60 protein-coding genes and 1 tRNA gene (2 of these 61 cut by a window edge) are annotated in these 54,583 nt (G+C 71.9%); 19 read left to right on the top strand and 42 right to left on the bottom strand.

Annotated features, from left to right (window positions below; translation table 11 throughout):
* The 3 genes in view from MUN74_RS13135 to MUN74_RS13125 are tightly spaced (at most 20 nt apart) and all read right to left on the bottom strand, a layout consistent with a single transcriptional unit that may run on beyond the window.
* Positions 1–1,078 carry the 5' portion of a hypothetical protein gene (locus MUN74_RS13135; protein ID WP_244852771.1) on the bottom strand. 1,982 nt of this gene lie to the left of the window's left edge, so 1,078 of the gene's 3,060 nt are visible here — the first part of the coding sequence; the start codon lies at positions 1,076–1,078; its stop codon lies off the left edge, out of view.
* Between the two features lie 20 nt (positions 1,079–1,098).
* Positions 1,099–1,950, bottom strand: coding sequence for a 2-phosphosulfolactate phosphatase (locus tag MUN74_RS13130; RefSeq protein ID WP_244852770.1), 852 nt, complete (start codon positions 1,948–1,950; stop codon positions 1,099–1,101).
* Positions 1,951–1,959: 9 nt separating this feature from the next.
* The gene (locus tag MUN74_RS13125; RefSeq protein ID WP_244852768.1) at positions 1,960–3,234 is read right to left on the bottom strand and encodes a coiled-coil domain-containing protein; all 1,275 of its coding nucleotides are present in this window, start codon (positions 3,232–3,234) and stop codon (positions 1,960–1,962) included.
* A gap of 159 nt (positions 3,235–3,393) precedes the next feature.
* Between MUN74_RS13125 and MUN74_RS13120 the strand changes: the two genes are divergently transcribed.
* From MUN74_RS13120 to MUN74_RS13105, 4 genes are all read left to right on the top strand, one after another.
* Positions 3,394–3,912, top strand: coding sequence for a hypothetical protein (locus MUN74_RS13120; protein WP_244852767.1), 519 nt, complete (start codon positions 3,394–3,396; stop codon positions 3,910–3,912).
* A gap of 44 nt (positions 3,913–3,956) precedes the next feature.
* Entirely contained in the window at positions 3,957–4,538 is a 582-nt protein-coding gene (locus MUN74_RS13115) for a DUF1684 domain-containing protein (RefSeq protein WP_370647385.1), read from the top strand.
* Between the two features lie 280 nt (positions 4,539–4,818).
* The gene (locus MUN74_RS13110; RefSeq protein WP_244852763.1) at positions 4,819–6,408 is read left to right on the top strand and encodes a DEAD/DEAH box helicase; all 1,590 of its coding nucleotides are present in this window, start codon (positions 4,819–4,821) and stop codon (positions 6,406–6,408) included.
* Positions 6,409–6,832: 424 nt separating this feature from the next.
* On the top strand, positions 6,833–7,444 hold the full coding sequence (locus MUN74_RS13105) for a hypothetical protein (protein WP_244852762.1): 612 nt from the start codon (positions 6,833–6,835) through the stop codon (positions 7,442–7,444).
* A gap of 60 nt (positions 7,445–7,504) precedes the next feature.
* Here the strand turns inward: MUN74_RS13105 and MUN74_RS13100 are convergent, their stop codons facing one another.
* Both MUN74_RS13100 and MUN74_RS13095 read right to left on the bottom strand, forming a co-directional pair.
* Entirely contained in the window at positions 7,505–8,002 is a 498-nt protein-coding gene (locus MUN74_RS13100; RefSeq protein WP_244852760.1) for a hypothetical protein, read from the bottom strand.
* Positions 7,999–8,610 carry an RNA polymerase sigma factor gene (locus MUN74_RS13095; protein WP_244852758.1) on the bottom strand — a complete coding sequence of 204 codons (612 nt, stop codon included), beginning with the start codon at positions 8,608–8,610 and terminating at the stop codon, positions 7,999–8,001. The genes MUN74_RS13100 and MUN74_RS13095 overlap by 4 nt, the downstream gene beginning before the upstream one ends.
* A 166-nt stretch (positions 8,611–8,776) precedes the next feature.
* Between MUN74_RS13095 and MUN74_RS13090 the strand changes: the two genes are divergently transcribed.
* Positions 8,777–9,280, top strand: a complete 504-nt coding sequence (locus tag MUN74_RS13090) for a GNAT family N-acetyltransferase (RefSeq protein ID WP_244852756.1) — start codon at positions 8,777–8,779, stop codon at positions 9,278–9,280.
* Positions 9,281–9,302: 22 nt separating this feature from the next.
* Positions 9,303–10,277, top strand: coding sequence for a nucleoside hydrolase (locus MUN74_RS13085; protein WP_244852755.1), 975 nt, complete (start codon positions 9,303–9,305; stop codon positions 10,275–10,277).
* Here the strand turns inward: MUN74_RS13085 and MUN74_RS13080 are convergent.
* The 3 genes from MUN74_RS13080 to MUN74_RS13070 are packed head-to-tail and all read right to left on the bottom strand — an operon-like array spanning position 10,274 to position 12,908.
* Complete coding sequence (locus MUN74_RS13080; RefSeq protein WP_244852753.1) at positions 10,274–10,855, bottom strand: NUDIX hydrolase family protein; 582 nt, start codon at positions 10,853–10,855, stop codon at positions 10,274–10,276. The genes MUN74_RS13085 and MUN74_RS13080 overlap by 4 nt on opposite strands.
* A 33-nt stretch (positions 10,856–10,888) precedes the next feature.
* Complete coding sequence (locus MUN74_RS13075; protein ID WP_244852751.1) at positions 10,889–11,455, bottom strand: gluconokinase; 567 nt, start codon at positions 11,453–11,455, stop codon at positions 10,889–10,891.
* Positions 11,456–11,471: 16 nt separating this feature from the next.
* Complete coding sequence (locus MUN74_RS13070) at positions 11,472–12,908, bottom strand: GntP family permease (protein ID WP_244852749.1); 1,437 nt, start codon at positions 12,906–12,908, stop codon at positions 11,472–11,474.
* A gap of 126 nt (positions 12,909–13,034) precedes the next feature.
* On the opposite strand from MUN74_RS13070, the gene MUN74_RS13065 reads away from it, so the two are divergent.
* Entirely contained in the window at positions 13,035–13,811 is a 777-nt protein-coding gene (locus MUN74_RS13065) for a FadR/GntR family transcriptional regulator (RefSeq protein WP_244852747.1), read from the top strand.
* Entirely contained in the window at positions 13,808–14,455 is a 648-nt protein-coding gene (locus MUN74_RS13060; RefSeq protein WP_244852745.1) for an alpha/beta hydrolase, read from the top strand. The genes MUN74_RS13065 and MUN74_RS13060 overlap by 4 nt, the downstream gene beginning before the upstream one ends.
* A gap of 86 nt (positions 14,456–14,541) precedes the next feature.
* Here the strand turns inward: MUN74_RS13060 and MUN74_RS13055 are convergent, their stop codons facing one another.
* Positions 14,542–14,907 (bottom strand): DUF5997 family protein, encoded by a 366-nt coding sequence (locus tag MUN74_RS13055; RefSeq protein WP_244856451.1) that lies wholly within the window; start codon positions 14,905–14,907, stop codon positions 14,542–14,544.
* A 161-nt stretch (positions 14,908–15,068) separates the two neighbouring features.
* On the opposite strand from MUN74_RS13055, the gene MUN74_RS13050 reads away from it, so the two are divergent.
* Positions 15,069–15,791 (top strand): LysR family substrate-binding domain-containing protein, encoded by a 723-nt coding sequence (locus MUN74_RS13050; protein ID WP_244852743.1) that lies wholly within the window; start codon positions 15,069–15,071, stop codon positions 15,789–15,791.
* Positions 15,788–16,531 (top strand): glutamine amidotransferase, encoded by a 744-nt coding sequence (locus MUN74_RS13045; protein WP_244852741.1) that lies wholly within the window; start codon positions 15,788–15,790, stop codon positions 16,529–16,531. Before MUN74_RS13050 ends, MUN74_RS13045 begins: the two co-directional genes overlap by 4 nt.
* Before the next feature lie 54 nt (positions 16,532–16,585).
* Here the strand turns inward: MUN74_RS13045 and MUN74_RS13040 are convergent, their stop codons facing one another.
* The 3 genes from MUN74_RS13040 to MUN74_RS13030 all read right to left on the bottom strand — a co-directional run bounded on the left by MUN74_RS13040 (position 16,586) and on the right by MUN74_RS13030 (position 18,205).
* Positions 16,586–16,855, bottom strand: a complete 270-nt coding sequence (locus tag MUN74_RS13040; protein ID WP_244852740.1) for a GlsB/YeaQ/YmgE family stress response membrane protein — start codon at positions 16,853–16,855, stop codon at positions 16,586–16,588.
* Positions 16,856–16,978: 123 nt separating this feature from the next.
* Positions 16,979–17,776 (bottom strand): YidC/Oxa1 family membrane protein insertase, encoded by a 798-nt coding sequence (locus MUN74_RS13035; RefSeq protein ID WP_244852738.1) that lies wholly within the window; start codon positions 17,774–17,776, stop codon positions 16,979–16,981.
* A gap of 135 nt (positions 17,777–17,911) precedes the next feature.
* A complete protein-coding gene (locus tag MUN74_RS13030; protein ID WP_244852736.1) occupies positions 17,912–18,205 on the bottom strand; it encodes a DUF6412 domain-containing protein in 294 nt (97 codons plus the stop codon).
* A gap of 93 nt (positions 18,206–18,298) precedes the next feature.
* Between MUN74_RS13030 and MUN74_RS13025 the strand changes: the two genes are divergently transcribed.
* Positions 18,299–19,381: a DNA polymerase IV gene (locus MUN74_RS13025; RefSeq protein ID WP_454665262.1), complete on the top strand. Its 1,083-nt coding sequence runs from the start codon at positions 18,299–18,301 to the stop codon at positions 19,379–19,381.
* Between the two features lie 52 nt (positions 19,382–19,433).
* Here the strand turns inward: MUN74_RS13025 and MUN74_RS13020 are convergent, their stop codons facing one another.
* Both MUN74_RS13020 and MUN74_RS13015 read right to left on the bottom strand, forming a co-directional pair.
* Positions 19,434–19,988 carry a GNAT family N-acetyltransferase gene (locus MUN74_RS13020; protein WP_244852735.1) on the bottom strand — a complete coding sequence of 185 codons (555 nt, stop codon included), beginning with the start codon at positions 19,986–19,988 and terminating at the stop codon, positions 19,434–19,436.
* A 68-nt stretch (positions 19,989–20,056) separates the two neighbouring features.
* A complete protein-coding gene (locus tag MUN74_RS13015) occupies positions 20,057–20,482 on the bottom strand; it encodes a MarR family winged helix-turn-helix transcriptional regulator (protein ID WP_244852733.1) in 426 nt (141 codons plus the stop codon).
* 58 nt (positions 20,483–20,540) lie between these two features.
* Between MUN74_RS13015 and MUN74_RS13010 the strand changes: the two genes are divergently transcribed.
* Positions 20,541–21,569, top strand: coding sequence for an NAD-dependent epimerase/dehydratase family protein (locus MUN74_RS13010; protein ID WP_244852731.1), 1,029 nt, complete (start codon positions 20,541–20,543; stop codon positions 21,567–21,569).
* A gap of 193 nt (positions 21,570–21,762) precedes the next feature.
* Positions 21,763–22,140 (top strand): group I truncated hemoglobin, encoded by a 378-nt coding sequence (locus MUN74_RS13005; protein WP_244852729.1) that lies wholly within the window; start codon positions 21,763–21,765, stop codon positions 22,138–22,140.
* Between the two features lie 49 nt (positions 22,141–22,189).
* Here MUN74_RS13005 and MUN74_RS13000 read toward each other — a convergent pair.
* Positions 22,190–22,280 (bottom strand) — tRNA-Ser (locus tag MUN74_RS13000).
* Positions 22,281–22,397: 117 nt separating this feature from the next.
* Here MUN74_RS13000 and MUN74_RS12995 point away from each other — a divergent pair.
* Complete coding sequence (locus MUN74_RS12995; RefSeq protein WP_244852727.1) at positions 22,398–23,237, top strand: SGNH/GDSL hydrolase family protein; 840 nt, start codon at positions 22,398–22,400, stop codon at positions 23,235–23,237.
* A 9-nt stretch (positions 23,238–23,246) separates the two neighbouring features.
* Positions 23,247–24,611 carry a DNA repair protein RadA gene (gene radA / locus MUN74_RS12990; protein ID WP_244852725.1) on the top strand — a complete coding sequence of 455 codons (1,365 nt, stop codon included), beginning with the start codon at positions 23,247–23,249 and terminating at the stop codon, positions 24,609–24,611.
* 318 nt (positions 24,612–24,929) lie between these two features.
* Here radA and MUN74_RS12985 read toward each other — a convergent pair whose 3' ends face one another.
* The 6 genes from MUN74_RS12985 to MUN74_RS12960 all read right to left on the bottom strand — a co-directional run bounded on the left by MUN74_RS12985 (position 24,930) and on the right by MUN74_RS12960 (position 30,170).
* A complete protein-coding gene (locus tag MUN74_RS12985; protein ID WP_244852723.1) occupies positions 24,930–25,337 on the bottom strand; it encodes a dehydrogenase in 408 nt (135 codons plus the stop codon).
* 63 nt (positions 25,338–25,400) lie between these two features.
* Entirely contained in the window at positions 25,401–26,045 is a 645-nt protein-coding gene (locus tag MUN74_RS12980) for a hypothetical protein (RefSeq protein WP_244852721.1), read from the bottom strand.
* A gap of 111 nt (positions 26,046–26,156) precedes the next feature.
* Complete coding sequence (locus tag MUN74_RS12975) at positions 26,157–26,660, bottom strand: amino-acid N-acetyltransferase (protein ID WP_244852720.1); 504 nt, start codon at positions 26,658–26,660, stop codon at positions 26,157–26,159.
* Between the two features lie 23 nt (positions 26,661–26,683).
* Positions 26,684–27,109, bottom strand: coding sequence for a MerR family transcriptional regulator (locus MUN74_RS12970; RefSeq protein ID WP_244852718.1), 426 nt, complete (start codon positions 27,107–27,109; stop codon positions 26,684–26,686).
* Positions 27,061–27,522 carry a hypothetical protein gene (locus MUN74_RS12965; RefSeq protein WP_244852716.1) on the bottom strand — a complete coding sequence of 154 codons (462 nt, stop codon included), beginning with the start codon at positions 27,520–27,522 and terminating at the stop codon, positions 27,061–27,063. Before MUN74_RS12965 ends, MUN74_RS12970 begins: the two co-directional genes overlap by 49 nt.
* A 119-nt stretch (positions 27,523–27,641) precedes the next feature.
* On the bottom strand, positions 27,642–30,170 hold the full coding sequence (locus MUN74_RS12960; RefSeq protein ID WP_244852714.1) for an ATP-dependent Clp protease ATP-binding subunit: 2,529 nt from the start codon (positions 30,168–30,170) through the stop codon (positions 27,642–27,644).
* A 185-nt stretch (positions 30,171–30,355) separates the two neighbouring features.
* On the opposite strand from MUN74_RS12960, the gene MUN74_RS12955 reads away from it, so the two are divergent.
* Both MUN74_RS12955 and MUN74_RS12950 read left to right on the top strand, forming a co-directional pair.
* Entirely contained in the window at positions 30,356–30,973 is a 618-nt protein-coding gene (locus MUN74_RS12955) for a hypothetical protein (protein WP_244852712.1), read from the top strand.
* Positions 30,973–31,206 carry a helix-turn-helix domain-containing protein gene (locus MUN74_RS12950; RefSeq protein ID WP_244852711.1) on the top strand — a complete coding sequence of 78 codons (234 nt, stop codon included), beginning with the start codon at positions 30,973–30,975 and terminating at the stop codon, positions 31,204–31,206. Before MUN74_RS12955 ends, MUN74_RS12950 begins: the two co-directional genes overlap by 1 nt.
* 68 nt (positions 31,207–31,274) lie before the next feature.
* Here the strand turns inward: MUN74_RS12950 and MUN74_RS12945 are convergent, their stop codons facing one another.
* On the bottom strand, positions 31,275–34,646 hold the full coding sequence (locus MUN74_RS12945; RefSeq protein WP_244852710.1) for a prealbumin-like fold domain-containing protein: 3,372 nt from the start codon (positions 34,644–34,646) through the stop codon (positions 31,275–31,277).
* Between the two features lie 176 nt (positions 34,647–34,822).
* Complete coding sequence (locus MUN74_RS12940; protein ID WP_244852709.1) at positions 34,823–35,269, bottom strand: hypothetical protein; 447 nt, start codon at positions 35,267–35,269, stop codon at positions 34,823–34,825.
* A 76-nt stretch (positions 35,270–35,345) separates the two neighbouring features.
* Here MUN74_RS12940 and MUN74_RS12935 point away from each other — a divergent pair, with 76 nt between their 5' ends.
* Entirely contained in the window at positions 35,346–36,395 is a 1,050-nt protein-coding gene (locus MUN74_RS12935) for a pirin family protein (RefSeq protein ID WP_244852708.1), read from the top strand.
* Between the two features lie 43 nt (positions 36,396–36,438).
* On the opposite strand, the gene cls is transcribed toward MUN74_RS12935, so the two are convergent.
* From cls to tilS, 18 genes are all read right to left on the bottom strand, one after another.
* Complete coding sequence (gene cls, locus MUN74_RS12930; protein WP_244852707.1) at positions 36,439–37,911, bottom strand: cardiolipin synthase; 1,473 nt, start codon at positions 37,909–37,911, stop codon at positions 36,439–36,441.
* Between the two features lie 4 nt (positions 37,912–37,915).
* Positions 37,916–38,092: a hypothetical protein gene (locus MUN74_RS12925; RefSeq protein WP_231430020.1), complete on the bottom strand. Its 177-nt coding sequence runs from the start codon at positions 38,090–38,092 to the stop codon at positions 37,916–37,918.
* Between the two features lie 15 nt (positions 38,093–38,107).
* Entirely contained in the window at positions 38,108–38,245 is a 138-nt protein-coding gene (locus MUN74_RS12920; RefSeq protein ID WP_244852706.1) for a hypothetical protein, read from the bottom strand.
* Between the two features lie 22 nt (positions 38,246–38,267).
* The gene (gene lysS, locus MUN74_RS12915) at positions 38,268–39,785 is read right to left on the bottom strand and encodes a lysine--tRNA ligase (RefSeq protein WP_244852705.1); all 1,518 of its coding nucleotides are present in this window, start codon (positions 39,783–39,785) and stop codon (positions 38,268–38,270) included.
* Between the two features lie 87 nt (positions 39,786–39,872).
* Entirely contained in the window at positions 39,873–40,748 is an 876-nt protein-coding gene (gene panC, locus MUN74_RS12910) for a pantoate--beta-alanine ligase (protein WP_370647296.1), read from the bottom strand.
* Positions 40,745–41,497 carry a Rossmann-like and DUF2520 domain-containing protein gene (locus tag MUN74_RS12905; RefSeq protein WP_244852704.1) on the bottom strand — a complete coding sequence of 251 codons (753 nt, stop codon included), beginning with the start codon at positions 41,495–41,497 and terminating at the stop codon, positions 40,745–40,747. The genes panC and MUN74_RS12905 overlap by 4 nt, the downstream gene beginning before the upstream one ends.
* A complete protein-coding gene (locus MUN74_RS12900) occupies positions 41,487–43,208 on the bottom strand; it encodes a PH domain-containing protein (RefSeq protein ID WP_244852703.1) in 1,722 nt (573 codons plus the stop codon). The genes MUN74_RS12905 and MUN74_RS12900 overlap by 11 nt, the downstream gene beginning before the upstream one ends.
* Positions 43,205–43,816: a PH domain-containing protein gene (locus tag MUN74_RS12895; RefSeq protein ID WP_244852702.1), complete on the bottom strand. Its 612-nt coding sequence runs from the start codon at positions 43,814–43,816 to the stop codon at positions 43,205–43,207. Before MUN74_RS12895 ends, MUN74_RS12900 begins: the two co-directional genes overlap by 4 nt.
* Positions 43,809–44,279, bottom strand: a complete 471-nt coding sequence (locus MUN74_RS12890) for a DUF3180 domain-containing protein (RefSeq protein ID WP_244852701.1) — start codon at positions 44,277–44,279, stop codon at positions 43,809–43,811. Before MUN74_RS12890 ends, MUN74_RS12895 begins: the two co-directional genes overlap by 8 nt.
* Positions 44,276–44,761 (bottom strand): 2-amino-4-hydroxy-6-hydroxymethyldihydropteridine diphosphokinase, encoded by a 486-nt coding sequence (gene folK / locus MUN74_RS12885; protein WP_244852699.1) that lies wholly within the window; start codon positions 44,759–44,761, stop codon positions 44,276–44,278. Before folK ends, MUN74_RS12890 begins: the two co-directional genes overlap by 4 nt.
* A complete protein-coding gene (folB, locus tag MUN74_RS12880; RefSeq protein ID WP_244852697.1) occupies positions 44,758–45,132 on the bottom strand; it encodes a dihydroneopterin aldolase in 375 nt (124 codons plus the stop codon). The genes folK and folB overlap by 4 nt, the downstream gene beginning before the upstream one ends.
* Complete coding sequence (gene folP / locus MUN74_RS12875) at positions 45,125–45,916, bottom strand: dihydropteroate synthase (RefSeq protein ID WP_370647295.1); 792 nt, start codon at positions 45,914–45,916, stop codon at positions 45,125–45,127. The genes folB and folP overlap by 8 nt, the downstream gene beginning before the upstream one ends.
* Positions 45,917–45,974: 58 nt before the next feature.
* Complete coding sequence (folE, locus tag MUN74_RS12870; RefSeq protein WP_244852694.1) at positions 45,975–46,568, bottom strand: GTP cyclohydrolase I; 594 nt, start codon at positions 46,566–46,568, stop codon at positions 45,975–45,977.
* Positions 46,569–46,608: 40 nt separating this feature from the next.
* Complete coding sequence (gene ftsH, locus MUN74_RS12865; RefSeq protein WP_244852693.1) at positions 46,609–48,627, bottom strand: ATP-dependent zinc metalloprotease FtsH; 2,019 nt, start codon at positions 48,625–48,627, stop codon at positions 46,609–46,611.
* A gap of 117 nt (positions 48,628–48,744) precedes the next feature.
* Entirely contained in the window at positions 48,745–49,452 is a 708-nt protein-coding gene (locus tag MUN74_RS12860; protein ID WP_244852691.1) for a DUF2652 domain-containing protein, read from the bottom strand.
* A 31-nt stretch (positions 49,453–49,483) separates the two neighbouring features.
* On the bottom strand, positions 49,484–51,247 hold the full coding sequence (locus MUN74_RS12855; protein WP_244852689.1) for an MFS transporter: 1,764 nt from the start codon (positions 51,245–51,247) through the stop codon (positions 49,484–49,486).
* A 27-nt stretch (positions 51,248–51,274) separates the two neighbouring features.
* Positions 51,275–51,826 (bottom strand): hypoxanthine phosphoribosyltransferase, encoded by a 552-nt coding sequence (gene hpt / locus MUN74_RS12850; RefSeq protein ID WP_244852687.1) that lies wholly within the window; start codon positions 51,824–51,826, stop codon positions 51,275–51,277.
* A 100-nt stretch (positions 51,827–51,926) separates the two neighbouring features.
* Complete coding sequence (gene tilS / locus MUN74_RS12845; RefSeq protein ID WP_244852685.1) at positions 51,927–53,012, bottom strand: tRNA lysidine(34) synthetase TilS; 1,086 nt, start codon at positions 53,010–53,012, stop codon at positions 51,927–51,929.
* 80 nt (positions 53,013–53,092) lie between these two features.
* On the opposite strand from tilS, the gene ppa reads away from it, so the two are divergent.
* Entirely contained in the window at positions 53,093–53,578 is a 486-nt protein-coding gene (gene ppa, locus MUN74_RS12840) for an inorganic diphosphatase (protein ID WP_157423136.1), read from the top strand.
* A 187-nt stretch (positions 53,579–53,765) separates the two neighbouring features.
* Here the strand turns inward: ppa and MUN74_RS12835 are convergent, their stop codons facing one another.
* Positions 53,766–54,583, bottom strand: the 3' portion of a protein-coding gene (locus MUN74_RS12835; RefSeq protein WP_244852684.1) for a C40 family peptidase. 520 nt of this gene lie beyond the right edge of the window; only the last 818 of its 1,338 coding nucleotides appear in the window; its start codon lies beyond the right edge, outside the window; its stop codon occupies positions 53,766–53,768.

The raw sequence follows: 54,583 nt of genomic DNA, 5'->3' as shown, positions 1-54,583 counted from the left end.
CCTTGAGCGCCGAGTAGTAGTCCCAGCCGCCGACGTCGTAGATCGCGCCGGCCTCGCCGATGCGGATGAGCACGCCGTCGAGCGCGGGAGCCGCCTCGTACAGCTCGTCGAGACCCGCCGTGTAGACGCTCCAGAACTCGGGGTCTTCCGTGTCGAGGGAGCCGAACCGGTCGGTGAGGTACCGCTCGAGCGGTCCGGTGAGGGCGAGCATGTCGGTGCGCAGGAACACCTGCATGCCGAGCTGGTCGGCGCGCTCCCAGAAGGGCGCGAACGCCTCGCGAAGGGCGACGGCCCGGTCGCGGTGGTCGTCGCCGTCGGCGTAGACGGGGCCGCCGGGGGCGTCGTCGAAGGTGACGAACTCGACGAAGCCCGGGAAGGCGACCGCGTTGAACCCGTTGGCGAGCGAATGGCGCAGGAACCCGTCGAAGTCGGCGTACGCCTCGGCGAGCGCGGTCTCGTCGATGTACGGCGCCTCGGGCTGCACGACCGCGGCGAACGCCTTCGAGGCGTGCGAGTAGTCGTCGCCCGACTCCCACTCGGCCGGGATGGGTGCGACGCCCACGGCGCCGAGGTCGGTCATGCGCAGCGGCAGCCGCGAGGGCTCGTGGGCACCGACGAGTGCGGCGACGGGGGCGGCAGCGCGCACCTGCGCGGCGAGGTCGTAGATGCCCCGCACGGCGCCCGTCTCGGTGAAGGCGAGGATGCGCAGCGCCGAGGCATCCCCCCGCAGTTCGTAGCCGTCATCGCCCGGGCCGGAATCGGCCTCCTGCCCGGGGATGATCTCGACCGCGAGCGAGGCCTCGCCCTCACGGGCCGGCGCGTCGGCGACGGCATCGCGGAGCTCGTCGAGCGCGACGCCGAACCGCACGGTGTCGGGCACGTCGAGGCTCGTGAACTCGGGCGGCGACACGGGGGCCGCGACGTCGGGGACGGCCGCGGCGGCGGGTCGCATCTGCTCGCTCGGCTCGGTGCGGATGCCGAGCGCGTCGCCGACGGCGAACGCGACGCCGAGCCCCAGGGCGACGAGCACGCAGGCGGTGATGACGGCGAGGATGCCCCGTCGCTTCGCCGTCGTCATGGAGAGATCCTATTCGGCGCTCAGCCGACGACGAACACGCCGTCGCGCAACACGGGCACGACCTCGGTCACGTCGCGCTCGGCGGCCAGGCGCGCGTCGCCCGCGAACCCGATCCCGCGCAGCTCGACGCCGCTGCCGGAGGCGCTGATGAGATGGCCCGTCGCCCGCGAGAGGCCCTCGAACGCGGCGCACGCGACGGCCGCCTCGGGCGAAGTGTGATCGATGCCGCGGGCCACGAGGGCGTCGACGACGGCGCCCGCGACGATGAGGTCCTCGACGGCGAAGCGCACTGCAGCGCCTCCGGCGTCGGCACCGGCGCCGTGCCCGGCCGCGTGCTCGCGCTCGCCGGCCGCGACGATCGCGATCACGAGCCGTTCGCCGCGCTCGGCCTGCAGCGCGACGAGCCGGTCGGCGACCGCGCTGCGGTTGCGCATCGACGCGGCGACGACGACGACGTCGCGGTCGCCGAGGGCGTGCGCGATCGCACCGCCGTTCGGCGAGGGCACCACGACGGTGGATGCCTCGACCCCGGCCCAGCTCTCGGGCGAGAGTGTGGGGTGGACGTGCCCGGTCGTGCTCGGGCCGGCGCGGCGCGAGACCGCGACGATGCCGCCGTGGGCGGCGGCGAACGCCGCTGCTCCGGCGCGTGCCTCCTCGCCGGCCGGCCAGGGCGCGACGGCGATGCCGTGCTCGGCGGCGACGACGACGGACGTCGTGAACGAGAGCGCGTCGACGACCACGACCGCATGCACCCCCGGGAGCACGCGCTCGGCGCCCGCGATGCCCCAGTCGAAGCGGATCTGGTACTTCGCCTGGGCGAAGGGCGCGTGGGCGTCGGGCGCCGGGGCGTCGTCGGGCGTGCTCGTGGTCATCGCGACAGGTTATCGGCCGAGCGCGTCCGGGCCGAGCGCGTCGTAGCGGGCGAGCGCCTCGGCGTCGTTCGCATGGGTGCTCGCGCGGCGTGCGGCGTCGAGAGCCGCGACGGGGTCGGCCTCCTGCCGCGCCGTCTCCAGCTGGCGTTCGGCCTCGGCGAGCCGGGTGCGGGCGGCCGCCCCGACCGAACGACCGCCGCGCTCGATCGCGGCGCCGGCGACCGCGATCTGGCCCTCCGCGATCGACATCGCACCGCCGAGTGCTCCTCGGGCGCCGTCGAGCCGATGCTGGGAGGTCCGGGCTGCCGCACGCGCGGCATCGAGACGATCGCGGGCCGCGCTCAGCCGATCCCGGTCGAGCAGCGGGTCCCGCGCGTAACCGGCGCGCTCGGCGAGCACGGTCGCCGTCGCCGCGATCGCGGTACCCAGGTCGGCTGCCGCATCGGGATCGTCGAGGCCGTCGCGCTCGGCTCGAGCCGCGTCGACGTCGAGGCCGAGTGCGGCCGCCGCACGGCCGGCGTCGTCCGCGGCGCCGGCGAGCGCGGGTTCGACGCCGGCGAGCTCGTCGAGGTCGCGGCGTGCCCGCGCCAGCGCGTCGGCCGCGCGCTCGAGCGGCTCGGCAGCCGGTCTCGACTGCTCGAGCGAGGTCGTCGCCTCGGCGAGCGCCGCCTCGGCCTCCGCGAGTCCCGCGGCGGCCCGTTCGGCGTCGGCCCGTGCCGAACCGAGCGCGGACGGGTCGTATCGGGAGGAGAGTCGTGCGAGCGTCGTCGCGGCGTCGTCGACCGCCCGCCGGAGCGCCGCGGCATCCTCGGTCAGTGCGGGCAGGTCGTCACCCGCTCCCCGTTCACGTCGTCGGCGCGCCGCGAGCGTATCGCCGGCCACGGCGAGCTCGCTGAGCGCCGTACGGCAGAGGTCGTCGATGCGGGCCGTCCAGCCACGGCGATCGGCCGCGGTGTCGGGCTCGGCGTCGTCGAGCCGCTGCTGCAGCAGGAAGGCCTCCCGCAGCCGCGCCTTCGCCCGTTCGACCGCCGCCCTGGTGTCGCGTGCCGTCGCCGTGCCGAACTGCGCCTCGGCGTACGACACCTCGCGTTCGGCGTCGCGAACGGCGTCGTCCGCCTGCACGATCAGCTGCTTCGCGCGGACCTCCGCGTCGGCGACCGCCGCGAGTTCGCGTCGCTCCCGGCGTACGCCCGCCCGTCGGAGCGCGACCACCCCGGACACCGCGAGGACCGCGGCCACGCCGAACACGACGAGCGACGGCAACCATGCGGAGGCATCGGGCATGGCGCGAGTCTAGGCGGTCGGTCCGACCGTCCGGGCGGCGTGCCGCCCCGCCACGTGTCGTACGGCGGTCCCCGCCGTTCCGGACCGGCGGGCCGCCGCACCGGCACGCCACGATCGTCGCCACTTGGCACCGGCGGCGGCCGGACCTACGCTCGGCTCATGCGGGTGCTCCTCAAACTCACACTCGACTGCACGCCCGATGCGGCGTGGCGTGCGCTGCGCAGTCCCGCCGTGCTGCGCGAGGTCGTCGCGCCGTGGCTCGACCTCACCTCGCTCGAGCCCGGAGGCCTGCCGACGACGTGGCCCGAAGGCGGGCATCGTGTGCGCACGCTCGCGTTCCGCCGATTCCCCACGGGTGACGAGCTCGTCGACGTGAGCTACCCCGGCGGCCTGCCCGCGGGCGTGCGCATGCTCCGCGACGGCGGCGGAGCGCTCACCGGTCCGCTCGCGCGATTCGGTCGTTGGGACCACCGCATGGCCGTCTCGCCGCTGCCCGACGGACGGACGCTCTACCGCGATCGCCTCGTCATCGGCACCGGCCCCTTGGGCGTCGCCGCCTGGTACCCGACGTGGGCGTTCTGGCAGTGGCGCGGACACCGGCTGCGCACGCTCGCTCCGACCTGGTCGTTCGACCCGCCCGGCACCGCCGACGCGACAGCCGCAGGCGGCGACTCGTGACCGACACGATCGGCGCCCTGCAGCTCGCCGACTGGCGTCGCCGCATGTTCGGCCTCTACGCGGGTGTCCGCCAGCTGAGCGCGCGCGACCCGGCGGCCGGCCACGAGCTCTGGCGGTCGGGTCGCGACGAGCTCTTCGCCGGCCACCCGCAGTCGCCGCTGCTGCCCGACGACCGCGCCCGGTTCACGGGGCTCGACGTCGCGCGCTACGACCCCGACTGGCGCTTCGAGCTCGAGGTGCGCCGCCCCGACGAACCCGTGCGGATGACGGTCGACAGCGCCACCGACGGCACGATCCCCTTCTCGCTCGTCGGCACCGTCCGGCTGCCGTATCTCGGCACCCTCGACGTGTGGCGGCTCGCCGGCTACGGCGGCGGGCTCTTCCTGCCGGTGAAGGACGCCCTCGCGGGAACCCCGGGCGGCACCTACGGCGGCGGCCGCTACCTCATCGACACGGTGAAGGGCGCCGACCTCGGTCCGGGCGCCGACGGCGACACGCTCGTCGTCGACTTCAACTTCGCCTACAACCCGTCGTGCGCGTACGACCCGTCGTGGTCGTGTCCGCTCGCGCCCGAGGGTGACGTCCTGCGGGTCGAGGTGCCCGTCGGCGAACGGATGCCGCGCTGAACGTCACCACGCACGGCGGCGCGGCGCTCACAGCGCCCGCCCCGGTGCATCCGCTATGCTGGCCCACGGTGTGCGCGACGATCGCGCCGCCTGCGTCGTAGAAACGCTTCCGGGCCGGGCTCGCCTGCCGAGCCGCCCGATGACTCTCATACGGCGAACGGATGCGCCGACCGGCGCCTTCGCCACTTTCCCACCGTCGGGTCGATCCCTGCCGTTCCTCGCGCCTGTCGAGGTCCACGGCTTGGCGCACCCGACCGTGGCATGCCCCTGAAAGGCACCAGTGACCGACACCACCTTCTCCACCCTCGGCGTGCCCGCGCCCCTCGTGGCGATCCTCGCCGCCGACGGCAAGACGACCCCCACCCCGATCCAGGCCGACTCGCTGCCCGACACGCTCGCCGGCCGCGACGTGCTCGGCCGCGGCAAGACCGGCTCGGGCAAGACGATCGCCTTCGCGCTGCCGATGGTCGCGCGCCTCGGCACGAAGCTCGCCGGCGGCAACCGCCGCGCGGGTCGTCCGCTCGGCCTCGTGCTCGCCCCGACCCGTGAGCTCGTGACCCAGATCGCGCGCACGATCGAGCCGCTCGCCGAGGCGTACGACCTCAAGGTCACCACGATCTTCGGCGGCATCAACCAGAAGCGCCAGGTCGAGGCGCTGCGCGCCGGCGTCGACATCGTCGTGGCCGCGCCGGGTCGCCTCGAGGACCTCATGCAGCAGGGCTTCGTGCACCTCGACGCCGTCGAGATCACCGTGCTCGACGAGGCCGACCACATGGCCGACCTCGGCTTCCTGCCCGTCGTGACGCGCATCCTCGACAAGACGCCGCGCGGCGGCCAGCGCCTGCTCTTCTCGGCGACCCTCGACAACGGGGTCGACAAGCTCGTCAAGCGCTACCTCGAGAACGAGGTGCTGCACTCGGTCGACGAGGCCAACTCGCCCGTCGCCGCGATGACGCACCACGTCTTCCTCACCGACGACGCCGACACGAAGTTCGAGCTCGTGAAGACGCTCGCGAGCGGCATGGGCCGCCGCATCCTGTTCATGCGCACGAAGCACCACGCGAAGAAGCTGGCGAAGAAGCTCACCGAGCAGGGCATCCCCGCCGTCGACCTGCACGGCAACCTGTCGCAGCCGCAGCGAGACCGCAACCTCGCCGCCTTCGCCGACGGTTCGGCGAAGGTCATGGTCGCGACCGACGTCGCCGCCCGCGGCGTGCACGTCGACGACATCGAGCTCGTCGTGCACGTCGACCCGCCCATGGAGCACAAGGCGTACCTGCACCGCTCGGGTCGCACCGCCCGCGCGGGCAGCGAGGGCGACGTCGTGACCATCGCGATGCCCGGCCAGCTGCAGGACCTCAAGCAGCTGCTCCGCAAGGCCGCGATCACCGTGACCCCGGCGCCCGCGACTCCCGCGTCGCCCGAGGTCGTCGCGCTCGTCGGCGACGTCGCCCCCTACGTGAAGCCCGCGCCCCGCGAGGCCAAGCCCCAGCAGGGCGGCGGACGCTCGCAGGGCGCCAACGCCCAGCGCAAGCGCGCCGCCCGTGAGGCCGGACGCGACGGCCAGGGCGGCCGCACGGCCGGCGGCCGCGGCCAGTCCCAGGGCGGTCGCCAGGGCGACGGCACCGGCCGTCGCGGCGACGCCGTCAAGCACGGGGATGCCACGGGCCGGCCGCGCCGCGACCGGTCGGGCCGTCCCGCCGAGGCGAAGGCGAGCGCGCCGAAGCAGGGTTCGGGCCAGAGCCGCGGCTCGCAGACGACGGGCGCCCAGCGTCAGTCGTCGAACCGCGGCGCCAAGCAGCCGCTGCGCGTGGGCAGCCTCGTCACTCCGAACCGCAACGCCCGCACGAACCGGCGCGCGCAGGGCTGACAGGACACCCGCGCCGCAGACGCACCGAGGCCCGTGGAGTCACCGCTCCACGGGCCTCGGCCGTACGGGTCGGCGTCCCCCGACCACCGACCCGCCGTCCCGTCCCCCGACGGGATCGGGTCGCCTCCCCCGAAGCGACCCAGTCTCGAAGTCTCACACCCCCTGCAGCACCACCCGCCCGATCTCGCTGCCCACGATCAGCGCGACACCGATCGCCGCGGCGCTCGCCATGACCACGGCCACCAGGGTCGTGATCGTGGTCATGCTCTTCGTGCGACGCATCGTCTCTCCGTCCTCCTGCACTGATATGTCCGGACGGCCGTGAAAGGTTCCCGATTCGCGGAACTTTTTTTGGACTCCCGGACATACCTGTATGGCGGTGCTTCGTCCGGCCGCCCTTCCACCCGAAGGAATGGAGTCCCCGATGACGCTCGAACCTGCCGTTCGCGGTCTCGCCGGCGTCGCCCTGGCCCTCGCCGGAGTGCTCGCTCCCGCGGCTGCGGCCGGAGGCGCGCCGATCACCGCGACGCAGACGGCATCCGGCGAGACGGCGCCCACGGCAGCAGCCACCACGGCGGCGGAGCAGCACTGCGCGATCGGCATCGACGCCGTCGAAGCCGCCGACCTCGCCGGCGAGTCGGCACCCGAACCGGTGTGCTTCTCGTCGCTCGCGGAGGTCGTCGACTATCTCACCGGCCAGACCACCGACGACGGCAGTCGCTTCACGGCGAGCGCCGCGGCCGCCTCGGTCGCGGTCGGCCGCGTCTACACCGGCATCAACAAGGGCGGGTCGAGCCTCACGTTCTGGGGCACGAGCGGCTGCGCGGGCGTGACGTTCGGGTTCCCGACGCTCTCGTCGGGCTGGAACACGTCGATCAGCTCGGTGACCGGGCTGAACGGGTGCTGGGCGACGACGTACACCGCGACGAGCTACGGCGGGTCGCGGCTGAACTGCACGCCCTACTGTTCGAGCCTCGGCAGCTCCAACGACCGGGTGAAGTCGCTCGTCTTCCGACCGACGGGCACGCTCGGCTGAGCTCGCACCCGGTTCGTGCGCGGAGACCGTGCATCCGCCACCGGCCGGGCGGCCGGCCCGTCACTCGGCGGGGTCGGCCAGTCCGAGGGCGGCGCAGATCGACTCGTTCGACGACGGCACGACGGCTGCTGCACCGTCGTCCATGACGCACAGCCGCAGGTGATCGGGCACCTCACCGGGCGGGTTGGTCAGGGACGTCGCGTCGAAGTCGGGATCGAGGGCGCCGCTCTCCCACATGATCTTGCAGATCTCGATCGGATCGTCGGGCAGGCCCGATCCCTCGCTGATCATCGCACCCGAACCCGGAAACGTGCCGTCGCTGTTGCGCGTCGGTTCGCTGAGGCACTGCACCCAGCGATCCTCGGTGACCTGCGCGGGCTGCAGCAGCACCGCACCCGCGGTCGCTCCGACGCCGATCGCGAGCACCCCGAGCCCGCCCCAGCCGATGATCCGGTGGCGCCGCCGACGCGCACGCACGGCCGGCTCCGTGCGAACGTGCTCGACGAGCATCGAGCGGATCGCGTCGGCACGCTCGGGTCGCATCTCGGGTTCGGTCATCCGAGCACCTCCAGGTCACCGGACGCAGGGGCCCCGGCCGAGTCGGGCCACGGTGCATGCCCCAGGCCGTCTCTGAGCTTCGTGCGTGCCCGCGACAGCCGCGACTTCACCGACCCGAGCGGCATGTCGAGCGCCGCCGCGGCGTCGGCGAGCGGGATGCCCTCGATGAGGCACAGGTCGACGACGCGCCGCTCCGGGGCCGTCAGGCGGGCGAGGGCCGCGCGCGTGCGCTCCGACATGCGGGCGCCGTCGATGCGCTCCTCGACCTCGCGACTGGGGTCGACGGTCTGCGGTCCGCGCGGCACCGAGGCGAGCAGCCGGTCGTAGCGACGGATCGACCGACGGGTGTTGAGCGACACGTTCGTCGTCACGATGAGCAGCCAGGGCAGCAGTGAGCCGTCGACGAAACGCACGCTCTTGCGGCGGCGCCACGCCTCGAGGAAGACCACCGCGACGATGTCTTCGGCGTCGGCGGTGTTGAGCACCTGCGCGTACGCCCGGCGGAAGATGCGCGACCGGTACCGGTCGTAGACCACGCCGAACGCGGCCTCTGTGCCCGAGGTCGCTTCGAGCCAGAGCGCCGAGTCGCTACGCCGATCCTGCTCCATGCCCGGCCAAGCCTAACCGGAGCATCGATCGACCGAGGATTCGCGCGTTCCCCCACGCGCTGGTTCACCGCCATGTACAGATATGTCCGGACGCCCCCGAGAAGGTTCCCGATCGGCCGAGATCGCTCGATTTCGCGGCTGGCGCGGCCTGGCTTAGTCTCGGGGCATGAGCACCGAAGTCGTTGCCGAAGTCGTCGTCCGTCCGATCCGCGATTCCGACGTCGAGGCGCTGGGCCGCGTCCACGCCACGTGCTGGCACGAGACCTACGACCACCTGATCAGCGCCGCCGCGTTCGAGAAGCTCTCGCCCAGGCGCATGGCCGACCTCTGGACGCACATGGCCGCACGCGGCGACGAGTACGCGCAGTACGCCGCGCTCGTCGACGGCGAGATCGTCGGCTTCGTCGGCTCGGGTCCGGCTCGCGACGAGAACCCGCCGCGCGAGCGCGAGCTGTACTTCATCTACGTGCTCGACCAGTACCACGGCACCGGCATCGGCAAGAAGCTGTTCGACGCCGCCGTCGGCGACGACGCCGTGTACCTCTGGGTCGCCTCCGACAACCCCCGCGCGCACCGCTTCTACGAGCGCAACGGGTTCACGGCCGACGGCGCCGACCAGCACGTGCCGTTCCTCGGCGAGGAGATCCACGAGGTGCGGCTGGTCCGCTGACCTCGGCGATCCGACGAACTCCATGACCGTTCCCGTCATCCTCGACGTCGACACGGGCGTCGACGACGCGCTCGCGATCCTCTTCGCCGTCGCGCACCCCGAGCTCGAGGTGCTCGGCATCACGTGCGTCGCGGGCAACGCCGCGCTCGATCAGGTCGTCGACAACACGCTCCGCGTGCTCGATGCCGCGTCAGCGGGCGACATCCCGGTCGCGGCCGGTGCCACCCGCCCGCTCATCGCGCCCGCGCGCTCGGCCTCCCACGTGCACGGTGCCGACGGCCTCGGCGGGCTCGCGCTGCCGCCCACCGCTCGACAGGCACGCCCCGAGCACGCGGTCGAGCTGTTGCGGCGGCTCGTGACGGAGCATCCGGTGCCGGTGACCCTCGTCGCCCTCGCGCCGCAGACGAACCTCGCCCTGCTGCTACGCACCCACCCCGAGGTCGCCGCGAACATCGAGCGCATCGTCGTCATGGGCGGTTCGGCGAGCGTCGGCAACGCGACGGCGGTCGCCGAGTTCAACGTGTGGCACGACCCCGAGGCCGCCGCGATCGTGTTCGACGCGGGCATCCCCGTGTACATGTACGGGCTCGACGTGTTCAACCGGGTCTCGGTCGACTCGGCGCGCGCGCACGAGCTCGAGCACGGTGCCCACCCGGTCGGTCGCATCGTGGGCGAGCTCCTCGGACACCGCATCGCGATGAGCGAGGACGAGGACGCCCAGTACACCGGCCTCATCGGCGACGCGGGCGCCGTGTGCTCGATCGTCGCACCCGATGCGCTCCGCACCGAGCGCCGACCCGTGCGCGTCGAGCTCGCCGGCTTCGGGCGCGGGCAGACGCTCGTCGACCGTCGCGAGTTCGCCGGCGAAGACCTGGTGCACGGCCTCGTCGATGCGTGGCCCGTGGTCGAGGTCGCCCTCGAGGTCGACGCCGGGCGCGTCGCCGGGCTCTTCCTCGACACGGTGCTCGCGCTGCCGGCGAGCTCGCAGTACAGCTAGCGCAGCGCCCCGACCGACGCGAGCGCCTGCGCCACGAGCACGCCGCGCCCGCCCTCCATCTCGTCGACGACGGGCTTGCCGATCGCTTCCTGCGGCGTCATCCAGGTCACCTCGAGCGCATCCTGCCGTGGCTCGCACGTGCCCGTGACCGGCACGACGTACACGAGCGAGACCGCGTGCTGGCGCTCGTCGGTGAACGGCGAGATGCCCGGCAGCGGGAAGTACTCCGCGACGGCGGCGGGCACGGGGCTCGCCGGCAGGAGCGGGAACGCCATCGGCCCGAGGTCCTTCTCGAGGTGGCGGAAGAGCGCGTCGCGGATGGTCTCGCCGTACATCACCCGCCCCGACACGAGGGTGCGGGTCATCTCGCCGAGCGCGTTCGCCCGCAGCAGCATCCCGACCTCGCCGACCTGGCCGAGCCCGTCGACCCGCACGGGCACGGCCTCGACGTAGAGCAGCGGCAGCCGGCCGCGCACCTCGGCGAGCTCGAGGTCGCTCAGCCAACCCGGATTCGCCGGCGGCCGGACGGCGGGCTCGTCGTCGGGATTCCAGTCGGGATCGGGGGTGCGCACGCTCATGCCTCCGATTCTGCCCCACGGGCCCCGTCGGCGTCAGTGCGCGCCCGAACCGCCCTCGAGCCCGAGCCGGGCGATCGCCTCGGCGACCTCGTCCTCGGGCGTCCCCTGCGCGTCGACGACGAGTCCGCGCTCGCCCGGTTCGAGCGGCTCGAGCGTCTCGAACTGCGAACCGAGCAGCGACGCGGGCATGTAGTGGCCGGTGCGGTGCTCGAGCCGGTCGGCGATGAGCTCACGGCCGCCGGCGAGGTGCACGAACACGACGTTCGGACGCGCGAGCCGGTCGCGGTACGACCGCTTGAGTGCCGAGCACGTGATCACGGCGGGCTCACCGGCGGCGAGGTGCGCGTCGATCCACGACGCGATGCGGTCGAGCCACGGCCACCGGTCGTCGTCGGTGAGCGGCGTTCCGCTCGCCATCTTGGCGACGTTGGCCTCGGGGTGAAGGGCGTCGCCCTCCTGCAGGTCCCACCCGAGGCGCCCGGCGATGAGCTCGGCGAAGGTCGTCTTGCCGCTGCCGGAGACCCCCATGACGACGAGCACGGGCGGGTGCTCGAATGCGATGCGGGATGCCTCGGGGCGGGCGTTCGACGCGGTGTTCATGAGCTTCCTCCCCCGGTCAGGCGACGAGCGGGCTGAGCGCGAGCACGCCCGCGAGGCCGACGAGCGAGATGAGGCACTCGAGCACGGTCCACGACTTCAGAGTCTGCCCGATGGTGAGGCCGAAGTACTCCTTGATGAGCCAGAAGCCCGCGTCGTTCACGTGCGAGAGGAACACCGAGCCCGAGCCGATGGCGAGCACGAGCAGCGAGGTCGCGCCGGCCGAGAGGTCGAGATCGGCCACGAGCGGCTGCAGGATGCCCGCAGCGGTGATCGTGGCGACGGTCGCTGAGCCGGTCGCGACGCGGATGAGCACCGCGACGAACCACGCGAGTGCGAGTACGACGGCGAGGGAGCCGCCGATCCCCGAGATGGCGTCGGCGATGACCTGGCCGATCGTGGAGTCGACGAGCACCTGCTTGAAGCCGCCGCCGGCGCCGACGATGAGGAGGATGCCCGCGATGGGCGGCAGCGAGGAGCCGACCGATGCGGCGATCTCGGAGCGACCCATGCGCCCGCCGCGGCCGAGCACGACCATGCCGACGAGCACGGCGAGCAGCAGCGCGATGACGGGCTTGCCGAGGAAGTCGACGACGAGCTTCCACGCGTCGCCCGACAGCGGCGCGACGATGTTCGCGAGCGAGGAGGCGAGCATGAGCACGACGGGCAGCAGGATGCAGAAGAGCGCCGCACCGAACGAGGGTCGCGGCTTCTGCGAGACGTCCTCGCCGCGGTCCTCGGCGGTGACGAACAGGTCGGGCACGGGCACCTTGACCCAGCGCGCCGCGAGCTTCGAGAACAGCGGGCCGGCGATGATCACGGCCGGGATCGCGATGATCACGCCGAACAGCAGCGTCTGGCCGAGGTCGGCGCCGACGAGGTCGATCGCGGCGAGCGGGCCGGGGTGCGGCGGCACGAGCCCGTGCATGGCCGAGAGGCCCGCGAGGGTCGGGATCGCGATGCGCATGAGCGGCAGTCCCGAACGACGGGCGACCAGGATGATCACGGGCACGAGCAGCACGAGGCCGACCTCGAAGAACATCGGCAGGCCGATGAGGGCGCCGACGCCGCCCATGACCCACGGCAGCGCCTGCACGCTCGAGCGGGCGATGAGGGTGTCGACGATGCGGTCGGCGCCGCCCGAGTCGGCGAGCAGCTTGCCGAAGATGGCGCCGAGCGCGATGAGCACGCCCACGCCGCCCATGGTCGCGCCGAAGCCGTTGGTGAAGCTCAGGATCGTCTGCACGGCGCTCATGCCGGCGACGAGGCCGGTCACGATCGCGCCGATCATGAGCGAGATGAACGGGTGCAGCTTCACCCAGGTGATGAGCACGACGATGACGGCGATGCCGACGAGGGCTGCGGTGATGAGCTGCCACTCGGGGGCGGTCGTCGTGGGAGCGACGGGATCGACGGCGGAGACGAGCGCTACGGCGGCGGAGAGCACGGTGGACATTGGCCTGAACTTCCTCGGTCTGGCGGACGGGGTGAGGTGACTCTACCTATATGTAGGACATATTGCAATGCACCTCGAAACACGCCGGGCATTTACGCGAGGCATCCGCTCGGCCATAATCAGTGGATGGATGCTTCGACGACCGGCTCGTCCGCGCTGCACGAGCGCGTGATCGAGTCCATCGGCGCCGACATCGCCTCGGGACGGCTCGCCCCGGGCTCGCGCATCCTCACGACCGAGGTCGCCGAGCGCTTCGGCGTCTCGCGCTCGGCGATGCGCGAGGTCGTGCGCGTGCTCGAGTCGATGGGCCTCGTCGAGGTGCGACGCCGCGCCGGCGTCGAGATCCTGCCGCGAGCCCGCTGGAACCCGTACTCGACGCGCCTGCTGCGCTGGCGGCTGGCCGGCCCCGACCGCGTCGAGACCCTGCATGCCCTGAGTCAGCTGCGCAGCGCGATCGAACCGCTCGCGGCTCGGCTCGCCGCAGCGAACGCGACCCCCGAGCAGCGCACCGCCCTCGTCACGGCGGTCGCGGGCATGACCGAGCGGGCGCGCGAGGCCGACGAGTCCCCCTACCTCGAGCACGACATCGCCTTCCATGCTGCGGTGCTGGACGCCTCGGGCAACCCGTTCCTCGCAGCACTCGGTCCCGTCGTCGGCGAGGTGCTGCGCGGCCGCACCGCGCACGCGCTCATGCCGCACGAGGCGAATCCGACGGCGCTCCGACTCCACCAGGAGGTCGCTTTCGCCGTCACCGAGGGGCGGGCCGACGACGCCGAGCGCGCGCTCGCAGCGATCGTGACCGAGGCCGATCAGGCGGTGCAGGCCGTGGTCGCCGTCGGCCCCCGCGACGACGCGGCCGTCGACATCGGCGACACCCGCGACGACGAGGAGGCGACCCGATGACGATCGACGACGAGGCGGTGCTGTGGTCGGCGTCGGGCGACGACCGTGCGGGTCGACCGCTGCTGGTGCTGCTGCACGGCTACAACTCGAACGAGGGCGACCTGTTCGGGCTCGCGCCCTACCTGCCGCTCGATCCGGTGGTCGCGTCGCTGCGGGCGCCGATCGACGCCGGCTACGGCTACGCGTGGTTCGACATCTTCGACGCGGGCGGGCGTATCGCCGACGACTCCCCCGAGAAGCAGGGGGCCGCGCGGTCCGCGGCCGAGGCGGTGCTCGCCTGGGTCGACCGGGCCGCGCCGGGCACCCCGGTCGGGCTCGTCGGCTTCTCGCAGGGCGGCGCCGTCGCGCTCGAACTGCTGCGCCTCGCGCCCGAGCGGTTCGACTTCGCCGCGGTGCTCGCCGGGTTCGCGATGCCGGGCGAGCGTACCGGCGACGCCCGACTCGCCGAACTGCGCCTGCCCGTGTTCTGGGGCCGCGGCACCCTCGACGAGGTGATCCCCGCGGCCTCCGTTGCGCGCACGCTGGACTGGCTGCCCGAACACGCGTCGCTCGACGCGCGCATCTACGAGGGGCTCGGCCACTCGGTCTCCGAGCGCGAGCTCGCCGACCTCACGGCCTTCCTGCGCGACCGCTACGCGGCCTGATCGACTCACCACCCAGACCGACGTGCCCGAATGTGTGCAGATTCGGGCAACTCGCGAGCGGGCGGGGCGGGCGGAGTCGGGCGGTGCTACTCCGACCGGGCGGCGCGCTCTCGGTCGCGCTCGGCGACGCGCTGCTTCTCGGCACGCACCGCGGCCTGGGTCGCGCGCTCCTCGACGAGCCACGCGGGCGGCGCGGCGAGGAGGGCCTTGATCTCGGCGGTCGTGAGGGCGTCGGTGACGCCGGCGCGGGCGAGGCCCGAGTTCGAGATGCCGAGCTTGGCGGCGACGACCGGGCGCGGGTGCGGCCCCTCGCGGCGCAGCGTCGCGAGCCACTCGGGCGGGTCGGCCTGCAGGGCGTCGACCTCGTCGCGCGTGATGGGGTGATCGCTGAACTCCGCCGGCGCGGCCGCGAGCAGGATGCCGAGCTTCTTGGCCGCGGTCTCGGCCTTCATGGTCTGCGGCTTCTTGGCCCGGGGCTGCTTCTCGCGCGGCTCGGCGGCCGGCGACTCGTTCTCGCTCACCCTGCAACCGTAGCCGACGGTAGCCTGAGAGGCACCGGCGCACGGCAGACCGGTACGCGGCAGACCGGACCAACGGCACGACAGGGGGCGACATGGCGTTGCGACTCGACTACGTCGCGGGCGTCTCCCCGTCGAAGTGGCTGCGAGCGTGGTCCGACCGTCGGCCCGACCTCCCGCTCGAGGCCGCCCGCGTCGACGAGGCCGCCCAACTCGACGGCCTGCGCTCGGGCGAGGTCGACCTCGCGTTCGTGCGGTTGCCCATCGACGACGAGGGCCTGCACCGCATTCCGCTGTGGGAGGAGGTCGCGGTCGCGGTGCTCCCGAAGGAGCATCCCTTCGCCGAAGAAGCCGAACTCTCGCTCGCCGACCTCGACGGCGAGCCGATCGCCCCCGTGCAGCCCGACCCCGCCATGACGATCGAGCTCGTCGCCGCCGGCACCGGCTATGCGATCGTGCCCCACGCCATCGCGAGGCTGCACCACCGCAAGGACGTCGTCGCGATCCCGGTCGCCGACGCCCCGCCCACGCGCATCGCACTCGTCTGGCGCACGGAGCGCGACGACGACGACATCCAGGAGTTCGTCGCCGTCGTGCGTGGCCGCACCGCCCGCAGCTCACGGGGCGACGAGGCGCCGACCATGAAGCCCGCGAAGGCGGCCAAGCTCGCCGCGGCCGAGCGACGAGCGGCCTCGGGCGCAGGCAAGGGCGGCGGCTCGAAGGGCGGCGGTTCGAAGGCCGGCACCGCGAAGTCGGCACGCCCGTCCCCGCGCACGGGTCAGGGCGCGAAGCAACGTCATCGGCGGCGGGGCCGATGACCGGGCCGAAGCCGTTCCTCTTCCTCTCCGCCCGGCCCGAGGTCGAAGCCGTCGGCCCCGAGTACGAGTCCGTGCGCCGTGCGATGGGCCTCGACGCCGGGCGCCTCGAGCACCATCGGCTCGACGTCGAACCTCTCGGCGAGCCCGCGCTCGACGACCTCGCCGGCATCGTCGTCGGCGGCAGCCCGTACAACGTGACGACCGCCGAGGAGCACAAGCACGCGGTCCAGCTCCGGGTCGAGGCCGACCTGGCCAGGCTCGCGGAGCGCTCGCTCGACGCCGGGTTCCCGGTGCTCTTCACCTGCTACGGCATCGGCGTGCTCACCCGCGTGCTCGGCGGCACGGTCGGCACCCGCCACGGCGAGGACGCCGCCGCGGTCGAGATCACGCTGACCGATGCCGGCGCGGCCGACCGGCTCGTCGGCGCGCTGCCGCCCCGCTTCGACGCGCTCGTCGGCCACAAGGAGTCGACCGAGCGGCTTCCCGACGACGCGGTGCTGCTGGCGTCGTCGGCCGGATGCCCCGTGCAGATCTACCGCGTCGGCGCGAGCGTCTACGCGACCCAGTTCCACCCCGAGGTCACGACCGACGACTTCATCGCCCGGGCGCAGGTGTACCGTCACCACGGCTACTTCCCCGCGTCGGAACTGCGCGAAGTCTCGGAACGCCTGGCCGCGGCATCCGTCACCGAACCGCAACGGATGCTGCGGCGCTTCGTCGAGCTGGCCGACGAGCGCTGACGCTCGAGCGCTCGAGCGCTCATGCCCGACGAGGCATACGCCCCGCCGGATGACTCAGGCGTCGCGCCGGCTGCCGCGCGTAACGAGCCCCCAGATCAGCAGCACGATGATCGACCCGCCGATCGCGAGCAGCCAGGTGCCGAGATCCCAGAACTCGGTGAGCGGGCGATTGAGGATGAGGCTGCCGAGCCACCCGCCGAGGAGGGCACCGACGACGCCGAGTAGTAGGGTGACGAACCAGCCGCCGCCCTGCTTTCCGGGCAGGATCAACTTGGCGATGGCGCCGGCGATGAGGCCGAGCACCAGGAAAGCGAGGAAACTCATGAGGGGCTCCTTCGATCTGGTCCTCCTACGCAACCACCGCGGCCGGGCGGCCCGCAAGGGCTTGTGCGGCGTGGCGAGGAGCCGGTAGGTGTCCCTGCCCCTGCCCCTGCCCCCGGTCCCGGCTCAGGCGGGCAGGGGCAACGGGTACGCGCGTCGCAGCACGACGCGCTGCCCGAGCGTCCACGTCACCGTGACGAGCAGGTACAACGCCGCGGCGAGCGGCACGAACATCGCGATGACCGCGGTCACGTACTGCAGGAGGCCGAGCACGCGCATCGCAGCCGGATTCGCGAGCGGCGAGCCCGTCGCCGATGCCGCCGACGACGTGGGTACGACCGGTGCCGCCTGCGCGGCCGCAGCGGCCTGCCTGCCGAAGACCCGGCGCGTCGTCTCGCCGACGAGCGCGATCGCCACGACGACGACCGCGAAGACGACGAGCGTCGTGGGGGTCAGCGTTCCCGCAGCGATCATGCCGGCAAGGCTCGACCCGAGCGGCACCCCGGCGAGCGTGTGCTGCAGCAGCGCGTTCGGGTGCCCGGCGATCGACTGCAGGATGAACAGCGCGTAGATGATCCCGACGACCGGTGCCTGTGCGAGCATCGGCAGGCACCCGGCGAACGGCGAGGTGCCCTCGTCGCGGTAGAGCGCGAGCATCTCCTGCTGCAGGCGTTCGGGCTGCTTCGCGAATCGGCGTTGCAGGGCGGCGAGCTTCGGTGCGAGCCGGGCGCGACCCTGCTCGGCCTTCGCCTGCGAGATGCCGACGGGAATGAGCACCGCGCGCACGAGCAGGGTCACGAGCACGATCGCGGCGGCCGCGCTCGCGACGCCGACGAGGGGGTCGAGCAGGTCGGCGAGGCCGATGAGGAGGGCGTGCGCACCGTCGAGGAGCGCGGCGATGGGCGGAAAGCTGTAGAGGTCCATGGTGAAGTCCGTTCGCGGTCGAGGGAAGCTGGGTTCCATCTGGCCGCGCGAACGCTGCGGAGACCGGCACCCGGCGCACCGGGTCGGTGAGGAGCGGCGCCGTGACGGCGACCGGCTCGTGGAGGGTCTCGCGCGCTACGCGGCCGCGAGACCGCGCCCGGGTGCCCTCGGACGGGCACGCCCCGGTGCGTCGGGGTCGCTCTGGGAGAGCAGCGTGCCGGGGTCGGCCGTCTGGCGCAGACGCCGGGCGGCGCCCGACGCGTCGGCCGCGACGAGGCCGGGCAGGGCGCGCACGGCGAGGACGACCACGGCGAGCGCTGCGGCGCCGACGACGCCCACGAGGAGGACGGCGAGGGTCGCGTTCGAGGCGAGCGCGACCTCGACCGAGGACTCGAGGTAGCGGAAGAGCCCGGCGACCAGCTCGATCACGGCGCGGCTCCTCTCTGCGTGGACCGCAGGCGATGCCCGCGGGTTCGAAGCCAACGCTAACACCCGTTGCCCGCGAGACGGCAGACTGGCTGGGTGACCCGGCCCGTGCGCCCGTGGGTGCTGCACGTCGACCTCGACCAGTTCATCGCGGCGGTCGAGATCCTGCGCCGCCCCGAGCTCGCCGGGCGGCCGGTCATCGTGGGCGGGCGCGGTGATCCGACCGAGCGCGCCGTCGTCTCGACAGCCTCGTACGAGGCGCGCGAGTTCGGTGTCGGGTCGGGGATGCCGCTGCGCATCGCCGCCCGCAAGGTGCCCGACGCCGTCATCCTGCCCGTCGACGCCGACACCTACCTGGCGGCCTCCGACGAGGTGATGGCGACGCTGCGGGCGCAACCGGGCGCGACCGTGCAGGTGCTCGGCTGGGACGAGGCGTTCGTCGGCGTCGAGACCGACGACCCCGAGGCGTACGCGCGCGGCGTGCAGCGCGCCGTGCTCGACCGCACGGAGCTGCACTGCAGCGTCGGCATCGGCGACACGCTCGTTCGGGCGAAGGTCGCGACCGGGTTCGGCAAGCCGCGCGGGGTGTTCCGGCTGACCGCCGAGAACTGGCTCGACGTCATGGGCGCGCGCCCCACGAAGGACCTCTGGGGCGTCGGCACCAAGATCTCGCGCCGGCTCGCGACGCACGGCATCACGACGGTCGCGGAGCTGGCAGCCGCCGACCCCGGGGTGCTCGCGGCCGAGTTCGGTCCGCGGATGGGGCCCTGGTACGGCGAACTCGGGCGCGGCGACGGAGCGCGCGTCGTCGACGACACCCCGTGGGTGGCCCGCGGGCACAGTCGCGAGACGACGTATCAGCGCGACCTCGTCGAGCCCGGCGAGGTCGACGCGGCGCTGCACGTGCTCTTCGAACAGGTATGGGCCGACCTCGTCGCCGAGGGCCGCCCAGCCATCGGCGTGACCCTCAAGGTCAGGTACGCCCCGTTCATCACGACGACGCACCAGCGGAGGATCCCGTCGGCGAGCGACCGCGAGGCTGCGCTCGCGACCGTAGAGGCGCTCGCGGCCGACCGCATCGAGCCCGAGCGCCCGGTCCGGCTCCTCGGGCTCCGCCTCGAGATGCCGATGCCCGACGACGCGCGCGAAGGCCATACGCCGACCCGCGGCGGCTGGTGACCCAGCGCCTGGTGACCGCGGCGCCCGGGCGCCTGCGGACGCGAGCCGCCGCTCAGTCCTCGAGCAGTCGCGCGAAAAGCACGTGGTCCTGCCACTCGCCCGCGATGCGCAGGTAGCGGCGGGTGAGCCCGATGCGTTCGAAGCCGTTGCGCTCGAGCACGCGCTGCGACGCGAGGTTGTGCACGAGAGTGCCCGCCTGCACGCGGTGCAGGCCCGCCGCGCGGGCGTGGTGCAGGGCGATGCCGACCGCGGTCGTCGCGAGCCCGCGGCCGTTCAGCCGCCCGTCGACCCAGTAGCCGAGGTTCGCGTTCTGGAACACCCCGCGCACGAGGTCGGAGAGGTTGAGCCGGCCGACGATCTCGCCCGAGTCGTCACCGCCGCCGGCCTCGATCACGAGCGGGATGAGCGTGCCGGCCTCGAGACGCGTCAGCGCGCCCGCGACATCCCGTTCATGCCAGGCCGCGGTGAAGAAGTCGGCCGTGCGCGCAGGCTCCCACGGCGCGAGGTGCTCGCGGTTGCGCGTATAGGCCGCGGCGAGCGCCGGGCCGTCGCCGTCGGCGAGCAGACGCACGACGACGCCCCCGTCGAGTTCGACCGGTTCGAACACCCTGCCTCCACCTCACGCTCGTCCATGCAACGTAGCGCACCCGTCCTCATCGTGCGGCTGCCGGCGGGTCACCGGGGCATCCGCACCTTCGCCAGCAGCGCCTCCAACGTCGCCCGTTCGCCGGCGTCGAGCCCGTCGATCATGCCGGAGCCGTGGATGCGGGCCTCGATGGCATGCCACAGTTCGAGGCCTCGTTCGGTCAGCGCGAGCGTGCGCTTGCGCCCGTCGGTCGGATGCGGGGCCCGTTCGACGAACCCCGCAGCCTCGAGACGGTCCGCGGCGAGGCTGATCGTCGACGGATCGCAACGCAGACGGGTGGCGAGTTCGCGCATCGTCGGCGACTCGGACGCCGGGTCGAGCCCCCAGACGACGCCCATCACCGACGGGGCGAGTCCGAACTCGGCGAGCACGTCGTCGGCGAGACCGCCGACGGCGTTCGCGAGCGTCATCACCCGACGGACGACATCGAGCGTCTCAGTGGATTCGGCGGCCATGTGTCGATGCTACAGTTCCCACATTCAATGAATATTTCAATGATTATCGGGAGCAATCATGGATGCAGCGCAGACCGTCCTCGTCACCGGCGGCACCGGGTACCTCGCCTCGTGGGTGATCGCCGGACTGCTCGAGCGAGGCCACCGCGTCCGCACGACCGTGCGCGACACGGCGAAGGCTCGCGTCGTGCGCGCAGCGGTCGCCGAACAGGTCGGGGATGCCGCATCCGGAATCGAGTTCTTCGTCGCCGACCTGCTCTCGGCCGACGGCTGGGCGCAGGCCGTGGCCGGCGCCGACGGCGTCATCCACACCGCCTCGCCACTGGGCACGGCGGCGGGAGCCGATCCGATCCGTCCGGCGCGCGAAGGGGTGCGGCACGTGCTGAACGCCGCCGCGGATGCAGGCGTGCGGCGGGTGGTCGTGACCTCCTCCGGCGTCGCCGCGATCATCGACGGCCAGACCACCCCGAACGACGAGACGCAGTGGGCGCCGGTCACGGGCCGGCCGACCGATGCCTACCGCGACTCGAAGATCCTCGCGGAGCGCGACGCGTGGGCGATCGCCGACGACCGGGGGCTCGACCTGACGACCGTTCTGCCGACCTTCATCCAGGGCCCGATGCTCGGCGCCCCGAGCGCGCACGGCTCCACCGGGATCATCGAGGCGCTGCTCAGCGGGTCCATGCCGGCCGTGCCGAAGATCGGATGGGACATCGTGGACGTCCGCGATCTCGCCCGGCTGCACCTCGAGGCCCTCTTCTCGGCCGCGGTAGTGGGCGAGCGCATCCTCGGCGCCGGCGGGTTCGCGTGGTGGATCGACGTGGCCAGATACCTGCGCGAGGGCCTGCCGACCGAGATCGCAAGGCGGGTGCCGTCGCGGACGATGCCCGACCTGATGGTGAGGGCCGCCGCGAAGTTCAACCCTCAGCTCGCGCTCCTCGCCCCGAGCCTCGGGCGCACAGCGCTCGTCGACGGGTCGAAGGCGGAGGGGCTGCTCGGCTGGCGTTCCCGGCCGACCGCGGAGACGGTCACCGACACGGCGGCGGCCCTCCTCGCGAAGGCGAGTCGACCGGCGGACGCCGCGTAGCGAGCCCACCGGCACGACAGAGCTCCTCGCGAAGGAGCGGCAGGCCGTTCGAACGCCCCGGACTTGTCCTGCCCGGCGATCACGCGCTAGCGTCGGCCCGGTGCCGGTACAGCCCCAGCTCGCCGGCCTCCCCCCAGCGAACGGCGCCGTTCCCCGTTGCGTCGTCGCACCTGAAACGATCGGAGATCCGAACATGTCCGAAGCGAAGACGCTCTACCAGCAGCTCGGCGAAGGCCCCGGCATCGCCAGCGTGGTCGACCGCCTGTACGAGCTGATCTTGGCCGACGAGACCCTCTCGCCCTACTTCGTCGAGACCCGCCTCTCGCAGCAGAAGGGCCACATGGCGATGTTCCTCGCCGCGGCCACCGGCGGCCCCAACGGCTACAAGGGGCTCGACCTCGACGCCGCCCACGCCGGCCGCGGCATCACCGACGCCGACTTCGACAACGTCATCGGCCACGCCGCGACCGCGCTCACCGAGGCGGGCGTCGACGCCGAGACGATCGGCCAGGTCGCCGGCGCGCTCATGCCGCTGCGCGCCCAGGTCGTGACGGGCGAAGCCGCCGCCTGAGCACCGGTACGACGAAGGCCCCGACTTCTGCGGAAGTCGGGGCCTTCGGTGGCGGTGACGGTGGGATTTGAACCCACGGTAGGGGGTTACCCTACACAACTTTTCGAGAGTTGCACCTTCGGCCGCTCGGACACGTCACCGGGATCGATAGTAGACGACGACGGGCCGAGTACCAAAACGAGGCGGATGCCACGCCTCCAGCCATCCCTCAGCCGACGTCCAGCCGCCTCGAAGCGGGCGTGGATACCGTCACCTCCATGACCACGCTCGAGCCGCTCGACACCGCCTTCGCGCCCCCGCGCCCGCGGCCGTCGATGCGCGCGCTCGCGGCCGGCAGCGGGCTCGCCGCGTCGACCGTGCTCGGCACCGCGGGCGTCCGCCCGTACGACGCCCGGGTGGCCCTGCGCCGCTCGACCCTCAACGACACGCTGCCCGTGCACTCGAAGTGGTGGCGCGAGCGCGGCGCCGAGCCGGGCGAGCTGCTGTACGTCGCGATCGGCGACTCGGCAGCGCAGGGCATCGGCGCTTCGAGGCCCGATCGCGGCTACGTGGGCGTGCTGGCCGAGGCCATGCGTGCGGCCTCCGGCCGGAGCATCCGCACCGCCAATCTCAGCGTCTCGGGCGCGACGACGGCGCTCGCGGTGCGCGACCAGCTGCCGCGGTTCCGCGGTCTCGAACCCGACGTCGTCACGGTCGCGATCGGCGCCAACGACATCGCCGAGTGGGCGCCGCGCGAGTTCGACCGCAACCTCCGCGCGATCCTCGACGTCGTACCGTCGCACGCGATCGTGGCCGAGCTGCCGTGCTTCCACTTCCGCAGCAACGAGCGCAAGGTCGCCGAGGCGAACCGCCTGCTGCACGACGCCGCCGGCGAGCGGGGACTCGCCGTCGCACCCCTGCACGCGGCGACCAGGCGCCAGGGCCTGCGCGGCATCCTCACCCAGTTCGCACGCGACATGTTCCACCCGAACGACGAGGGCTACGCGGTGTGGGCGGAGGCCTTCCGCCCGCTCGTGGGAGCCCGGGTGGCCGAGTTGACGGAGCTCGTCGGTACGGCGCCGAGCGTCGGCACCGCCGTTGTCGGAGGCCGCGGGTAACCTCGGGGCATGGCCAGACCCACCTCGTCGTTCCGTTGCACCGAATGCGGGTGGACCACCGTCAAATGGGTCGGCCGCTGCGTCGAATGCCAGCAGTGGGGCACGGTCGTCGACGTCGCCGAGTCGACCGGCATCGTGCGCGCGGTGAAGGCGGTGCAGGTCGGCGACGCTCGCGCCGCCCGGCCCATCGTCGAGGTCGAGACGACCGATGCGGCGCACCGGCCGAGCGGCATCGGCGAGTTCGACCGGGTGCTCGGCGGCGGCATCGTCGCCGGTGCGGCGATCCTGCTCTCGGGCGAGCCCGGCGTCGGCAAGTCGACCCTGCTGCTCGAGGTCGCCGCCCGGGTCGCCGCGACCGGGCGCCGGGTGCTGTACGTCACCGCCGAGGAGTCGACGGCGCAGGTGCGACTCCGGGCAGGGCGCACGGGGGCGCTGCACGACGAGCTCTACCTCGCCGCAGAGACCGACCTCGCGACGATCCTCGGCCAGGTCGACGCGGTCTCGCCCGAACTCCTCATCGTCGACTCGGTGCAGACCGTCTCGTCGTCGCTCTCCGACGGACTGCCCGGCCAGCCGAGCCAGGTGCGCGAGGTCGCGTCGACGCTCATCCGCGTCGCGAAAGAGCGGCAACTGCCCGTGCTGCTCGTGGGCCACGTCACGAAAGACGGCTCGATCGCGGGCCCGCGCCTGCTCGAGCATCTCGTCGACGTCGTCTGCCAGTTCGAGGGCGACCGGCAGACCGCGCTGCGGTTCGTGCGCGCGCTCAAGAACCGGTTCGGCCCGACCGACGAGGTCGGCTGCTTCGAGATGACGGGCGAGGGCATCGCCGAGGTGCCCGACCCGTCGGGCCTCTTCCGCTCGACGGGGCGGCGCGAGGTGAGCGGCACGTGCGTGACCGTCGCACTCGAGGGGCGACGCGCGCTGCCCGTCGAGGTGCAGGCGCTCGTCGTCGCGACGAAGGCGCCGCAACCGCGCCGCGTCGTGAACGGCGTCGACCCCTCGCGCGTCGCGATGATCATCGCGGTGCTCGAGCGCCGCGCCGGGCTCCGGGCGCTCGGCGAGCACGACGTGTACGTGTCGACCGTCGGCGGCGTGCGGCTCGCCGAACCCGGTGCAGACCTCGCGATCGCGGTCGCCATCGCCTCGGCCATGCGCGACGCGGCGGTGCCGCACGAGATCGCCGCCTTCGGCGAGATCAGTCTCGCGGGCGAGGTGCGCCCCGTCACCGCGGCCAAGCAGCGCGCGGCCGAGGCACGCCGACTCGGCTATACGACGATCCTCGACGTCGAGGCCGGCAGCGTACGCGCCGCCGTCGCCCGTGCGATGCTCGCCTCGACCGACGCCCGGCAGCGCGAGCTCGACGCCGCCTTCTGAGGGGGTTCCGGCACCGCCGTCACCACCGTTACGCCGCGAGCGACGGCCTGGGGCTCGGCGCCGCTCCGGCTCCGCCGAAGGCGCGGGGCTGCGTCGCGTCTGTCCGACCGCCGCATCCCGCACACTTACAGGACCAGCTGGCGAGCACCCCCACATACGGACCTGCCGACCCGCTCATCCTGCATCTTCCATCCCGACGCTGCCGAATCGCGCGACACCCGCCGCCGCACCCGCACACTCACAGGACCAGCCGGCGAGCACCGCCGCATACGGACCTGCCGACCCGCTCATCCTGCATCCGGCGCAGGGCCGCGCACGTCAGACTTCGAGGGCCCGCAGCAGCTCGGTGGGCGACGCCTGCATCGGGTGCGGTCCGGCGATGTCGAGGAAGACCGTCGTGATCGTCGACTCGTACCGCTTGAGGAAGCTCTTCAGCCAGGCCGGGCTGTGCAGCCCGACCGCGGGCGGCAGGTTCGCCGGCTTGTTGACCGCGTCGCTGAACAGCAGCAGCGCGACCTCGCCGGTGTTCGGGTCGCGATACGTCCACACCTCGCCGCCGTCGAGCGGCTTGTCGCGGGGGCCGGGCTTGATGAGCGGCACGACCGTGTTGCCGTTGCGCAGGGCGAGGGCGACGGCGGCCATGTCCTGCCGCTCGAGCGCCTCGGCGAGCGCCTGCGACCGGAACTCGACGGGGGGCTTCGCCTTCTTCTTCGCCTTGCCTGCCATGCCATCCAGCGTAGCCGGGCCGGATGCTCCTCCCGGCGTCAGCGCGACGCGTTCAGGACCGGCTCAATAGAGCAGGAACTGCTTCTTCTCGGCCGAGTCGAAGCCGTCGATCGACACCGCGAGGTAGTACGACGCTCCACCCGCGGGCACCGTCTCGCGACCGCCCTCGCACGTCTCCTTGCTCGACCGCGTGCGGTCCCAGGCGATCGGCGTGCTCGACGAGATCGGCTTGCCGGGCTCGAGCGAGACCTCGGCGTCGATGGCGTCGACCTGGCAGTCGGTCGAGGTCCAGTACACGTCGTCGCCGCTCGTGATCGTGAAGACCTGCGCCTTCGTGCCCGCGTTCAGCACGCAGACGTTCTCACCGGTGTTCTCGATCGTCACCGACAGCTGCGGCTGCTGGCCGGGCTCGTACGACGACTTGTCGGTGATGGGCTCGACGACGATCTGCTCGGGCGCGCACGGGTCGCCGTCGGCGGCGGTCGGCTCGGTCGGGATCGTCGTCGACTCGGGTTCGGTCGTCTTCTCGCCGGCCGTCGCGGCGGGCTTGCCGTCGCCCTTCGAGGGCTCCTCGCCCTGGCTCGCCCCCGGCCGCACGATGATGAGCACGATCGCGGCGACGACCGCGAGCAGCACGAGCAGCACCACGATCCGCCGTCGGCGGTACACCTGCGGTGACTGCCGGCCTGCCGGTGGATTCGTCGACATGGTCACAGGGTACGACCGCGGGGCGCCCGCCCCGTGGCATCCGGTCGGCGGGTTTCGACACGCCCACGGGCAGCATGGCCCGCCGGATGCACCCGACGGGGCGGCGCGGCCCTACAGCAGCTTGAGCATGCGGGTGTTGCCGAGCGTGTTCTGCTTGACCCTCGCGAGGTCGAGGAACTCGGCGACACCCTCGTCGTGCGAACGCACGAGCTCGGCGTACACGTCGGGGTCGACCGTCTCGGCCCCCATGTCCTCGAAGCCGTGACGGCCGAAGAAGTCGACCTCGAAGGTGAGGCAGAACAGGCGCGAGAGCCCGAGGTCGCGGGCGTCGGCCTCGAGCGCGTCGAGCAGCGCGTGCCCGACGCCCCGCCCGAGCCAGCCGTCGCCGACGGCGAGGGTGCGAACCTCGCCGAGGTCCTCCCACATCACGTGCAGTGCGCCGGCACCGATGACGCGCCCGTCGGCGGTCTCCGCGACCCGGAACTCCTGGATCGCGCCGTACAGGTCGACCCGCTCCTTGCCGAGCAGGATGCGTCGGGTCACGAACGGCTCCACGACGTCGATGATCTTCGGCACATCGCTCGTGCGCGCGCGGCGCACCGTGAAGTCGGTCATCGCACCATCGTAGGCGGCGACGCTCACGCGATCGCCTCGATGACCGGGCACTCAGGATGCACCGGCCCGGAGGCCACGAGCGCCGCGAGCGCCGAACGCACCCGTTGGAGGTCGCCGATGCGCTCGTCGAGCTCGTCGAGCTTGGCTCCGACCTGCTCGGCGACGTCATCGAAGGCGATGAGTTCCGGCCGGTCCGAGAGCTGCAGGACGTCGCGCACCTCGCGGAGCGTGAAACCGAGCTCCTGGGCACGGCGGATGAACCGGACCCGACGTGCGGTCTCGGGCTCGAACAGTCGGTACCCGCCCGTCGTGCGGCGTTCGGGGGCCACGAGCCCCTGTCGCTCGTAGAAGCGAACCGTGCTGAGCGCGACGCCCGCGGCGTGTGCGAGCTGCCCCGAGGTCAGCGGCGGCGCAGCCGCAGCAGGCCGCTCAGTTGCAGGGTGAACCACGTGATCTCCCCGATCAGGAACACGACGATCGTCGCACTCTGCCCATTCAACACCGCCCAGATCATCAGCGCCGAGAACACGGCGCGCCCGACCGTGTCGATCGCGATGAACCGCGCCTCGGGGCGCAGGATCCTCGCGACCGCCCACATCGTGACGACCGTGCCGAACATGCTCGTGAACATGAGCGCGAGCGGGTCGAGCTCGGGAGCCGGCGCACCCGGGACATCGAACAGGTCGTGCGCGCGCCCCGCCAGTTCGAGGATGAGCGCCGCCGTGAACGGGGTCGCGAAGCCGATGGTGACGACGAGGTCGTACACGGCGCCAGCGAGGCCCCAGCGGGGCCTCGCACTCCAGCCTGCGGACGGCAGCTGGGCGGGGAAGGTCGGTCGGTCGGAGACGATTGCCTGGGTCATGCCTCAAGCGTCGACCCTGCACCATGGTGCAGGGTCAAATTCGGAGCGCCGGCTCGCCCGACCGTACGAACGACGGCGGGGCGGATGCCGCAGCACCCGCCCCGCCGAGACCGTCGCGTCTACTCGCCGGACGCGGCCGCCAGGTCGGGCGTGGCCGTGCCGGTACCGAGCGCCGCGTTCGCGTTCACGCCGACGTTCGCGGGCAGCGCCCGCTGCGACGTCGTGAAGACGAACTCGCCGTTCTGGAAGTCGACGTGCACGTGATCGCCCGCGTTGAGCTCGCCGTGCAGGATCTTCTCGCTCAGGCGGTCCTCGACCTCGTGCTGCACCGCGCGACGCAGCGGGCGGGCACCGAGCGCCGGGTCGAACCCGACCTCGATGAGTCGCTCCTTCGCCGCCTGCGTGAGCTCGACCGTCATGTCGCGGTCGAGCATGCGCTCGCTGAGCCGCTTGATGAACAGGTCGACGATCTGCAGCAGCTCGGGCTTCGACAGCTGCGGGAACACGATGATCTCGTCGACGCGGTTCAGGAACTCGGGCTTGAAGTGCTTCTTCAGCTCCTCGTTCACCTTGCCGCGCATGAGGTCGTACCCGGTGCGGGTGTCGCCCTCGACCTGGAAGCCGACGGGGCCGCCCGCGATGTCCTTCGTGCCGAGGTTCGTCGTCATGATGATGACGGTGTTCTTGAAGTCGACGACGCGACCCTGACCGTCGGTGAGACGACCCTCTTCGAGGATCTGCAGCAGCGAGTTGAAGATGTCAGGGTGCGCCTTCTCGATCTCGTCGAAGAGCACGACGCTGAACGGCTTGCGACGCACCTTCTCGGTGAGCTGGCCGCCCTCCTCGAAGCCGACGAACCCGGGAGGGGCGCCGAACAGCCGAGAGACGGTGTGCTTCTCGCCGTACTCCGACATGTCGAGCGAGATCATCGCTGCCTCGTCGTCGAAGAGGAACTCGGCGAGCGCCTTCGCGAGCTCGGTCTTGCCGACGCCCGTGGGGCCGGCGAAGATGAACGAGCCCGAGGGGCGCTTCGGGTCCTTGAGGCCCGCGCGGGTGCGGCGGATCGTCTTCGAGAGGGCCGAGATGGCCTCCTCCTGGCCGATGACGCGCTCGTGCAGCGCCTTCTCCATGAAGACCAGTCGCGAGCTCTCCTCTTCAGTGAGCTTGAACACCGGGATGCCGGTCGCCTGCGCGAGCACCTCGGCGATCAGGCCCTCGTCGACGACCGCGGTCGTCTTGACGTCGCCCGACTTCCACTGCTTCTCGAGGCGCAGTCGCTCGCCGAGCAGGTTCTTCTCCTCGTCGCGCAGCGACGCGGCCTTCTCGAAGTCCTGCTCCTCGATCGCGGTCTCCTTCGCGGCGCGGACCACGGCGATCTTCTCGTCGAACTCGCGCAGCTCGGGCGGCGACGACAGGATCGACAGGCGCAGGCGCGCGCCGGCCTCGTCGATCAGGTCGATGGCCTTGTCGGGCAGGAAGCGGTCGGAGATGTACCGGTCGGCGAGGTTCGCCGCGGCGACGATCGCGCCGTCGGTGATCGAGACCTTGTGGTGCGCCTCGTAGCGGTCGCGGAGGCCCTTGAGGATGTTGATCGCGTGGGGCAGGCTCGGCTCGGCCACCTGGATCGGCTGGAACCGGCGCTCGAGCGCCGCGTCCTTCTCGAAGTGCTTGCGGTACTCGTCGAGCGTCGTCGCACCGATCGTCTGCAGCTCGCCGCGCGCGAGCAGGGGCTTCAGGATCGAGGCGGCGTCTATCGCCCCCTCGGCCGCACCGGCGCCCACGAGGGTGTGGATCTCGTCGATGAAGACGATGATGTCGCCGCGCGTGCGGATCTCTTTCGTGACCTTCTTCAGGCGCTCTTCGAAGTCGCCGCGGTAACGCGAGCCGGCGATGAGCGAACCGAGGTCGAGCGAGTAGAGCTGCTTGTCTTTCAACGTCTCGGGCACCTCGCCCTTGACGATGGCCTGCGCGAGGCCCTCGACGACGGCGGTCTTGCCGACGCCGGGCTCGCCGATGAGGACGGGGTTGTTCTTCGAGCGACGCGAGAGGATCTGCATGACCCGCTCGATCTCCTTCTCGCGGCCGATCACGGGGTCGAGCTTGCCCTCGCGGGCGGCCTGCGTGAGGTTGCGGCCGAACTGGTCGAGGATCTGCGAGCCGCCCTGCGGGGTCTGCTGCTCGTTCGCGCCGACCTGCACCTGCTCCTTGCCCTGGTAGCCGGAGAGCAGCTGGATGACCTGCTGGCGAACGCGGTTGAGGTCGGCGCCGAGCTTCACGAGCACCTGGGCGGCGACGCCCTCGCCCTCGCGGATGAGGCCGAGGAGGATGTGCTCGGTGCCGATGTAGTTGTGGCCCAGCTGCAGCGCCTCGCGGAGCGAGAGCTCGAGCACCTTCTTGGCGCGCGGCGTGAACGGGATGTGCCCCGTGGGCTGCTGCTGGCCCTGGCCGATGATGTCCTGCACCTGCTCGCGCACCGCGTCGAGCGAGATGCCGAGCGACTCGAGCGCCTTGGCGGCGACGCCTTCACCCTCGTGGATGAGCCCGAGCAGGATGTGCTCGGTGCCGATGTAGTTGTGATTGAGCATCTTGGCCTCTTCTTGGGCCAGGACGACGACACGACGGGCTCGGTCGGTGAATCTCTCGAACATGCTCTACTCCTCACGGCCCCACTGGGCAGGGGACGTCGATACATCGAGCGTAAACACTCGGGATGCCTCGTGGGCCGCTGTTCGCCGTGGGCGCAGCGCGATGACGCTTGCATGACATAACGTTCATCGTTATTATCGTTTTTCGATATGGCGGTGCAGGATCGCCCGATCGGAAGGACCAGCGGATGTCCCAGCCCACCACCGGCACCCGGCTCAGCCGAAGCGACCAGGCCGGCATGTACATGACCATCGTCCTCGGCGCGGTCGGCATCGCCATCACCCTCTGGGTCATGGTCCAGCGACTGCTCGAGGTGCTCCCCGGCCGCGACGTGCCGGTGCTCGTGCCGTTCGTCGACGAGACCGCGCCGCTGCCGATCGGGCCCGGCGGCGCTGCGGTCGACGTCGCGGTCGACCAGGCGATCGTCACGGTGCCGCAGCCGGCCGCCGCGACGCAGTTCGCGATCATCGCCCAGCCGATCGTCGTCGGCGTCGCGATCGTCGCGGGCATCGTGCTGCTCGGCCTGCTCTGCTGGAACCTCGCGCGCGGCCGAGCCTTCACGCGCCAGAACACCCGGATCGTCTGGACGGGCGCCGCGGTGCTCACGGTCGGTTGGGTGTTCGGTTCGCTCTTCACCACCATGTCGGTGAACGGGGCGCTCGCAGCGGTGAGCGACCACACGTACGACGGGGTGCTGTTCTCGACCGATTTCACCGCCATGTTCGGCCTGCTCGCCCTCGGGGTCGTCGGCGCGGCGTTCCAGATCGGCGAGCGACTCCAGCGCGACACCGAGGGACTCGTCTGATGGCACCCGCCGAACCCGACGAGGCCTCCGACGTGCACTGCCGTCTCGACGAACTGCTCGAGGCGCGCGGCATGACCCTCACGCGGCTCGCCGAGCTCGTCGGCGTCAGCGTCGTCAACCTCAGCGTGCTGAAGAACGACCGGGCGCGCGCCATCCGGTTCTCGACCCTGCAGGCGATCTGCGAGGCGCTCGAGTGCGAGGTCGGCGACCTGCTCGTGGTGCGCTCGCGCTGACCCGGGAACGACGAACGGGCCGACGGGGGAAATCCCCGACGGCCCGCTCGTTCGTTGCTCTACTCAGCTCACGCCTTCACCGACCGGCGACGGCGGAGGAAGAGCAGCAGGCCGCCGGCGGCGATCACGCCGAGACCCAGCCAGCCGGCCGTGAGCGACGCACCCGTCGAAGGCAGCGGCGGCTGCTCGGGCGTGACCGGCGCGCAGTCCTCGCTCGACGCCGAGCCGCTCCAGAACTCGATGGTCGCCGAGTTCAGCTCGCCGCTGCCCTCGTCGCTGGAGGCCACGGCGCAGTCGGCCTGGTCCGAAGCGATGTCGGACGCGACATCGGAGGTCACCGAGACGGCGTAGACGTGCGTCTCGCCGGCGGGCAGCACCGCGGTCGCGACCGCGAGGTTCTCGATGCCGTCCCAGTCGGGGTTGATCGCGATGCCCTCGGGGCCGGTGATCGACGCCTCGAGCACCGTGATGCCGTCGCCGTACTTCAGCTCGTCGGAGAGGTCGTACGACTCGTCGGTGGCCGACTGGCTCGTGACCGTGATCGTGTACGAGACGTCCCACGTGCCGTCGCCGTTGTTCACGGCCGGGCCGTCGACGGTCTTCACGATCTCGAGCGGACCGCGAGCGACGTTCTCGATGGCGCAGGCGATGAGGTCGCCCGGCTGCACCGTGAAGTCGTTCGCGTCGATCGGCGACGGGCCGGCTTCGCCGACGGGGTCGACCGTGCACGCGAGGTCGCCGGCGACCCAGGCCTCACCCGGGTCGGCCTCGGCGAGCGAGAAGCGTCCGCCGGGGAGGACGCCGTCGAACACCGCGGTGCCCTCGCCGCCCTCGGTCGTGACGCTCTCGACGACGGGGTCGCCCGCGGGCGCGCCCTCGGCGTCGAGCGGGGTGAGCTCGAAGTCGAACGTGCCGTCTCCGCCGACCGTCGACTTGGTCACCTCGATCTGGCCGGGCACGGCCTCGTTGGTGAGGGCGCACTCGATCTCGGTGTCGATCTCGGCGGTGAACTGGAAGCCGGGCGCGTCACCGTTGCCGTCCTCGAGCGCACCGTCGCCACCCGTGCAGGTGATCTCGCCCATGTTCCAGCCGTCGACCGCGGTCTCGAAGACCGTGTAGTCGTCGCCGGGCACGAGGCCGGTCCAGGTGGCACTGTCGGAGCCTTCACCGGTGCCGCTCACCGTCTGGGTGCCGGCCTGCTCACCGGGCACCGGCGAGATCGTGAGGTCGAACGCCCACTCGAAGCCGTCGGCGACGCCCTCGACGCTCTTCTCCACGGTCACGGAGCCGGGCAGCGCCTCGTTCGTGAACACGCAGGTGATCACGGCGCCGGGCTCGAGCGTGATGGCCGACATCGGGCCTTCGGCACTGCCGCAGCTGATCGAGTCGAGCACCCAGTGCGCGGGCACCGTCTCGGCGACCACGTAGCTGCCGGGAACGATGAGACCCGAGCTCCACGGGTTCGCCTCGTCGTCGGACGAGTCGTTGAGCGTGAACTGCTCGTCGGTGTCCTCACCCGTCAGCGAGAAGTCGAAGTCCTGGTTCCACTCGTCGGGGATGGTCTCCTTGTCGACGCGGATCTCGCCGCGCTGCGTGTTCGTGTAGGTGCACTCGACGAACTCGCCGGGGTCGACGTCGAGCACCGCCGTGTAGTCGGTCAGGTCGGCGGCCGTACCCTGGTCGGGGTCGACGCAGACGAGGCCCGTGGTGTCATAGCCCTCGAGCGCGGCCTCGGAGAGGTCGTAGGTCCCGGGCTCCACCGAGTACACCTCGCTGTCGCCCGAGCCGTCGGTCGCGTCGATCTCGAAGGTCGACGGGTCGTCGAGCCAGCTGCCGGTGTAGGAGAACACCGCACCCTCCTGGCCGTCGACCACCTTGTGCACCTGGATGCTGCCGTTCTGCGTGTTCGTGAACACGCAGTTCACGCCCTCGCCGGCGACCGTGGTCACCGTGGCGCCGGTCGCGGTGTCGGTCCCCTCCGGTGTGCAGGTCACGTCGGTGAGGTTCCAGCCCTCGGGCAGGTCGGTCTCGTCGACCGCGACCTGGGTTCCGGGCCTGAAGTAGATCGGAGCGCTCGTCTGGCCGTCGGTGAGCTGCACCGCGGTGTCGCCGACCGTGAAGCCGAACGTGTCGGGGGCGCCGTCGGGAAGCGTCTGCTTCTCGACCGTCACCCACGAGGTCGTGTTGACGATCTTGCAGGCCGTCACGTTGTTCGCCTCGACCGGGAACACGTCGTCGGGCGAGTCGAGCACGATGATGCGGTCGTCGATCTGGCAGCTCATGGAGAGCAGCTCCCACGGCACGTCGTCGCCGATGACCTCGCTCAGGGTGTAGTCCTCGCCGGCGAGCACGTCGGGCCAGACGTCGGTCTCGCCGATGCGCAGCGACTCGTCGATCGTCGTCTGGTCGGGATAGATGTCGCCGCCGCCCGCTCGCTCCACGGTGTAGTCGAACTGGTCGGTCGAGGTGATCGCCGGCGGGTCGGAGAGCTTCGTGATGCTGAGCGCGCCGCAGTTGGTGATGACCAGCGGGTTCTGCGGAACGATGTAGTCCTGGATCTGCGCACCCTCGGCGTTGCCGGTCCGCGAGAAGCCGGTGCCGGTGGCGAAGCCGGTGCAGGTGTCGGGCGAGAAGAGCCCGGCCGCCGACAGGTCGACCGCGATCTCGCCGAACGTTCCCGGGTCACCCGGCGTCGGCGCGGGGCCCTCGGTGCGCTGGCCGACGGCGGCGGTGAAGTCGAGCACCGCCCCGGTGTTGCTCCAGCTGCCCGCCCCGTCGGGGTCGGCGCACGCGTCGCCGGACGTCGGGGTCCACTTGAGCACATAGGCCGTGGTCGCGTTGTTGGTCGAGTCGTAGTTGAACTCGACCAGGAAGTCGTCGCATCGTCCGGCCTCGGGGCCTTCGAGCGTCTCGAACGTGCTCATGTCGCCGTTGCCCGTGAGCCGCGTCCAGTACATGTAGAGCACGACGTGGTCGTCACCCTGATCGTCGGTGATCACCTCGTAGGCCGCGCCGCCGCTGCAGACGTCGCCCTTCGCGTTGACGTTCGCCGGGCCGGGCGCCCACGGATTGGTGTTCGGCTGCTGACTGCCGGGCGAACCCGTCGCGTCGAGCACGTCGCACGCGGCGTCGAGGGTCACGTTGTCCCACCCGGACGTCCCGTACACGATGCCCGTCGACTGGAAGCCCTGGGCGGTGGTGTACGGCCCGGGCGACGTGAACGTCGACGGCCCGTCGGGCTGGAGCGGACTCATGAAGCTGTGCCAGTCGAAGGTGTCGGGCAGCGTTCCGCCGTCCATGTCACCGTCGATCTGGAATCCGGTCTGGAGGCCGCTCGGCAGCGTCACCGCCGAAGCCGGCGTGGCGAGCAGAGCGGGTGTCAGCAGCGCGCCGAACAATGCGGCGATGGCTGCGGCAGCCGTCAGTTTGCGTCTGGGCACGAAAGATCGTCCTCACGTGTCGGGTTGCCGTCCCGGGTGGACAGCGCACGTGAACGCAACGCTAATGGAGCAGGATCCCTCACGAACCGGCGAGAGGCCGAACGTCTTGACCCCAGTTCAGGGGCAATTTCCGATTCGGGGGACGCCCAACAGCCGAATCGGGGTACGGTTCGCGCTTACTTGATCGGGACCGTGATCTCGGTGCCCTGCACCTCGACGACGAGCGGCTTCGTCGTCGTCACGTCCATCGGGGTCCAGAAGACGGTCGTGTGCGGCACGAGGTCCATCGTGCAGACCTGGTTCGCGGGGTACTCCTTGAGGTCGATGGCCACCCGGTTGCCCGTGGCTGCCGGCTCGACGACGCTGATGTGCTCGCCGACGAGCGGGCACGTCGAGCTGCCCCAGAGCGTGACCGAGAGCTGGCCGCCCTCGCCGACCCATCCGGCCTGCGGCTCGCCCGTGTCAGCGCCGCCCTCGTCGCCGCTGCCCTCGTGGTCGGAGACCGGCGCACCCGAGTAGTTCTCGGCCGGGCTCTTCGGCGGCGCGCATGCGGCGAGGAGGAACACGGAAGCCAGGGCCGCGGCAGCGAGGCCGGCACGGCGGAGACGCACGGAGGTAGCCATGCGGCAATGCTAGCCGGTCGGATGCCGCCGGATCAGCCAGCCGAGCGGTGCGTTCGGGTCGGATTAGGCTGGCGTCATGAGCAATCTGGAGAAGGATCCGCTCGAGCTGCTCTGCCCGCCCGACGGTGCTCGCGGCCCGGCAGTGCAGGTGCTCGCCCCGCGCGACGTGCCGCTCGGCGGCCCCCGCGCGATGAACGTGCGACGCACCCTTCCCCAGCGCGGGCGCACGACGATCGGCGCCTGGTGCTTCGCCGACCACTACGGGCCCGACGACGTCGCGGTGTCGGGCGGCATGGTCGTGCCGCCGCATCCCCACACCGGCCTGCAGACGGTGAGCTGGCTCTTCGAGGGCGAGATCGAGCACCGCGACTCGACCGGCAGCCGCGAACTCGTGCGCCCGGGCCAGGTCAACCTCATGACCGCCGGCGGGGGCATCTCGCACTCCGAGGTGTCGACGCCTGCGACGACGCGGCTGCACGGCGTACAGCTCTGGGTCGCGCTGCCCGACGCCTCCCGCCGGGTCTCGCCCTTCTTCGAGCACGCCGACGTCGAGCCGATCGAGGTCGACGACGCGGTCGTGCGCGTCTTCGCCGGTTCGCTGCCCGGCATCGGCGACGACGCGGGCGTGACCCTGTTCAGCCCGCTCGTCGGGGCCCAGATCGACGTGCCCGCCGGCGGCGAGGCCTGGATCGAGCTCGACCCGTCGTTCGAGCACGGCGTGCTCGTCGACGCCGGGCCCGTGCACGTGACGATCGCCCCCACCGACGACGAGTACGACGACTCCCCCGCCGACGCCGACGGCCTCGCGGTCGCGGGTCACTCGGCGCGCCTCGAGTGGAGCGAGCTCGGCTACCTGCCGGTCGGGCACGAGGGCGTGCGCCTGCGCGCAGAGCACGGCCCCGTGCGCGTGGTCCTGCTCGGCGGCGTGCCGTTCGGCGAGGAGCTCGTGATGTGGTGGAACTTCATCGGTCGCGACCACGACGAGATCGTCGAGTACCGCAGGCAGTGGCAGGCCGAGGTCATCGGCCGCGACAACCCCGACGGCCGCTTCGGCCACGTCGACTACGAGGGCGCCCCGCTGCCCGCACCCGAGCTGCCGACGGTCCGGCTGAAGCCGCGCAGCTGAGCGCCGCGGGTGACGATCCGGGGCGGCATCCGACCCCTGCCCGCTACTGCAGCGCCGACGTGAGCCGCGCGAGGTTGTCGAGCACCGTCGAGCGCAGCGGCTGCTGCATCCACTCCTCGAGCGTGAGCTCGCGGCTGTCGTGCCGGTAGCCGTCTTCGACGGCGCGCATCTCGCGCACGAACGAGGCGCCGCGCACGAGCATCGACACCTCCATGTTGAGCTCGAACGAGCGGATGTCCATGTTGCTCGACCCGATGACCGCGACGTCGTCGTCGATCGTGAAGTGCTTCGAGTGCAGGATGTACGGCGCCTTGTACAGGTAGATCTTCACGCCGGTACGCAGCAGGGCCTCGTAGTACGAGCGCTGCGCGTGGTACACGAGGGCCTGGTCGCCGATCTCCGACACGAACAGCTCGACGTGGATGCCGCGCTGCGTCGCCCCGCTGATGGCGTAGAGCATCGACTCGTCGGGCACGAAGTACGGGCTCGTGATGATGATCTTCTCCTTCGCCGCGTACAGCAGCGCGAGGAAGAGCTTGAGGTTGTTCTCGCTGCTGAAGCCCGGGCCGCTCGGTACGACCTGGCAGTCGAGGTCCTGCGCCTCGCCGGGCTGCTCGAGCCCGTCGGAGAGGTCGCGGGCCGGCTCCTCACCGGTCTCGAGGTACCAGTCGGTCGCGAAGATCGCGTCGAGGCCGGCGACGATCGGGCCCTCGACCCTGGCGACGAGTTCCTTCCACTTGAGGCCGCGGCGCCGGTTCGACCGCTTGTTGTAGCTGCGGTCGATGATGTTCTGCGACCCCATGAACCCCACCTCGCCGTCGACGACGAGGATCTTGCGGTGGTTGCGCAGGTCGGGCCGCTGGTACTTGCCGCGCCACGGCTGCACGGGGAGCATCAGCTGCCACCGGACGCCCAGCCGGTCGAGGCGCTTGAGGGTGCGGCGGTACCCCGCGACCCTCGCCGAGGCGATGTGGTCGAGCAGCACCTTCACGTCGACGCCGCGGGCGACCGCGTCGCCGAGCGCATCGAAGAACGGCGCGGTCGTCGCGTCGAGCGCGAAGATGTAGAACTCGACGTGCACGTACCGCTTCGCGTTGCGCACGGCGGCGGTCATCGCGTCGAGCGAGCCCTGGTAGTCGCCGATGAGGCTCGCGCTGTTCTGCCCGATGAGCGGCATCGACCCGAGGTTGCGGTTGAGCCGCACGACCCCGTCGAACCAGCTCGGCCAGGCCCGCGGGTCACTGACCCGCTCGACGCCGTGCGTCGACTCGCGGATGTAGCGATCCACCTCGGCCTGCTTGCGCCGTCGATGCCTCGGCAGCTTCGGATTGCCGATGAGCATGAAGAACAGCACCCCGAGGAACGGGATGAAGAAGATCGCGAGCAGCCACGCCATGCCCGCTGTGGGGCGTCGATTGCGCGGCACCACGATGATCGCGATGATGCGCACGACGAGATCGGCGACGAACAGGACCACCGTGATGACGAGTGTGGTCTGCGAGACGCCGTCGTTCATGCAGTCAGGCGGCCGGGTGCTCGCGGGCGATCTTGGCGCGCTCTTCGGCTTCGATGCGCGCGTACGCCTTGCGCTCGTTGCGATCGGCGCGGATGACGGCGCGCATCACGAACCAGAAGATGAGCCCGATGAGCACGGTCGGCGCGAGCGACCAGATCGCATTCGCCCAGAAGTCGTTCATAGTGCGATCAGGATATCAACCCGGAGTGAGAAGACCCCACACCCCCGAGCCGACGAGGTAGAGGCCGATCGCCGCGACCACCACCCAGATCACGATGCGCGCCTTCGAGGGCGGTTCGCGGTCGGGCTTCTCGTCGTTCTGGCGGTCGTTCACCGGCGGCATCCGTACTCGATGGTCACTTGACGAGCGGGAAGAGGATCGTCTCGCGGATACCGAGGCCGGTGACGGCCATCAGCAGGCGGTCGATGCCCATGCCCATGCCGCCCGACGGGGGCATGCCGAACTCGAGGGCGCGCAGGAACTCCTCGTCGAGGCGCATCGCCTCGGGGTCGCCGCCGGCGGCGAGCTTCGCCTGGGCGACGAAGCGGTCGCGCTGGATGACGGGGTCGACGAGCTCGGAGTACCCCGTCGCGAGCTCGAAGCCGCGGATGTAGAGGTCCCACTTCTCGACGACGCCGGCGATCGACCGGTGGCCGCGCACGAGCGGCGACGTGTCCTCGGGGAAGTCCATGACGAAGGTCGGGCGCTCGAGCCCGCCCTTGACGTGGTGCTCCCAGAGCTCCTCGACGTACTTGCCGGGGATCGGGTGGTCGACCTCGATGCCCGCCTCGTCGGCGAGCTCCTTCAGGCGCGACATCGGCGTCTCGGGGGTGATCTCCTCGGCGATCGCCTGCGAGAGCGAGCCGTACATCGAGATGCGGTCCCAGTCGCCGCCGAGGTCGTACTCGGTGCCGTCGGCCCACGTCACGACGTGCGAGCCCGACACGGCGACCGCGGCGTCCTGGATGAGCTTCTGGGTGAGGTCGGCGATCGTGTTGTAGTCGCCGTACGCCTCGTAGGCCTCGAGCATCGCGAACTCGGGCGAGTGCGTCGAGTCGGCGCCCTCGTTGCGGAAGTTGCGGTTGATCTCGTACACCCGCTCGATGCCGCCGACGACCGCGCGCTTGAGGTAGAGCTCGGGCGCGATGCGCAGGTACAGCTCGGTGTCGAACGCGTTCGAGTGCGTGACGAACGGGCGGGCCGAGGCGCCGCCGTGCATGACCTGCAGCATCGGGGTCTCGACCTCGATGAAGCCGAGGCTCGTGAAGGTCTGGCGCAGGCTCGCGTTGACCTTGGCGCGGTCGATGACGTTGCGGCGCGCCTGCTCGCGGGCGATGAGGTCGAGGTAGCGCGAGCGCACCCGGGTCTCTTCGTTCAGCTCGTTGTGCAGGTTCGGCAGCGGCAGGATCGCCTTGGCCGCGATGCGCCACTCCTTCACCATGATCGAGAGCTCGCCGCGGCGGCTCGTGATGACCTCGCCCGAGACGAACAGGTGGTCGCCGAGGTCGACGAGCTCCTTCCACGCCGCGAGCGACTCCTCGCCGACCTCGGCGAGGGAGACCATCGCCTGGATGCGGCTGCCGTCGCCCGACTGCAGGGCCGCGAAGCACAGCTTGCCCGTGTTGCGCAGGTGCACGACGCGCCCCGCGACGCCGACCGTCTCGCCCGACGCCTCGTCGACGCCGAGGCCGACGAACCGGTCGCGCACCTCGGGGATCGTCGTCGTGATCGGCAGTCGCACCGGGTAGGCGCCGCCGCCGAGATCGGATGCCTCGCCGATCAGCCGCTCGCGCTTGGCGAGCCGAACGGACTTCTGCTCGCTGATCTCTTCGGCAGTGGGTTCGGCGGGCTGGTTCGGCGTCTCGTCGGCCATCGTTCTCTCTCGTCGCGCGCGGGCAGTGCCGCGCAGGGCGGCAGCGGGTGCGTGCACCAGCCTACTTGCCGCCCGCCGGGCGCGGATTCAGCCGAGTTCGATCGGGCGGTTGTCGATGAGCCTGGTCGCGCCGACGCGTGCGGCGACGAGGGCGAGCGCCGGCCCCGAGGCATCCGCCGCGACGGGCAGGAAGGTGCCGGGGTCGACGATCACGAAGTAGTCGAGCTCGGCGCCGTCGTGGTCGCCGAAGGCGGCGACCGCCTCGGCGAGCGCCTCGTCGACGCCGTCGGACGCGGCATCGGCGGCTGCGGCGAGCGCCTCCGAGAGCACGAGCGCCGTGCTGCGCTCGGCCGCGCCGAGGAAGCGGTTGCGGCTCGACAGCGCGAGCCCGTCGGGCTCGCGAACGGTCGGCACGACCTCGACCTCGAGCGGCAGGTCGAGATCGTGCACCATGCGGCGCACGAGGAACACCTGCTGCGCGTCCTTCTGACCGAACACGACGACGTCGGGCGCGACGATGTGCAGGAGCTTGGCGACGACTGTGAGCATGCCGTCGAAGTGACCGGGACGCGAGGCGCCCTCGTAGAGTCCGCCGACCTCGCCCGCCACGACGCGCGTCGAGCTCGGGCCGTCGGGGTACATCTCACCGGTCGAGGGCGCGAACACGAACTCGACGCCGAGGGGCGCGAGCGCGGCGACGTCGGCGTCGAGCGTGCGCGGGTAGCGGTCGAGGTCCTCCCCCGGGCCGAACTGCAGGGGGTTGACGAAGATCGACACGATCACGAGGTCGGCGAGCTCGCGCGCGCGGGCGACGAGCGCGAGATGGCCGTCGTGCAGTGCGCCCATGGTCGGCACGAACGCCACGGATGCTCCGCCGCGACGCTCGGCGGCGACGAGGCCACGAAGCTCGGCGATCGTCGAGACCACGCGAGTGCCGTCGGCTCGAGCCTCGATCGTGCTCACGCGCCACCTCCTGACGGCCGGTCGGACGCGGCCTCGTCGATCGTACCCTCGGGCAACGGCCCGCCGTCGTGGCGGGCGAGCGCGTTCTCGACGGCGCTGCGCGCGAGCGAGGCGAGCACGGCGCCCGGCCGCGGCACGCCGATCGCGTCGAGCTGCGTGCTCGCCTGGTCGACGATCGCGCTCGAGAACGACACGACCGCGTCGACGGCGTCGCCGTAGGCCGGGCGATCGGCCTCTGCGACGATGAACGGTTCGCCGCCCATCTCGACCACGAGCGCCTGCCCGATCGGCAGCACGGGCGCCGGTGCGGTGACCGCGAACCAGGTGCCCGGCAGCCGGGCGAGGTCGATGCTCGTGCCCGTGAACGTCATCGCGGGGTGCACCGCCAGCGGGATCGCCCCGGCCCGCCTCGCGGGATCGAGGACGCCGGTGCCGAACCGCGCCGAGGTGTGCAGCACGAGCTGGCCGGGCTGCCAGACGCCGGCCTCGGCGAGTCCGGCGACGAGACCTTCGAGCTCGTCGTCGGGCACGGCGAGCAGCACGAGCTCGCTGCGCTCGACGATGAGCGGCACCTCGAGCACCGGAACGCCGGGCAGCATCACGCTCGCGCGCTCGCGACTCGACTCCGAGACGGCGGCGACGCCCGTGAGCGCATGCCCCGCTCCGCCGAGCGCGGCGGCGAGCACGGCGCCGACCCTCCCCGCGCCGATGGTGCCGACGCCGAGTCGGCCTGCGCGTTCAGCGGGCATCGTGGGTCTCCTCGGGCGCGGTTGCGGATTCGGCGATCGCGGGTGCCGTCCGCGGCGCGGCACCCCAGTGGTGCGTCGTGTCGGTCGCCGCTCGCGCGACGGCCTCGTCGGCGAGGCGCTCGAACAGGCGGGTCGCCTCGTCGCGGTCGACGACCGGCAGCACGGCGCTCACGGGACCCGTCACGGTGTGCAGCCGCAGTGCCGAGAGCCGCAGCGCACGGTCGATCGGGCCGGCCGACACCGCGACCGACTGCATGCGGGCGAGCGGCACGAGGGTGAGGCTGCGCACGATCGCTCCGCGCCGGATGAGCGCGACCCCGTCGGCCGCGGCCCAGCCGATGCGGCGCCACGAGAACGGTCGCAGCCACGCGGCGCGCCGCGGGGTCTCCGAGAATCCCGACGTCGTGCCGCGACCGGTGAGGCCGGCGCCGACGAGCGGATCGACCTCGGCAGCGGCATCCGGGATCAGGAGGGCCAGCACGCGATGCACGTCGGCGGCCGTGCCGACCGGCAGCACCGTCGTGCGCTGTGCGGCCTCGTTCGAGTTCGCGACCGAGTGACCCGCGACGTTGATGCGGATCGACCACCAGCCGAACGGGCGCCAGAACACCCACTGCGTCGCCTCGATCGCGTGGATGCGCCCGGGCGGGATGGTCTGGTTGCCGGTCGACAGCAGTCCGTGCCCGATGCGCACGCCGTCGGGGGTGCCCGCGATCGAGTACCGCAGTGACTTCGTGATGCGCGACCACGTGTAGCTCACGAGACCGATCGCCGCGGGCACGAAGCTGAACAGCACCCAGCCCTGCCCCGTCGAGACGCCGACGGCGATGATGACGACGAGGATCATGGCCCAGACCGTCGATCCGCCGAGCAGCGTCGACCCGACCACCCGCGCGATCGGCAGGTGCACGACCGACTCGGGCGGGGCGAGCTGGGGATCGAGCTCGGGTGCGAGGAACTCGTCGACGCGCTGGTTCACGAGCGCACCGGCGCGGGCGCTCACGGCGGCGCGGTGCAGTTCGGCCGGCCCCTCGGGCGCACTGGCGGCAGAACCCGGAGGGGTCGTGGGCCTGCCGGCCGCCGCATCCGCCGCCGCATCCGCCGCCGCCCGCTCGGCGCGCACGCCCGAGGCGAGTCGCAGGATGTCGGCGCGCAGGCCGTCGGCGAGCGCCGACCCGAGGTACGAGAGCTCGACGTTGCCCGACTGCCCCGCGACCGAGACCTCGAGCTTCGCGGTGCCGAACAGCCGCGCGAACAGCGGCCGGTTGACGTTGATGCCCTGGATGCGGTCGAGGCGGGCGCTTCGGTGCGACCTGAAGAGGATGCCGCGGCGCACCTCGACCGCCTCGCGCGTCACGCGGAAGGTGTGCATCCGCCACGACATCCAGAAGCCGATGATGACGGCGATGATGACGACGGCGACCGCCAGCACGGCCCAGCCGACGAGCCCGTGCGACACGATGCCGCCGACGGGGTCGTTCGCCCAGTCGTTCTGCCACTCCTCGTAGCGCGGCCCGAGCTCGTCGCCGGCCTCGGGCGCGAAGATCGCGAGCAGCAGGTCGACCGCGCGCTCGCGGAGGTTCGCGATGACGAAGCCGAGCACGGCGATGAACACGAGCCCGCCGCGCAGGAGGGGACTGGCGGGGTGCAGTCGGTGCCACTCGCCGTCGGCGAGGTTCGTCACCGGCGCGGGTCGCGCGGGTGCGCTCACAGTCCCGCCCGGCGGGTCTCGGCGAGGGCGACGAGCTCGTCTCGCAGCCGGTCGGCCTCCTCCATCGGGATGCCGGGAACCGTCACCGCGGTCGACGCCGCCGCGGTGACGAACTTGAGCTCGGCGAGCCCGAGCGCACGGGCCACCGGGCCGCGGGTGATGTCGATGAGCTGCATGCGCCCGTAGGGCACCGCGACCTGCCGCTGGAACATGATGCCGCGCCGGAAGAGCAGGTCGTCCTCACGCAGGCGGTACCCGATCGAGCGCACACGGCGTGGTTCGAGCGCGATGCCGATGAGCGAGACGAGCGCTACCGCGCCGGCCGCCCAGAGCGCCCACCAGGGCTGCCAGAGCAGGTGCACGACCACGAGCGCGCCGACGAAGACGACCATGCCGATGAGCGAGCCGACGACCTCGACCACGATGTACTTCGGCGACACGCGACGCCACTCGACGTCGGGCACGTGCGCGGCGTCGAGGGCTGGCGCAGCGGCGGGCGCGGGCACGTGTGTGCCAGCGGGCGCCGCCTCGACGCCAGCCGGAACATCGGGGACAGCCGGAGCCGCGGGCTCGGGCGCCTCGACCGGTGCACCCTCGGGCTCAGGCATGTGCGTGCTCTTCCTTCTCGTCGGGGTCGTCGGGCGGGAGGGTGCAGCACCACTCGGCGATGAGCCCGCCGGCGAGCAGCAGCGCGGCGCCGATCGCGGTCGCGAGCGCCTGCCAGACGACTCCCACGGGCGGCATCACGGTGCGGGTGAGCAGGAAGAACGCGATGCCGAGCCCGATGCCGAGCACGAGCGCACCGCTCAGGCTGCACGCCTTCGCGAGCACGGCGACGCGCATCGCGCGGAACGGATCGATGCGACGCACGGTCTTGCCCGTGACGGCCCGCCGGATCGGCCATGCGAGGGCGACCACGATCGCGGCGACGCCGACGAGGGTGATCGCGAGCGAGATCGGCGGCACGAGTGCCTTCGACCCCGCACTCACGATCGCCAGATCGCCCAGGTAGCCGATGACGAGCCCGCCGAGCAGGAATGCGAGCACGGTCGAGAAGTGGGTGCGCCTCATCGCCGCACCACCTCGTCGGAGGTCTCGGCCCGCAGCGCCGACACCGGGCCGCGACCGGCCAGCACGGCGTCGGGGTCGACGTCGAGCCAGGGCTGCAGCACGAACGCCCGCTGCCAAGCCCGCGGATGCGGCAGCTCGAGTCGCTCGTCGGCGAGCTCGAGGCCGTCGAAGTCGATGAGGTCGAGGTCGAGCGTGCGGTCGCCCCAGCGCTCGGCGCGCACCCGGCCCTGCTCGTGCTCGATGCGCTGCAGCACGTCGAGGAGGGCGTGCGGATCGAGCACGGTCTCGACCACGAGCACCCCGTTGAGGTAGCCGGGCGCGTCGTGGTCGACGCCGGTCGTCTTGAGCGCGGGCGTCTCGTAGAGCGGCGACACGGCGATGAGCTCGACCCCCGCGGCGTCGGCGAGCGCCCTCACCGCGGCGTCGATCGTCGCCTCCCGGTCGCCGAGGTTCGCGCCGAACGCGACGACGGCGCGGCTCATGCCCGGCGCCTCGTGATCGTGACCGCGACGTCGCCGAACGGCACGGTGATCGGCGCCTGCGGCTTGTGCACGGTGACCTCGACCTCGTCGACGGCGGCGAAGCCGAGCGCGACGCCCGCGACGCGTTCGGCGACGGTCTCGATGAGGTCGACGGGGTCGCGCTCGACGGCGGCGACCACCTGCTCGGCGAGCTCGCCGTAGTGCACGGTGCTCGCGAGGTCGTCGCCCCGCGCCGCGGCGGCGAGGTCGACCGCGACCGAGACGTCGATCACGAATTCCTGCCCCTCGACGCGTTCGAACTCGAAGACGCCGTGGTTGGCGCGCACGCGCAGCCCCGTGAGGGTGATTCGGTCGGGTCGCGGTTCAGCCACGTCGTCCACTCTGCCACGCCCCGAGGACGTCGAGCGCGCGGCGCGTGGCGACGACGTCGTGCACCCGCACCCCCCACGCGCCGGCCTGCGCCGAGAGCACGCTCACGACCGCGGTCGGCAGGTCGCGTTCGGCGACGGATGCCCCCTCTGGAAGCATCGCGCCGAGGAAGCGCTTGCGCGACGCACCGACGAGGATCGGCAGGCCGAGCCCGGCGAGCACGTCGAGTCGTCCGAGCAACTGCCAGTTCTGCTCGCCCCGCTTCGCGAAGCCGAGGCCCGGGTCGAGGATGATCCGGTCGGCCGCGACGCCCGCGGCGACGAGCGCGTCGACGCGGGCCGCGAGCTCGTCGCGCACCTCGACCGCGACGTCGCCGTACTCGGCGAGCGAGTCCATGCGGTCGGAGTGTCCGCGCCAGTGCATCGCGACGTAGCGTGCGCCGGTCTCGGCCGCGACGCTCGCCATCGCCTCGTCGGCGAGGCCCGCCGACACGTCGTTGATGATCTCGGCGCCCGCCTCGACGGCGGCCCGTGCGGTCGCCGCACGCATCGTGTCGACGCTGACCCGGATGCCGCGTGCCGTGAGCTCCCGGATCACGGGCACGACGCGGCGCAACTCCTCGTCGGGTTCGACCCGTGCCGCGCCCGGGCGGGTCGACTCGCCGCCGACGTCGACGAGGTCGGCGCCCTGCTCGGCGAGCTCGACGCCGTGCGCGATCGCCGCGTCCGCGTCGAACCACCGCCCGCCGTCACTGAACGAGTCGGGCGTGACGTTGACGACGCCCATGACCAGCGGGCGAGAGGTCGGTCGAGTAGGGAGCGAAGCGACCGTATCGAGACCACCGTCACCCATCGCGCGCACCGATCAACGCGATGATCTCGGCCCGGGCGACGGGCTCGGCGAGCGCACCGCGGCTCGCGATCGTCACGGTGGAGCTGCGCTCCTGGCGCGAGCCCCGGGTCGTGACGCACCGATGCTGCGCGTCGAGCACGACGAGCACGCCCTTCGGGTCGAGGCCTGCGACGAGCGTGTCGGCGATCTCCTCGGCGAGCCGCTCCTGCAGCTGCGGGCGGTGCGCGAGCGTGTCGACGACCGCGGGGATACGGCCGAGGCCGACGACCCGGTCGCCCGGCAGGTAGGCGACGTGCGCGGTGCCGACGAACGGCAGCAGGTGGTGCTCGCACACCGAGCGGAACGAGAGGTCGCGCAGCACGACGGCATCGCTCGTCGCGGGCACGCCGGCCTCGGTCGACCCGAGCGGCACGCTGTCGGCGAGGTGCGACAGCGGGTCGACGTCGAGACCGCCGAAGAACTCGGCGTACGCCTCGGCCACGCGCTGCGGCGTCCGTTCGAGGCCGGGACGCGCCGGATCCTCCCCGATCGCGAGGAGGATCTCGAGCACGGCCCGCTCGATGCGTTCGGTGTCGACTCCGGCCATGGGCCGCCCTTCGGGTCTGTGCCTCAGCCCTCGCACCGGCTCACGCAGTGGCGGGGCGCGGGTTCGAGCGCGGCGTGCGCACGGGTGCCGGCTCCTCGCTCGGGGTCGAGCCCGAGTCGACGCCGCCGTCGACGGCGCCCGAGTCGATCGGCATCTTCTCGGTCGGGAAGCTGATCGGCGGCAGGTCGCTCACCGGACGGTTGTCGCTCGAGAGCCAGAGCGGGCGCTCGGGGAGCTTCTTGACGTCCTTGAAGATCTCGGCGATCTGGTTGTGGTCGAGCGTCTCGTGCTCGAGCAGTTCGGCGGCCAGCTTGTCGAGGATGTCGCGGTTGTCGTTGAGCACCTGCCACGCCTCGTCGTGCGCCTGCTCGATGAGCGTGCGCACCTCGGCGTCGACCTTCTCGGCGATGCCCTCGGAGTAGTCGCGCTGGTGTCCCATGTCGCGGCCGAGGAACATCTCGCCCGAAGACTGACCGAGCTTCACGGCGCCGACGTTCGCGGACATGCCGTACTCGGTGACCATCTTGCGGGCGGTGCCCGTGGCCTTCTCGATGTCGTTCGAGGCACCCGTCGACGGGTCGTGGAAGACGATCTCCTCCGCGACGCGGCCGCCCATGGCGTAGGTGAGCTGGTCGAGCAGCTCGTTGCGGGTGATCGAGTACTTGTCTTCGAGCGGCATGACCATCGTGTAGCCGAGGGCGCGGCCGCGCGGCAGGATCGTGATCTTCGTGACGGGGTCGGTGTAGTTCATCGCCGCCGCGGCGAGGGCGTGGCCGCCCTCGTGGTAGGCCGTGATGAGCTTCTCCTTGTCCTTCATGACGCGGGTGCGGCGCTGGGGGCCGGCGATGACGCGGTCGACCGCCTCGTCGAGGGCGCGGTTGTCGATGAGCTGCGCGTTCGAGCGCGCCGTCAGCAGCGCGGCCTCGTTGAGCACGTTCGCGAGGTCGGCGCCCGTGAAGCCCGGCGTCTTGCGCGCGAGCACCTCGAGGTCGACGCCCTTCGCGAGCGGCTTGCCCATCGAGTGCACCTCGAGGATGCGCTGGCGGCCCTTGAGGTCGGGGGCGTCGACGCCGATCTGGCGGTCGAAGCGGCCGGGGCGCAGCAGGGCCGGGTCGAGGATGTCGGGGCGGTTCGTCGCCGCGATCATGATGACGTTCGTCTTGGGGTCGAAGCCGTCCATCTCGACGAGCAGCTGGTTGAGGGTCTGCTCGCGCTCGTCGTGGCCGCCGCCCATGCCGGCGCCGCGGTGACGGCCGACCGCGTCGATCTCGTCGACGAAGATGATGGCCGGGGCGTTCTGCTTCGCCTGGTCGAAGAGGTCGCGCACGCGGGATGCACCGACGCCGACGAACATCTCGACGAAGTCGGAGCCCGAGATCGAGTAGAAGGGCACGCCGGCCTCGCCGGCGACCGCGCGGGCGAGGAGCGTCTTGCCGGTGCCAGGAGGGCCGTAGAGCAGCACGCCCTTCGGGATGCGCGCACCGACGGCCTGGAACTTGGCCGGCTCCTTCAGGAAGTCCTTGATCTCCTGCAGCTCCTCGATGGCCTCGTCGGCGCCCGCGACGTCGGCGAACGTGACCTTCGGGCTCTCCTTCGAGACGAGCTTCGCCTTCGACTTGCCGAATTGCATGACGCGGTTGCCGCCGCCCTGCATGCCCGACAGCATGATCCAGAAGAAGACGCCGATGAGCAGCAGCGGCAGGAGGATGCCGAGCATCGACATGAACCAGTTCGGCTGCGGCACCTCGTCGTTGTAGCCGTCCTTCGGGTTCGCGTCGTCGACGGCGTTGACGATGTCGGTGCCGCGCGGCGTCACGTAGTAGAACTGCACCTGCTTGCCGAGCTTCTCGTCTTCTTTGGCGAGGGTGAGGTCGACGCGGTTCTCGCCGTCGACGATCTTCACGGCGGCGACCTTGCCGTCGCTCAGCAGCTCGAGGCCCTTCTGCGTCGACACCTCTTTGAAACCGGAGGCGGTGATGAGGCTCGACCCGATCCACACGGCGACGATCGCGAGCAGGATGTAGATGATCGGCCCGCGGAAGACCTTCTTCATGTTCATGATCTTGCAAGGCTACCCCGGCGCCGCTGGGCGGCGGCTGCCTGTTCGCTGAAAGCGCGCAGCGCTTGAAGCGGACGATTGTTCACTGCCGCTGAAAGCGCGCAGCGCTCCCGGCGGTCAGCGAACGGCTCGCGGGCGCCGCATCCCCAGCAGGTATGGCATGCCGAGGCCGGCGGCGGCGAAGGTGCGCCCGAGACGCGACCGCACCGACGGCGCAGGCAGCGGCGGCAGGTCGCCGTCGAGGTCGCCGACGTCGACGAAGTAGGCCCGCACGGTGCCGATGCCCTCGAGGTCCTGCGAGATTTCGTGCACGTCGACCGTCAGCGCGCCCGGGCCGCTCGCGTGCAGCTCGTCCGACAGCAGCACGTACTCGGGGATCTCGACGGGGTTCTTGAGCATTCGGTGCACGTGGATGACGTCGATGCCGACGAGCTTGATGCGCTCGCGGATCGTCTGCGTCGCGACATCCCCGACGTGGGCGACGAACTTGAGCTTGAGCTCGGCCGCCTCCTTGCAGCCGGCGCACGGGCAGAGGTTCGCGGCGACGTTCTGGCGTTCGAGGTGGAACGCGCGGTGCATCGCGACCGCGACGCGCAGGATCTCGGCGACCTCGGCCTCGGGATCGCGTCCGTCGGCCGACCGCGAGAGGAACGCGGCATCGCCCTCGATCTCGATGAGGTCGTAGCCGGGGGCCGCGTCGATCATCTTCTCGAGCATGCGCGCGGTGTTGACCTCGGCGTGCGCGAGGCTGAAGCGATGGGAGCTCATGTAGTCGGTGTAGCCCCCGATGTCGGCGATCAGCAGCACCGCCCTGCCGGACTCCATCTGCACAGGCTCGCATCCTTCAGGGCCGGCATCAACCCCGCGAACCGGGGGTGTCCCGCGGATCGTCGGGCGCCTGGGCTCCGTCGGCAGCCGATGCTTGGGCTCCGTCCGCGTCCGGCGGGGATGCCTCGTCGGCCGGCTCGAAGCGCCCGAGGCGCGCGTCGACGTCGGCGGCGGCCTGCTGCGCGCTCGGCGTGTAGCCGAGCACGACGGGCAGGAATCGGTCGGAGGTCAGCGCCCGCACCGTGAGCGCACCGTCGGCGACGACGGTCGCGGTGCGGCGGCTCCTGCGCAGCAGCGCGATCTCGCCGAAGCCGTCGCCCGGCGCGAGGGTCGCGACCACCCGCCCGTCGCCGACCACGTCGGCCGCGCCGTGCTCGATCAGGTAGTAGCGGTCACCCACCTCGCCCTGCCGGAACACGGCGTCGCCGTCGGCGAACGTCGCCGCCGGCTCGAGCCCGCGGGCGAGCTGCTCGGCCGCGGGCAGCGGCAGCGTGCGGAACATCGGCACCCGCCTGAGCAGGGCGACGTCGCCGTCGAGCGCGTCGACGGTGCGGTCGAGCCGGCGGAGGCGCCGCCACGAGACGACCGCGAGCACGGGGCAGACGAGCCCGATCGCGATGAGGGCGGGCTGGATGCCGGCGAGGTCGACGAGGGTCGACGCGACGAGCGCGCCGATGCCGATGAACACGGCGACGACACTCTCGAGCACGCCGAACACGCGGGCGAGCACCTCGTCGGGCGCGAGCCGGCCGATGAGCGTGAAGCCCGCGAGGTCGATGAGCGAGTTGCCCACACCGATGAACGCGATCAGGCCGAGCGCGGCGGCCTGCTGCGGCACGAGCCCGATGAGCGCGAGCGGCAGCCCCCAGAGCGCGACGCCGACCGCGAACCAGGCGCCGAGCCGCGCCGTGCCGACGAGCAGGGATGCCGCGAGCGAGCCGAGCACGGCGCCGATGCCGACCGCCGTCATGATCGCCGCGACCCCGGGCTCGCCGGTGCCGAGCAGCTCGATCGCGACGACGACCGAGAGCACCGTGAGGGCCCCCCGCGTGAGCGCCTGTGCGGCGGCGAGTCCGAGGATGAGCAGCAGGTCGCGGTTCGAGGCCGCGGCCTTCAACCCCTCGACGGCTTCGACGGCGAGGTTCGGCCGCTTCGGCGCGGCAGGTCGCGGCGGCGCCTCGTAGCGCAGTCCCACGAGCAGCCCGGCGGCGGCGAAGGAGGCGGCGGCCGCGACCGCGAACACGACGTCGACCCCCGTGAACTGCAGCAGCACGGCGGCGACGAGGGGGCCGACGAGCGTCGCGGCCGAGTCGAGGAGGCCACGCACCATGTTCGCGCTCGCGAGCTCGTAGCCCGTGCGGCAGAGCGAGGGCAGCAGGGCGGAGTGCGCCGGCCGGTAGAGCGTCGCGGCGATCGTCGAGACGATCGCGAGTACGTAGACGACGGCGGGCGGGCCGGCGACCGCGACGATGACCGCGGCCGCGGCGGTCGCGGCCCCGCGCACGGTCGAGACGAGGATGAGCACGCGCTCGCGCCTGCCCCGGTCGGCGATCGGCGAGAGCAGCGGCGCGAGGATCGCCGACGGCACCATGCGGAGGAAGCCGACGAGCCCGAGCGCGGCCGCACCGCCGTCGCGGTACGCGACGATGCCGAGGGCGACGGTGAACGCCCACTCGGCGGTCCACGCGCCGAGGAAGCTCAGCTGGGCCCGGCGCAGCGCCGGGTTGCGCGCGTTCGACGCGAAGGCAGCGGCAGCGTCACGCAGTCTGCTCCGGCGGCCGCCCTCGCCCATGGGATGACTCTAGGGCGTGGGCAGCCCTCAGCTGTAGACGTGCGGCGCGAGGATCGCGACGTCGCGCAGGTTGCGGTAGCGCTCGGCGTAGTCGAGCCCGTAGCCGACGACGAACTGGTTCGGGATGTCGAAGCCGAGGTACTTCACGTCGACCTCGACCTTGGCCGCGTCGGGCTTGCGCAGCAGCGCGCAGATCTCGACCGACTCGGCGCCGCGCGACTCGAGATTGCCGAGCAGCCAGCTGAGGGTGAGACCCGAGTCGATGATGTCCTCGACGATGAGCACGTGGCGGCCCGTGAGGTCGGCGTCGAGGTCTTTCAGGATGCGGACGACGCCCGACGACTGCGTGCCTGCGCCGTACGACGAGACCGCCATCCAGTCCATGTTGACGTGCGCCTTGAGCTCGCGCGCGAGGTCGGCCATCACCATGACGGCGCCCTTCAGCACGCCGACGAGCAGCAGGTCCTTGCCGTCGTAGTCGGCCTCGATCTGCCGGGCGAGCTCGGCCAGTTTCGCGTGGATCTCGGCTTCGGTGACGAGGGTCTCGGTGAGGTCGGCCTGAATCTCGCGCGCATCCATGCGGTAAATCCTATGCGGCTCGTCGGTCGAGTAGCGCGAAGCGCGTATCGAGACCACGTCGACGGTGGTCTCGATACGCTTCGCTACTCGACCGACCGATTCAGTGCTCGTGCGGCAGCACCTCGGTCGAGCCCGTCGTCGAGAAGACGAGGTGCTGCCCGGCGCGGGTCGCGAGCGCTCCCCCGGGCAGGTCGATGGGGCCCTGCCCATGCCAGTCGGTGACGAGCCGGGCGACCTCGAGGGTCTGCACGCGGCTGAGCGACACCCCGAACTCGCTCGCGACGACGTGTCGGATGATGCGCTGCCTGAGCGCCGCCGGGTTCGCGGCGAGCGCGGCGACCGACACGGCGATGCCGGCCTCGGCGGGTTCGCAGATCTCCTCGATGAACTCCTCGATCTGCTCGTCGAACGCCGCCTCGTCCTCGCGCAGCTGGTCGGCGGTGCGGGCGAGCGCCTCGGCGATGCCGGGCCCGAGCTCGGCCTCGAGCACGGGCAGCACCCGCTCGCGCACCCGCACGCGCGCGTACGCGGGATCGAGGTTGTGCGGGTCGTCCCACGGCTCGAGTCCGGCGTCGAGACAGGCCTGACGGGTCGTCGCCCGGCGGATGCCGAGGAGCGGTCGCGCGTAGCGGCCCGACACTGGTGCCATGCCCGACAGGCTCGCCGCTCCCGCTCCACGGGCGAGCCCGAGCAGCACCGTCTCGGCCTGGTCGTCGAGCGTGTGGCCGAGCAGCACGAGCGCTGCCGACGTCTCGCGGGCGACCTCGTCGAGCGCGGCGTACCGGGCCTCGCGGGCGGATGCCTCGGGGCCCGCGCCCGCCGTCACCTCGACGCGCCGCACCACGACGGGGCCGAGCCCGAGCTCGCGGGCCGCGCGGGCGGCTCGCTCAGCCGCATCCGCCGACCCCGCCTGCAGACCGTGGTCGACGACGACCGCACCGGCCCGCAGTCCCGAGCGGGGCGCCTCGAACGCCGTCGCCGCGGCGAGCGCGAGCGAGTCGGCGCCGCCCGAGAGGGCGACGAGGACGAGGGGCGGGTTGCCGGTGGTCTCGATACGCTCCGCTACTCGACCGACGGTTGCGCGCACCGCGCGGCGCACGTCGGCGATCGGCGGGGTGAGTCGGGGGCGGCGTGGGCCCGAGGCCCCTTCGACGGGCTCAGGCAGCGAGTGGTCGTCTGAAGTCATCGGGGTAACCTTATTCCGCCGCGCGCCGTGCGCCCGGCCGAGCTGTTGCGACAGCGCAGACTTCATCACAAGGAGAGAGCATGGGCGAGTACAACGCCGTCATCGAGATCCCCAAGGGGAGCCGCAACAAGTACGAGGTCGACCACGAGACCGGCCGGGTCTTCCTCGACCGCGTGCTCTACACCGGGTTCGTCTACCCGACCGACTACGGCTTCTTCGAGAACACCCTCGGCGACGACGGCGACCCGCTGGACGTGCTCGTGCTGCTCGAGTACCCGCTGTTCCCGGGTGTCGGCGTCAAGGTGCGCCCGGTCGGCGTGTTCCACATGACCGACGACGGCGGCGGCGACGCCAAGGTCATCGCGGTGCCCGCGGGCGACCCGCGCTGGAACCACATCCAGGACGTCGACTCGATCCCCGAGTACACGCGCAAGGAGATCGAGCACTTCTTCGAGCACTACAAGGACCTCGAGCCCGGCAAGTGGGTCAAGACCGAGGGCTGGGCGAACGCGGCCGAGGCCGAGGCGCTCATCCAGAAGGCGATCGAGGCCTTCCCCGGTCACTGATCACCGCATTCGAAAGGGGGGCGAGCCATCGGCTCGCCCCCCTTTCGCGTACCACGTGGGTTGAGGAGGAGCGCAGCGACGTCTCGAAACCCCTCGCATGACCGGGTTTCGAGACGCTGATTTCGAGACGGCGCTGGCGCGCCTCCTCAATCCACCGCCGTCGTCGCTCCTCAACCCACGGCAGACGTCAGCCCGCGGGCCGCGCCGCCGCCGACGGGCTGCCCCAGATGAAGTACTCGCGCACGGGCACGCCCTCTCGGGGCGCCTCGAGGATGCGGCCGCCGCCGAGGTAGATCGCGACGTGGTAGTAGTCGCCGCCCGAGCCCCAGAACAGCAGGTCGCCGCGCTCGATGCTGCCGAGCGGCACGGCCTTGCCGCGCCCCGCGAGCGTGTAGTACTGGTTCGTCGCCGAGTGCGTGCCGATGCCGATGCCCGCGTACGCGTAGGCGCCCTTGGTGAGGCCCGAGCAGTCCCATACGTCGGGGCCGGCACCGCCCAGCACGTAGCGCTCGCCGAGCTGCTGACTCGCGAACCAGATGGCCGACTCGACCGCGCTGCGGTTCGGGGGTGCGGGTGCCGGGGGCGGGGCAGGAGCGGGTGGCGGCGCGGGTGCGGGTGCTCCGCCGCCCGAGCCGCCGCCGGAGCCACTTGAGCCGCCGCCGGAACCTCCCGACGCCGCATCGTCGCGGGCGTCCTGCTCTCGCTGCGCGCGCTCGCGCTCCTCACGGTCCTTGCGCTCCTGCGCCTCGAGCGCGGCCTGGGCCGCCTCGCGGGCCTGCCCCTCCACGCGCTCGCGCTCGAGCTCCGCGGTCGTGTCCTTGAGCGAGGCGAGCTGCGCGTAGAGCTCGACCGAGCGCTGCTCGGCGTCGGCGACCGCGGCCGTGGCCGCATCGGCGGCCGAGCGGGCCTCGTCGGCACGCGCCTCCGCGACGCCGGCGAGACGCTCGCGTTCGTCGGCCGCCTCCTGCGCCTGCTCGCGCAGCGAGTCCGCCGAGTTGCGGTCGG

Origin of the sequence: Agromyces sp. H17E-10, from assembly GCF_022919715.1 — a bacterium.
In the GTDB taxonomy this organism is placed as follows: Bacteria; Actinomycetota; Actinomycetes; order Actinomycetales; family Microbacteriaceae; genus Agromyces.
This window is presented reverse-complemented; position numbering and strand designations above follow the sequence as displayed.

Bases quoted from the DNA above. Each gene is read 5' to 3' on its own strand.
- MUN74_RS13130 (WP_244852770.1), bottom strand. From the start codon at position 1,950: ATGACCACGAGCACGCCCGACGACGCCCCGGCGCCCGACGCCCACGCG.
- MUN74_RS13125 (WP_244852768.1), bottom strand. From the start codon at position 3,234: ATGCCCGATGCCTCCGCATGGTTGCCGTCGCTCGTCGTGTTCGGCGTG.
- MUN74_RS13120 (WP_244852767.1), top strand. From the start codon at position 3,394: ATGCGGGTGCTCCTCAAACTCACACTCGACTGCACGCCCGATGCGGCG.
- MUN74_RS13115 (WP_370647385.1), top strand. From the start codon at position 3,957: ATGTTCGGCCTCTACGCGGGTGTCCGCCAGCTGAGCGCGCGCGACCCG.
- MUN74_RS13105 (WP_244852762.1), top strand. From the start codon at position 6,833: ATGACGCTCGAACCTGCCGTTCGCGGTCTCGCCGGCGTCGCCCTGGCC.
- MUN74_RS13100 (WP_244852760.1), bottom strand. From the start codon at position 8,002: ATGACCGAACCCGAGATGCGACCCGAGCGTGCCGACGCGATCCGCTCG.
- MUN74_RS13095 (WP_244852758.1), bottom strand. From the start codon at position 8,610: ATGGAGCAGGATCGGCGTAGCGACTCGGCGCTCTGGCTCGAAGCGACC.
- MUN74_RS13090 (WP_244852756.1), top strand. From the start codon at position 8,777: ATGAGCACCGAAGTCGTTGCCGAAGTCGTCGTCCGTCCGATCCGCGAT.
- MUN74_RS13085 (WP_244852755.1), top strand. From the start codon at position 9,303: ATGACCGTTCCCGTCATCCTCGACGTCGACACGGGCGTCGACGACGCG.
- MUN74_RS13080 (WP_244852753.1), bottom strand. From the start codon at position 10,855: ATGAGCGTGCGCACCCCCGATCCCGACTGGAATCCCGACGACGAGCCC.
- MUN74_RS13075 (WP_244852751.1), bottom strand. From the start codon at position 11,455: ATGAACACCGCGTCGAACGCCCGCCCCGAGGCATCCCGCATCGCATTC.
- MUN74_RS13070 (WP_244852749.1), bottom strand. From the start codon at position 12,908: ATGTCCACCGTGCTCTCCGCCGCCGTAGCGCTCGTCTCCGCCGTCGAT.
- MUN74_RS13065 (WP_244852747.1), top strand. From the start codon at position 13,035: ATGGATGCTTCGACGACCGGCTCGTCCGCGCTGCACGAGCGCGTGATC.
- MUN74_RS13060 (WP_244852745.1), top strand. From the start codon at position 13,808: ATGACGATCGACGACGAGGCGGTGCTGTGGTCGGCGTCGGGCGACGAC.
- MUN74_RS13055 (WP_244856451.1), bottom strand. From the start codon at position 14,907: ATGAAGGCCGAGACCGCGGCCAAGAAGCTCGGCATCCTGCTCGCGGCC.
- MUN74_RS13050 (WP_244852743.1), top strand. From the start codon at position 15,069: ATGGCGTTGCGACTCGACTACGTCGCGGGCGTCTCCCCGTCGAAGTGG.
- MUN74_RS13045 (WP_244852741.1), top strand. From the start codon at position 15,788: ATGACCGGGCCGAAGCCGTTCCTCTTCCTCTCCGCCCGGCCCGAGGTC.
- MUN74_RS13040 (WP_244852740.1), bottom strand. From the start codon at position 16,855: ATGAGTTTCCTCGCTTTCCTGGTGCTCGGCCTCATCGCCGGCGCCATC.
- MUN74_RS13035 (WP_244852738.1), bottom strand. From the start codon at position 17,776: ATGGACCTCTACAGCTTTCCGCCCATCGCCGCGCTCCTCGACGGTGCG.
- MUN74_RS13015 (WP_244852733.1), bottom strand. From the start codon at position 20,482: ATGGCCGCCGAATCCACTGAGACGCTCGATGTCGTCCGTCGGGTGATG.
- MUN74_RS13010 (WP_244852731.1), top strand. From the start codon at position 20,541: ATGGATGCAGCGCAGACCGTCCTCGTCACCGGCGGCACCGGGTACCTC.
- MUN74_RS13005 (WP_244852729.1), top strand. From the start codon at position 21,763: ATGTCCGAAGCGAAGACGCTCTACCAGCAGCTCGGCGAAGGCCCCGGC.
- MUN74_RS12995 (WP_244852727.1), top strand. From the start codon at position 22,398: ATGACCACGCTCGAGCCGCTCGACACCGCCTTCGCGCCCCCGCGCCCG.
- radA (WP_244852725.1), top strand. From the start codon at position 23,247: ATGGCCAGACCCACCTCGTCGTTCCGTTGCACCGAATGCGGGTGGACC.
- MUN74_RS12985 (WP_244852723.1), bottom strand. From the start codon at position 25,337: ATGGCAGGCAAGGCGAAGAAGAAGGCGAAGCCCCCCGTCGAGTTCCGG.
- MUN74_RS12980 (WP_244852721.1), bottom strand. From the start codon at position 26,045: ATGTCGACGAATCCACCGGCAGGCCGGCAGTCACCGCAGGTGTACCGC.
- MUN74_RS12975 (WP_244852720.1), bottom strand. From the start codon at position 26,660: ATGACCGACTTCACGGTGCGCCGCGCGCGCACGAGCGATGTGCCGAAG.
- MUN74_RS12965 (WP_244852716.1), bottom strand. From the start codon at position 27,522: ATGACCCAGGCAATCGTCTCCGACCGACCGACCTTCCCCGCCCAGCTG.
- MUN74_RS12960 (WP_244852714.1), bottom strand. From the start codon at position 30,170: ATGTTCGAGAGATTCACCGACCGAGCCCGTCGTGTCGTCGTCCTGGCC.
- MUN74_RS12955 (WP_244852712.1), top strand. From the start codon at position 30,356: ATGTCCCAGCCCACCACCGGCACCCGGCTCAGCCGAAGCGACCAGGCC.
- MUN74_RS12950 (WP_244852711.1), top strand. From the start codon at position 30,973: ATGGCACCCGCCGAACCCGACGAGGCCTCCGACGTGCACTGCCGTCTC.
- MUN74_RS12940 (WP_244852709.1), bottom strand. From the start codon at position 35,269: ATGGCTACCTCCGTGCGTCTCCGCCGTGCCGGCCTCGCTGCCGCGGCC.
- MUN74_RS12935 (WP_244852708.1), top strand. From the start codon at position 35,346: ATGAGCAATCTGGAGAAGGATCCGCTCGAGCTGCTCTGCCCGCCCGAC.
- cls (WP_244852707.1), bottom strand. From the start codon at position 37,911: ATGAACGACGGCGTCTCGCAGACCACACTCGTCATCACGGTGGTCCTG.
- MUN74_RS12925 (WP_231430020.1), bottom strand. From the start codon at position 38,092: ATGAACGACTTCTGGGCGAATGCGATCTGGTCGCTCGCGCCGACCGTG.
- lysS (WP_244852705.1), bottom strand. From the start codon at position 39,785: ATGGCCGACGAGACGCCGAACCAGCCCGCCGAACCCACTGCCGAAGAG.
- MUN74_RS12905 (WP_244852704.1), bottom strand. From the start codon at position 41,497: ATGCCCGCTGAACGCGCAGGCCGACTCGGCGTCGGCACCATCGGCGCG.
- MUN74_RS12895 (WP_244852702.1), bottom strand. From the start codon at position 43,816: ATGCCTGAGCCCGAGGGTGCACCGGTCGAGGCGCCCGAGCCCGCGGCT.
- MUN74_RS12890 (WP_244852701.1), bottom strand. From the start codon at position 44,279: ATGAGGCGCACCCACTTCTCGACCGTGCTCGCATTCCTGCTCGGCGGG.
- folK (WP_244852699.1), bottom strand. From the start codon at position 44,761: ATGAGCCGCGCCGTCGTCGCGTTCGGCGCGAACCTCGGCGACCGGGAG.
- folP (WP_370647295.1), bottom strand. From the start codon at position 45,916: ATGGGCGTCGTCAACGTCACGCCCGACTCGTTCAGTGACGGCGGGCGG.
- folE (WP_244852694.1), bottom strand. From the start codon at position 46,568: ATGGCCGGAGTCGACACCGAACGCATCGAGCGGGCCGTGCTCGAGATC.
- ftsH (WP_244852693.1), bottom strand. From the start codon at position 48,627: ATGAACATGAAGAAGGTCTTCCGCGGGCCGATCATCTACATCCTGCTC.
- MUN74_RS12860 (WP_244852691.1), bottom strand. From the start codon at position 49,452: ATGGAGTCCGGCAGGGCGGTGCTGCTGATCGCCGACATCGGGGGCTAC.
- MUN74_RS12855 (WP_244852689.1), bottom strand. From the start codon at position 51,247: ATGGGCGAGGGCGGCCGCCGGAGCAGACTGCGTGACGCTGCCGCTGCC.
- hpt (WP_244852687.1), bottom strand. From the start codon at position 51,826: ATGGATGCGCGCGAGATTCAGGCCGACCTCACCGAGACCCTCGTCACC.
- tilS (WP_244852685.1), bottom strand. From the start codon at position 53,012: ATGACTTCAGACGACCACTCGCTGCCTGAGCCCGTCGAAGGGGCCTCG.
- ppa (WP_157423136.1), top strand. From the start codon at position 53,093: ATGGGCGAGTACAACGCCGTCATCGAGATCCCCAAGGGGAGCCGCAAC.